Source organism: Sphingomonas sp. FW306-1B-B10E (assembly GCF_058782005.1).
The window spans coordinates 1-51,097 of sequence record NZ_JBYSXG010000036.1 but is presented as its reverse complement, the minus strand read 5'-3'; the positions used below and the strand labels follow the sequence as shown (position 1 = coordinate 51,097).

The window sequence follows — 51,097 nt, the reverse complement described above, 5'->3', positions numbered from 1 at the left end:
GGGGGGGGGGCAGGTGTCTCATCGAGACCGGCGCCTGCGTGGACAGGCCCCACCCAACCCCTCCCCTGAGGGGGAGGGGCTAGTGATAACTTACGCCTCGTCGGCCAGCTTCTTGGCCTTGGCGATTGCGTCGTCGATGCCGCCGACCATGTAGAAGGCTGCCTCGGGCAGGTGATCGTATTCGCCGTTCACCACTGCCTTGAACGACTTGATCGTGTCCTCGATCTGCACGAACGCGCCGGGGATGCCGGTGAACACTTCGGCGACGTGGAACGGCTGGCTGAGGAAGCGCTGGATCTTGCGCGCGCGGCTGACGGTCAGCTTATCCTCTTCCGAAAGCTCGTCCATGCCGAGGATCGCGATGATGTCCTGCAGCGACTTGTACTTCTGCAGGATCGCCTGGACGGCACGGGCGGTCTCGTAATGGTCCTGGCCGACGACGCGCGGCTCGAGCACGCGGCTGGTCGAGTCGAGCGGATCCACCGCCGGGTAGATACCCAGCTCCGAGATCGCACGGTTGAGCACCGTGGTCGCGTCCAAGTGGGCGAACGAGGTTGCCGGCGCCGGGTCGGTAAGGTCGTCGGCGGGGACGTACACGGCCTGGACCGAAGTGATCGAGCCCTTGTTGGTCGAGGTGATGCGCTCCTGCAGCGCGCCCATGTCGGTCGACAGGGTCGGCTGATAGCCCACGGCCGACGGGATGCGGCCGAGCAGTGCCGACACTTCGGCGCCCGCCTGGGTGAAGCGGAAGATGTTGTCGACGAAGAACAGCACGTCCTGGCCTTCGACGTCGCGGAAATATTCGGCGATGGTCAGGCCCGACAGCGCGACGCGGGCGCGCGCGCCCGGCGGTTCGTTCATCTGGCCATAGACCAGCGCGACCTTCGAACCCTCGCTGATGGCGTTGCCCTCGGCATCCTTGGCGATCACGTTCGCGTCGAGGAACTCGTGATAGAGGTCGTTGCCCTCACGGGTACGCTCGCCGACGCCGGCGAACACCGACGTGCCGCCATGGCCCTTGGCGATGTTGTTGATCAGCTCCTGGATGAGCACGGTCTTGCCCACGCCGGCGCCGCCGAACAGGCCGATCTTGCCGCCCTTCGCATAGGGGGCGAGCAGGTCGATGACCTTGATGCCGGTGACGAGGATCGCGCTTTCGGTCGACTGGTCGACGAACTCGGGGGCCTTGGCGTGGATCGGCGAACGCAGGTCGGTCGCGACCGGGCCGCGCTCATCGATCGGGTCGCCGACGACGTTGAGGATGCGGCCGAGCGTCGCGGGGCCGACCGGAACCTGGATCTGGTTGCCGGTGTCGGTGACGGTCTGGCCGCGGGTCAGGCCCTCGGTCGCGTCCATCGCGATCGTGCGGACGGTGTTCTCGCCGAGATGCTGGGCAACCTCGAGGACGAGGCGGTTGCCGTTATTGTCGGTCTCGAGCGCCGAGAGAATGGCGGGCAGCACGCCGCCATCGAACGACACGTCGACGACGGCGCCGATGACCTGCGAGATGCGGCCGACATTGTTGGTGGTCGCCTGCGGGGCGAGAGTGTCTGCGGCGGTTGCCATTATTTCTATCCTTGGCGGTCTAGCTGTTGGCGGGGGCACTAGCCCCGGGGCGGGAAAAAGTCACGATAATGCGCTGGATGCCGGCACCGAGCTCGGGGGCGGGCTCGCGCGCCACGCGGAAGGTCGCGCCGTTGGCGGTGCCGACCGCGTCCTTGCCGGCGTTGAGCGCGGCGGCGACCTCGCGCGCACCGGCCATGCCGAGCACGCGGAAGCTGTTGACGATCATTTCACCGAGCGACTTGGCCGCGCGCGCACCCTGGTCGGGCTGCGGAAGATCGAGCCGGTAGCGAAGCTCGTCGAGCTGGGTCGCGCTGCCGGTCACCGTGATGTACGCGGTGTTCGGCTTGTCGGTCGGCTTGAAGTCGAGCGCAGTCGGGATCGCCTCGGCCTGGTAGCGGCCGGCCTTGGCCGAATAGGCGCCGAGCCGCGCGCCGGTGCGGTTGAGCACGTCGATCGCATTGGCGGGGTCGCGCCAGAATTCGCTCCAGCCCTTCTCGAACACGACCGGCACTGCCGATGCCGATGCCGTCGAGGTCGGCGAGGCGCTGGGCGCGGCCTTGGGCGCATCGGCCGCGGGCTTGCACGCGCCGAGCACCGCGACCGCGGTCAGCAAAAGGGGCAGCGCCCGCCGCATCAGAGTGCTTCGGCGCCCGAGATGATTTCGACCAGCTCGGTGGTGATCGCCGCCTGGCGGGCACGGTTGTACTGGATCGACAGCCGCTTGATAAGATCGCCCGCGTTGCGCGTGGCGTTGTCCATCGCGGTCATCTTGCTGCCCTGCTCGGACGCGGCATTCTCGCGCATCGCGCGGAACAGCTGAATCGCGACGTTGCGCGGCAGCAGGTCGGCGAGGATGGCTTCCTCGTCGGGCTCGTAGATGACGGCGGCGGGCGCCGCCTGGCTGGTCGGCGTGCCTTCGGGAACCGCGCTCGGCGCGACCGGGATGATCTGCTGCTCGGTCGGTTCCTGGGTGAGGACCGACTTGAAGTGCGAGTAGAACAGGTGCGCGACGTCGAACTCGCCCGCTTCGTAGCGCGCGACCAGATCCTCGGCATAGCCGCGGGCATCGTCGAAGCGCAGCTTGCCGAGATCGCCCGGCTCGATCGAGTGGAGGAAGTCCTTGGGGAATAGCCGGTTGAGCACCGCGCGGCCCTTGCGACCGATCGTGTAGAACTTGACCGTCTTGCCCTCGGCCTGCAGCTCCTGCGCGCGCCGGCGGGCAAGACGGGCGATGTTGGTGTTGAACGCGCCGGCGAGGCCCTTGTCCGAGGTCGCGACGACGAACAGATGAACCTGGTCCTTGCCCGTGCCGGCAAGCAGCTTGGGCGAGCTCTCGCTCACCGTCACCTTCGAGGCGAGGCTCGCGACGACGCTCTCGAGCCGCTGGGCATAGGGACGCCCGGCCTCCGCCGCTTCCTGCGCGCGGCGCAGCTTCGCGGCGGCGACCATCTTCATCGCCTTGGTGATCTTCTGGGTCGACTTGACCGAGTTGATCCGGACTTTGAGTGCCTTGAGAGAGGCCATTGCGTTCCTACAATTCCGTTCGGGCTGAGCTTGTCGAAGCCCCGTTCTTTCTTCTCTTCCGGGGAAGAAGAAGTGCAGCCCTTCGACAAGCTCAGGGCGGACGGGGTGGGGTCAGTCCGTAGTTTCTTACGCGAACGTCTTGCCGAACTCGGTCAGCGCGGCCTTGAGCTGGTCGCGGACATCGTCCTTGAGGTCCTTGCTGTCGCGGATCGCGGTCAGCACGCCGGCATGCTTGCTGCGCATCTCGGCGAGCATCGCCGCCTCGTAGCGCACCACGTCCTGCGCGGCGATGCCGTCGAGGAAGCCCTGCGTACCGGCGAAAATCGACACGGTTTGCTCTTCGAACGGCAGCGGCGAGAACTGCGCCTGCTTGAGCAATTCGGTCAGACGCGAACCGCGGTTGAGCAGCTTCTGGGTCGAGGCGTCGAGGTCCGAGCCGAACTGCGCGAACGCCGCCATCTCGCGATACTGGGCGAGCTCGAGCTTGATCGAGCCGGCCACCTTCTTCATCGCCTTGGTCTGCGCGGCCGAGCCGACGCGGCTCACCGACAGGCCGACGTTGATCGCCGGGCGGATGCCCGCGAAGAACAGGTCGGTCTCAAGGAAGATCTGGCCATCGGTGATCGAGATCACGTTGGTCGGAATGTAGGCCGACACGTCGCCTGCCTGGGTCTCGATGATCGGCAGTGCGGTCAGCGAGCCGCCGCCATTGGCGTCCGACATCTTCGCCGCGCGCTCAAGGAGACGCGAGTGGAGATAGAACACGTCACCCGGATAGGCTTCGCGGCCCGGCGGACGGCGCAGCAGCAGCGACATCTGGCGATAGGCGACCGCCTGCTTCGAAAGATCGTCGAACACGATCAGCGCGTGCATGCCGTTATCGCGGAAATACTCGCCCATCGCGGTGCCGGTATAGGGCGCAAGGAACTGCATCGGCGCCGGATCCGACGCGGTCGCGGCGACGACGATGGAATATTCCATCGCGCCATTCTCTTCGAGCGTCTTGACGAGCTGCGCGACGGTCGAGCGCTTCTGACCGACTGCGACATAGACGCAGTAGAGCTTCTTCGACTCGTCGTTGCCGGCGTTGACGCCCTTCTGATTGATGAAGGCGTCGATCGCGACGGCCGACTTGCCGGTCTGGCGATCGCCGATGATCAGCTCGCGCTGGCCGCGGCCGACGGGGACGAGCGCGTCGATCGCCTTGAGGCCGGTCTGCATCGGCTCGCTGACCGACTGGCGCGGAATGATGCCCGGGGCCTTGACCTCGACGCGGCTGCGCTGGTCGGCGACGATCGGGCCCTTGCCGTCGATCGGATTGCCGAGACCGTCGACGACGCGGCCGAGCAGGCCCTTCCCAACGGGGACGTCGACGATCGTGCCGGTGCGCTTGACGGTGTCGCCCTCGCGGATCTCGGCGTCCGAGCCGAAGATCACGACGCCGACATTGTCGGCCTCGAGGTTGAGCGCCATGCCCTGCACACCGTTGGCGAACTCGACCATCTCGCCGGCCTGGACATTGTCCAGCCCGTGGATGCGCGCGATGCCGTCGCCGACCGACAGCACCTGGCCGGTCTCGGAAACCTCGGCGTCGGTGCCGAAGCTGGCGATCTGGTCCTTGATGACCTTGGAGATTTCTGCGGCGCGGATATCCATTGTCTTAGCCTTCAGCCTTTCATCGCGTGCGCGAGGGAGTTCAGACGGGTCTTGATCGACGAATCGATCATCTGGCTGCCGATCTTCACGACCAGCCCGCCAAGGAGCGAGGGATCGACCGAGAGGTCGACATTGACGTCGCGGCCGAGCCGGGTGCGCAGCTGCTGCTTGAGCGCGCTCACCTGGTCGTCGTCGAGCGGATGCGCCGAGGTCACTTCCGCGGTGGTCTCGCCGCGATGCGCGGCGGCGAGCTGGCGGAACGCGCGGATGATCGCAGGCAGCTGGCCGAGCCGGCGGTTCTGCGCGAGCACGCCGAGGAAATTGGTGGTGGTCGCGTCGAGCCCGAGCGTGCCGGCGGTCGCCGCCACGGCCTTGGCGGCAGGGCCGCGGGCGATCAGCGGGCTGGTGGTCAGCGCCTTGAAATCAGCCGATTCGTCGAGTGCCTGGCGTACCGTGGCGAGGCTGGCCTCGACTTGGGTCAGGGTCTTCGAATCGCGCGCAAGCTCGAACAGGGCGGTTGCATAGCGTCCGCTGAGACTGGCCTGGATACCGCCGGAATTCTCCACGCGTGTCGGTTCCTCTTGGAGGGTTCGGAATTCGCCCCATGCAAATAAAGGGGCACGCCGGACGGGCGCCCCGATGGGTCGCGGCGCGGTTAGCATCGGTGTCACGGGGATGCAACCCGACTCCTCTGGACAAGCGCCCGCGAAGGTGATGCTCTTCGTGCGGGGAAAGGAAGACAGGGGGGAATCATGAATCGCAGGACGTTGCTCATGGCGTCGGTGCTGGCCTGCGCCGGCGCCGCGCAGGCCGAAGTGCTGGAGATCACCGGTGAGTTTCCGGCGAACAATCGCGAGGCGAGCTTTCTCGAATCGGTCTCGGTCGATCGCTTCGGCGGAAATGATGGCGCCGCGCTGCAGATCGCGATCGAGCGCGCGCTCGGCGGCAGCCAGTTCGAGCTGCTCGCCGGGCGCACCGGCCGCGACACCGCCCAGGGCTCGATCTCGGGCAGCGTCTCTTCGGGCGTCGACGAAAGCAGCTTCACCAAGAAGGAGAAGCAATGCGTCTCCAAGGACGACAAGGGCAAGTGCACCAAGGAGGAGCAGGTCGAGATTCGCTGCAAGCGCCGGATCATCGACGTCAAGGCCGACATCCGCATCGTCCGCAACACCGACGGCCGCATCCTCTATTCCGAGGCCAAGCCGTTCCGTGAAGAAGTGAGCTGGTGCCCTGGCGGCAGTGCCGGCCGGACGGTGGAAGACGTGATCGAAGGCGCGATCCGCGACATCGCCGGATCGGTGCGGGCAGACATCGTGCCGCATGTCGATACCTACAAGGTTCGCGTACGCGAGGGGACCAAGGGACTCTCGAAGGAATCGGCGAGCAAGTTCAAGGAACTGGTCAAATTGACCAAGCGCGATCCGCAGGGCGCGTGCCGGGGCTGGGACGCGATGCAGGCCGAGGCGCCGGGCTATGCCTCGCTGCTGTTCAACCGCGGCCTATGCGCCGAGCAGGGCGGAGACTATGAGAAGGCGCTCGGCCTGTATCAGGACGCTGCCAATGCGGGGGCATCTGAGGGCCGCGAGGGCTTCGAACGCGCGACACGGCTCGTCGCGGGGCGTGCGGATGCGCAGGAACGGGCGAGGCGAAAGCAAACTCGCACTGCGAACTGACCCAGTGCAATCCTCCCCCAGAGGGGGAGGGGGCCCGCGAAGCGGGGAGGGTAGTCGCCGCAAGCTGCGTCGCTTGGGGCGCACTACCCCTCCGTCAGCCTTCGGCTGCCACCCCCCCCTCCGGGGGAGGATTTTTCACGCCGGAAACCGGCTCGCAAACGAAAAGGGCGGTGGCACCCGATCGTGCCGCCGCCCTTGATCGCACAGCTTTAGGCTGCCTTACCGCCCGCGGCCACCCGAACCCGCCGGCCGTGCCGGACGGGCGTGGAACTTGCCCTTGGGGCGGGCATAGTTGCGCGGCTTTTCGCCGCGCGCCTCGCCCTGCGGCGCGTCGAAGCGGCGCGGACGGGCCTCGCCGTTCGCATCGGCCCGCGGCGCGCCGTCGCGGCGCTGCTGGTCGCCGCGGGGACGGTCGTCGCGGCGTTGGCCCTGACCTTGCCCGTGACGCTGGCCGCCGCCGGAGCGCCCGCCATGCTGCATCGCGCGGCCATTGCGGCCGTTCTGCTCGTCGCGGCTCATCGGCGTCGGCTGGCGAGTCGACTTGATCTTGGCGGCTTCGTTGACGAAGTCGGCCGGCAGCGGCTGGACGGTGAGCTTCTGGCGCGTCAGCCGCTCGATGTCCTTGAGATACGGCCGCTCGTCATCGGCGCAATAGCTGATCGCGAGCCCGGTGGCGCCGGCACGCGCGGTGCGGCCGATGCGGTGGACATATTGATCGGGTACGTTGGGCAGCTCGAAATTGAAGACGTGGCTGACCCCCGAGACGTCGATGCCGCGCGCCGCGATGTCGGTCGCGACGAGGATCTTGACCTTGCCGCTGCGGAATTCGCCGAGCGCGCGCTCGCGCTGCGGCTGGCTCTTGTTGCCGTGGATCGCGTTGGCGGCGATGCCATTGCCCGCGAGCAGGCGGACGACGCGGTCGGCACCGTGCTTGGTGCGGGTGAACACCAGGGCGCGGTCAATGCTCTCGTCGCGCAGCGCCAGCGTCAGCAGCGCCTGCTTCTCGGCCTGCGCGACGTGAGTCACATGCTGCTCGACGCGCTCGGCGGTGGTCGCCTCTGGCGTGACCTTCACTTCGACCGGCTCCTTGATGAACTGGCCGGCGAGGTCGCGGATCGTCTTGGGCATCGTCGCCGAGAAGAACAGGGTCTGACGCTTGGCCGGCAGATCGCGGACGATCCGCTTCAAGGCGTGGATGAAGCCCAGGTCCATCATCTGGTCGGCTTCGTCGAGCACGAGGATCTCGATGCCGAGCAGGATGGCGAAATGCTGGTCCATCAGGTCGACGAGGCGGCCGGGGGTGGCGACGACGATGTCGACGCCGCGGGCGAGGTCGGTCTTGTTCTTGTGAATCGACGTGCCGCCGAAGATCGTCGCGACCGAAAGCGGCGTACCCTTGGCATAATGCCGCGCCTGGTCGGCGATCTGGCTGGCGAGCTCGCGGGTCGGCGCGAGGACGAGCATGCGGCAGCCGCGCGGCTGGGCGCGCTTGCCCGATGCGACCAGCCGGTCGATCGAGGGGAGCATGAAAGCGGCGGTCTTGCCGGTGCCGGTCTGGGCGATGCCGAGCAGGTCGCGGCCTTCGAGCAGCGACGGGATCGACTTGGCCTGGATCGGCGTCGCTTCGCTATAGCCCTTGGCGGCAAGCGCGGCGAGAACGGTCTTCGAGAGACCGAGTTCGGAAAATTGCATGGGTAACCTTATGGATACGGCCGGCGCGCGCACGCGGAATCGGCGCGCGAAGGCGGGGTCAAAAAATGACGACCCGCGTGACTAGGGAAGCCGGAAAGCACGACCGAGACAGAGCCTGGGCACATCCGAAGAGAAAGCCCGATCACGCTGCATGATGCCTCGATGCGGCGTCATGTGGCAGCAAGGCTGACCAAAGTCAAGGTGCGGCACCCTTTTCGCGCTTCGCGGCGTTGCGCAGCCATGGCCGTCACCGATATCGCGACCCGTACCTACAATCACGGATGGCGCCTCGATCCGATCGTCCGCAGCCTGCTCGACACCGATTTCTACAAATTGCTGATGCTGCAGATGATCCGCCACCTCTATCCGGAGGTGCGCGCGACCTTCCAATTGATCAACCGTACCCGCTCGGTGCGGCTCGCCGACGATATCGATGAGGGGGAGCTACGCGCCCAGCTCGATCATGCCCGCGGCCTGCGCTTCGCCAAGAAGGAGCTGATCTGGCTTGCCGGCAACAGCTTCTACGGCCAGCGGCGGATGTTCGCGCCCGATTTCCTCGCCTGGCTCGCCGATTTCCGCTTGCCCGAATACGAGCTGCGCGCGGTCGACGGGCAGTATGAGCTGCGCTTCGAGGGGCCGTGGACGCACACGACGATGTGGGAGATCCCTGCGCTCGCGATCGTCAATGAGCTGCGCGCGCGCTCGGCGATGCGTGGGCGCGGCCGCTTCGCGCTCGACGTGCTCTATGCCCGCGCCAAGGCCAAGCTGTGGGAAAAGGTCGAGCGGCTCCAGGAACTGCCCGAGCTGGTGCTGTCGGACTTCGGCACGCGGCGGCGGCACGGCTTCCTGTGGCAGCGCTGGTGCGTCGAGGCGCTCAAGGAAGGGCTGGGCGACCGCTTCATCGGCACCTCGAACGTGCTGCTCGCGATGGACAACGACCTCGAGGCGATCGGCACCAATGCCCACGAGCTGCCGATGGTCGCCGCCGCGCTCGCCCCGGACGACGTCGCGCTGCGCCAGGCGCCGTACCGGGTGCTCGAGCAATGGCAGGCGCATTATGGCGGCAATCTGCTGATCGCCTTGCCCGACGCGTTCGGCACCGCTGCCTTCCTGCGCGACGCGCCCGATTGGGTGGCGGACTGGACCGGCTTCCGCCCCGACAGCGCCCCGCCGATCGAGGCGGGCGAGGCGATCATCGCCTGGTGGCGCGCGCACGGGCGCGATCCCAAGACCAAGCTGCTGATCTTCTCCGACGGCATGGACGTGGATTCGATCGAGCGGGTCTATCGTCATTTCCAGGGCCGCGTCCGCCTGAGTTTCGGCTGGGGCACCAACCTCACCAACGATTTTCGCGACTGCGACCCCGAGGGCGCGCCGGGGCTCGAGCCGATCTCGCTGGTCGCCAAGGTGATCGAGGCGGATGGCCGCCCTGCGGTCAAACTGTCAGACAACCCCGCCAAGGCGACCGGCGATCCCGCCGAGGTGGCGCGCTACCTGCGCCTATTCGGGGAGGAAGGGCGAATGCGCCGGGACGTTGCGGTTTAAAGTCGGTTACCGCGACGCTCACAAACTGCCACAAGGATTTCTTAACCAATCGCGCCCTAGCCCAAGTACCGGTTTTTAATGAGGGATTGGGCTGTGCTCGTCGCGCGTCTGGAAGTGCTTGGCGAAGTCGATCCGCGCGGGGCGATCCGCTTTCACGTCGCGAGCGAGAGCACCTTGCGCGGGGCCGACGGCCGGCCGATCGAGGTGCTCGTGGACAATTTCTCGCGCACCGGCTTCCTGTTCGTCTCGGAAGAAGAGTTTGCTCCCGGCACGCTGATCGCGATCGGACTGTCGGGTGCGGGATCGCGCGAGGCGCAGGTCGTGTGGCGCGAGGAGCGCCGCCATGGCTGCGAATTCCTCGTGCCGCTGCCCCAGTCGAAGATGGCGCGTGCCTTTGAAGGTCAGGCGCCGGTGCTCGCCAATCTCGAGGCCGAGCTGCGCAAGCGACTGCCTTTGGCGCAGCCGGCCCCCGTCGCACCGCTGCGCCCGAAGCCCGAGACCGCGCCGGCGCGCGCGGCGCGCAAGCAGAAGCTGGTCGACGCGATCCGCCAATTTCTGGACAATTAGTCCGCACGCGTCGTCAGCAGGAATTCTATGGTGGCCTTCTCGCTTATCGGTGCGGCCACAGGCTGCGCCTTGCCGCTTGCCCCCTTTGTTCCCGAGGATGCCGTGGCCGCGGTGACCGCGACGGTGACCCGCGTTCGCGGCATGCAGACGGCACCGGTCTATTCGATTCGTCGCACCGCTATCGTGTGGCAGGAGACGATGACGCCGCTGCCCGATCAAGCGGAGGTCGCCATGACCGATTTCGTCTTCGGAACTTGTGGATCGCAGAGCCCCTGGCTTCGCGCGGGCGACAAGATCGTGCTATATTACGTGCCGGATCGCGGTAGGCTGATACCGAGCGCCTGGAAGAAGCTGTAGCGCGCCTATTTGAGCGCAATCCGCGGGATGTGGCTGTGCGCGGTCAGGCCTATACCCACTGCATGAGCAACCAGCAGACCATCAGCGACGACACCGCCTGGGCGGCGTTCGACGCGCGCGACCGCGCTTATGACGGGCGCTTCATCGTGGCGGTGACGACCACGCAAATCTATTGCAAGCCGACCTGCCCGGCGCGGCGCCCCAAGCGCGAGCATGTGCGCTTCTATCCGGATGCGGATGCTGCGCGCGCCGCGGGATTCCGGGCATGCCTGCGCTGCAAGCCCGACGAGGTCGGGCGCGACCGCATTGCCGTGGCCGAGGCCGTCGCGCTGATCGAGGCTGCAGACGAGCCGTTGGCGCTGGAAGTGCTGGCGACGAAGGTCGGCTATGCCCCGCACCATTTCCAGCGGTTGTTCAAGCGTGCGACCGGGGTGACCCCCGCGACCTATGCCCGGGGTTTGCGCGCGCGCCGCGCCGCCGCCGCGCTGACCTCCGAGGACCGCGTGACGGACGCCATCTACGAGGCCGGCTATGCCGCGCCGAGCCGCTTCTACGAAACCGCCAATGCGCGGCTCGGCATGACGCCGAGCGCATGGAAGCGCGGCGGCGCCGGCGTGACGATCCGCTGGACGGTCGCCGAGACCAGCCTGGGGCCGCTGCTGATCGCGGCGACCGACAAGGGATTGTGCCGCGTCGCCTTCGACGAGGACCAGTTCGCGCTTGCACGGCGCTTTCCCGCGGCCGAGATCGCTTCCGGCGGCGGCGCGCTGGCGGCGCTTGCCGCGCGGGTTGTCCGGGAGGTCGAGGTGCCCGGGCGCGATCTCGATCTGCCGATCGACGTTCAGGGCACCGCGTTCCAAGAAGCCGTGTGGGAAGCGCTGCGCGCGATCCCGCCGGGCGAGACGCGCAGCTATGCGCAACTCGCCGCCGCGGCCGGCAATCCAAAGGCAGTGCGCGCGGTCGGGACGGCCTGCGGTGCCAATCATGTCGCAGTGCTGATCCCGTGCCACCGCGCCCAGCGCGCCGACGGCAGCATGGGCGGCTATGCCTATGGGCTGGATCGCAAGCGCGTGCTGCGCAAGCGTGAGGGCGTAAGCGAATGAGCTATGTGATCTCCGGGCTCGACCCGGCGCCGTTCCGGCGTCTCTACGGCCTGCCCGACGAAATCCTTGCCGCCGAGCAGGTGGTGCGCGTGACCGCGGACAGCCGCCCCGGCTTTCCCTGCCGCGTGACGCTAACCGATGCCGAGCCGGGCGAGACGCTGTTGCTCCTCAACTACGAGCATCTGCCCGATGCCAGTCCCTATCGATCGCGCCACGCGATCTACGTGCGCGAAGGGGCCGAGACGCCAGCACTCTTCACTGACGAGGTACCGGAGCTGCTAACGACTCGGTTGCTGTCGGTCAGAGCGTTCGACCGTTACGCGATGATGACGAACGCGGACGTCGTCGACGGAAATGCGCTGGGTCCGATGATCGAGACGATGTTTGCCGATCCGGCTGTGGCATATTTGCATGTCCACAACGCGAAGCGCGGCTGCTTCGCTGCCCGGGTGGACCGCGTTGAGCGATCGGACTGACGGAGCTCTATTCGGCTGCCGGCGGTCCCGAAGCTGCGGCCCCGCAGCTGTAGACGAGCTTCTCATTGTACACCGGCGGCAACGCCGCGCGGAGCGCCTGCTGCTGGGTGGCGAGGTTCGCACGCGCCGCCTGGTCGGCCGAGCACGTCTTGAGCGGCACGCCGGTGCGCAGCTGCCGTGCCTTCGCCATCTGCGCCGACGACAGCAGATAGCGCGTGTTGATATAGGTGCGCGTTGCGGGATCATAGTCGAGCACCGAGACCGACTGCTCCTGCTCGGGGACGAGGATTCGCTGCCAGTGCGTGCCCGATTCGGCATATTGGGTGCGGCCGTTGATGCAGCCGTCGGCGCCCACGTCGAGGTCGACCTTGTCGATCGCGGTCACGGTGACGCGGCTGCGCTCGGGCACCAGCTTGCAGACCATCCGGCCGAGCGCAGCCTGGCTCGGCACCGCGGCGGTGCCGGCGCTGGTCTTGGGCACGGGCACGATCTTCGACGCGTCGAAATCGGGGCGGCTTAGAAACAGCGCCACCGCGCCGAGCATCAGCATGCCGCCGCCGACCGCGACCCAAATCGCCTCCCGGCGTCGATCGCGTGAGAGCAGCAACCCGGCGCCGCCCAGCGCCAGTGCGCCGAGCACGAGCAGTACCGCCGCGCCGGCCATGTAATTCTCGCGCGCGGCGATGTTGCGTGCGCGGGCCTGCGCGATCGCGTCCTCGCGTTCGCTGGCGCTTTTCGCGGCATCGGTGCGGGCCTGGGCTTCCGCGTCGAGCCGCGCCTTCTCGTCGGCGCTGCGCTCCTGCGCCATCTGCTCTTCGACGCTGGTGCACGGGATGTTGACCGTCGCGAAGGGCTGCCGCGCCGCCTGCAGGAATGCGGCCAGCTCGTTTCCGGCGATCGCGAAGGCAAAGGTCGAATCGCCTTCGTCGCCGCGCGTGATTGCCGAATTGACGCCGAGCACGCGCCCGCAGCGATCGAGCAGCGGGCCGCCCGAATTGCCGCGCGCGATGTTGGCGGTGTGGAGCAGCACGTTGATGCCCTGCAGCATCCGGTTGCCGGCAAAGCCGCCCTGCGAGCGCACCGGCGATTGCGGCGTGATGAAGTCCGCGGCCGAGCGCGCGGTGGCAAGATCGACATTGCCCGGATAGCCGAGCGCGATCAGCGATTCGCCGTCGCCCGGCGCGCCGGTGTACATCGTCAGCGGCGCGAGGCGGAGGCCGGTGAACTCGATCAGCGCGAGGTCCCGCTGCTGGTCGATCGCGATGAGCTTGCCCTGATAGGATTTATCGCCTTCGGACGGCACGATCCCGACCACGACATTGCCCGGATAGCGATCGGCGAGCTCTACGACATGCGCGTTGGTGACGACTCGGTTGGGCGCCACTGCGAAGCCGCTGCCATGGCCGAAGCCGACCACTTCGTCATCGACCACTGCGATCGTGACGATCCGCACGACGCCGCGCGCCGAGGCCGAAATGTCGTCGGCGCGGGCGGGCGCTGCCCAGGCCAGCGCCAGCAAGATCACCATCAGCACGCGCCGAGCCATTCGCCACCCAAATCTCGTTTGCTCGGAGCTTTCGGGCAAAAGCGGCTGGGGTTCAAGCGCTCCCGCTAGCCTCGGGCGTCAGCTGTTGCCCGGTGCCGGCGGCTCGCCGTCCTCATCGTCGTCAGAGGCCTCCTCGATCGCCTTGAGCGTCTGCTTGTCGTCGCCTTGGTCGATCATTGCGATCAGCGCGGCGGCCTGTGCTGCCAGGCCCCGCTGGTGCGGACTGTATGCGAGCGGGGCGAGCATCGCGCGGGCATCCTGCTTCTTTCCCATTCGCAGGAACATCTTCGCGGCGTTGAAGCGCAGCCCGGTATCCTGGGGCGCGAGCTCGAACGCGCGGGCGAGGCCTTGGCGCGCATTCTCGGTCGGCGGCGCCCCGAAATCGACGAAGCTGCGATAATAGAGGATCAGCAGCCGGGGATCCTCGGGCTCCACGTGATTGCCCTTGGAGATGATCTTGCGGATTTCGCTCAAAGTCTCCTTGCCCCGGTCGCGGCTGCTGCGCGCCTGCGCCATTCGCGCCATCGCCTTGTACACCCAGCCGTCGATCGCCTTGGGATCCGCCGCGATCGCGCGATCGGCAGCACCCAGCGCTACCGGAAGGTCACGCGCGTCATAGGCGGCCTCGGCAAGCACGACCTGCGCCCCCGCGTCGTTGGGGAAGGCAGCAGCCGCTTTCTGCGCCTCGGCGTAGACGCCGGGCGCGGTCTTGGCATTGACCCCGGAGCGCGACCGGATCCGCACATCCATCGTCGCGGCCTCCCCGGCACTGAGCTTGCGAATCTGAACGTCGATCTTCGCCGCGTCGGCAGGCGCGATCCGATAGCCGATGATCTTGCCGTTCTTGTAGCGCTCTAGCTCCTTGTCGAGCGCCCGGATGTCGCCGAACGCCGCGGCCGCCTCGGGCGAAGGCTTTCCGGCATTCAGCGCGGTGAGATAGTCGGAGAGCTGGCCCGGCCGCTTGCGCGCGATCATGAAATAATGCGTGAGCAGCCAGCCCCGGCCGTAAAGCGCGTCGCGCTGCTCGTCGTTGAGCTTGAGCGTGTCGGCGCGCAGCATCTTGTCGAGCGGCAGGTTGTTGCCCGACATCAGCGTCCGCGCACGATAGAGCGGCGGGCTGCCGAGCAGCACGGAGCCGTTCTTCTCGAACTCGGCGGTCGCGAAGAGCTCGGCGAATCCCTCGACGAACCAGGCGGGGTGCACGCCGTGCGGCGCGATGCTCCACATCAGATGATGGGAATATTCGTGCAGCAGGATCGCCTGTGCGTCGAGGTCGGTTTCCGCGCCGCTGCCTGACCGGCGCGGCACCACGGCAAGTGCGCGTCCGGCACGCGGCCGGTAAAAGCCTGCGACATTGGGATCGCCCATGATCCTGGCGACGACGTTACGGCCGCCGACGACATAGACCGTGACGCGGTTCGGCGCCGAAACGGGCTCGTCGCGCCATCCGCCCAGCTTGCGCACCGCTTGGTCGAACCGTTCGAGATTGGCAGTATATTCCTGGAGCCGCTCTGGGCGCTGATCCGAATAGACCAGGAAATGTCGCGTGCTCGCTTCATACCAGTCCGCGTGCGCTACGCCGGGCAGGATCAGAAGCAGCAGCGGCAACAATCTGTAAAGCATCGCAAATCCCCAGTCGTCGGGCGATGCTAAAGCGGAACGCGCCACCGCGCATAGAAGAGAATCGACATCAGACGAAGCTGTAGGGGTCGACGTCTACCGCGACGCGCACCTTGGCGCTCCATTCGAGCCCGCCCAGCCACTCGCGGATCATGTCCTGGACGTCGAAGGCGCGGCGCGCATGGACGAGCAGGCGGAAGCGGTGCCGCCCGCGCAGCATCGCGAGCGGCGCGGGGGCGGGGCCGTAGACGTGCATCGCGTCGGCCTTGGGCGCGGTGCGGCCGATCATCCGCGCGGTCTCCTCGGCGGCAGCCTTGTCCTCGCTCGACACGATGATCGCGGCATAGCGGCCATAAGGCGGCGCGCCCGCCTCGCGCCGCGCCTCGGTCTCGGCGTCGTAGAAGGCGGCGCTGTCGCCCGAGATCAGCGCCTGCATCACCTGCGCTTCTGGGGCGTGCGTCTGGATGAATACCTTGCCCGGCTTCTCGCCGCGCCCGGCGCGCCCGGAGACCTGCATGATCTGCTGGAAGGTGCGTTCGGACGCGCGCAGGTCGCCGCCGTCGAGCCCGAGATCGGCGTCGACCACGCCCACCACGGTGAGGTTGGGGAAATGATAGCCCTTGGTCACCAGCTGGGTCCCGACGACGATATCGATGTCCTTGTGCTCCATCCGCTGGACGAATTCGGCCGCCTTGGCGGGCGACCACATCGTATCCGAGGTGACGACGGCGATCTTGGCGTTCGGCCAGAGCAACGCTGCTTCATCGGCGATCCGCTCGACTCCGGGTCCGCACGCAACGAGGCTGTCGGCCTCCTCGCATTCGGGACAGATGTCAGGCGTGGGCACGGTATGCCCGCAATGGTGGCAGGCGAGCCGGCGGATCAGCCGGTGCTCGACCATCCAGGCGGTGCAGTTCGGGCACTGGAAGCGATGCCCGCAATGCCGGCACAGCGTGAGCGGGGCGTAGCCGCGCCGGTTGAGAAACAAGAGCGACTGCTCGCCGCGCTCCAATGCCGCGTCGATCGCGAGGATCAGCCGCGGGCTCAACCAGCGGCCGCGATCGGGTGGTTCCTTGATCAGGTCGATCGCCTCGATGTCGGGAAGCTCGGCGAGCCCGTAGCGGCCGGGGAGCTTCAATTCCGAATATCGGCCTAGCTCGACCTGGTGGCGCGTCTCGATCGCCGGGGTCGCCGAGGCGAGCACCACCGGGCAATCCTCGAACTTGCCGCGCATCACCGCGACGTCGCGCGCGTGGTAATGGACGCCCTCTTCCTGCTTGAAGCTGGTCTCGTGCGCCTCATCGACGACGATCAGCCCGAGCTTGGGATAAGGCAGGAACAACGCCGAGCGCGCGCCGACGGTGACTAGGGCCTGACCGCTGGCAATCGCGCGCCAGGCGCGGCGGCGCTGCGAGGTGCGCAGCCCCGAATGCCACGCCACCGGCTCGCAGCCGAAACGCTGCGCGAAGCGGGTGAGGAACGGCTCGGTCAGCGCGATCTCGGGTAGCAACACGATCGTCTGCTTGCCCGCGGCGATCGCGGCGGCGATCGCCTCGAAATAGACTTCGGTCTTGCCCGATCCGGTGACTCCGTCGAGCAGGAAGGGCTGGAACCGCGCCGCCTCGACCGACTGGCGCAGGGTGCCGGCGACCTCGGTCTGCTCGGCGCTGAGCTGCGGCGGGCCGAAGCCGGGGTCGGGCACGGGATAGGGGCTGTCGGTATCGACGGTCACGGCCTCGATCGCGCCGACCTTGCACAGCCCGCGGATCACGCCTTCGGAGACGTCGGCAATCGTCGCGAGCTCGCGCACCAGCCCCTGGCGCTCGCCGATCCGTTCCAGCGCCTGCGCGCGCTGTGGAGTCAGCCGCTCGGGGATCAGCCCGGTCGCGCGATATTCGGTGATCGTCGGCGCCGCCTCGAACGCGGCAGAGGTGCGCACCGCCATCGCCACCACCGCCGAGAGGGGGCTCAGATAATAGTCCGCGGTCCATTCGACGAGGCGGCGCACCGGCTCGGGGATCGGCGGGGCATCGGCGACCGCGATCAGGTTGCGCAACCGGTTGTCGCCGATCTCCTCTTTCTCGGAGGGCAGCCGCTCGGGCTCCCAGACCACGCCGGCATATTGGCGCGGTCCGATCGGCACGACGACGATCGACCCGGGCACAACGCTCATGCCGTGCGGCACGCGATAGTCGAGGGGGCCGAGCGCGGGGTGGAGGACGAGGATGCGGGCGCGCATGCCGCCTCATATGGGGATTTGGGCGCGAACGGGAATCCCTGTATTCGCTTGGCCCGATCGAAAGCGTGGCGCCGCCACGGCGCAAGGAGATTCGCATGTTGCTTGCCGCATTGTTGTTGCTTCAGGCCGCGCCCGCCGCGCAGACGACCGCGTGCAAGGCGCCCGACGCCAGCCTGCCCACCGCGCTGGCCGGCTGGAGCACGCCGGGCGACGAACTTACCCCGGGCAAGGCGGTCGCGCTCGATACCGTCGACGCTGCGTCGCTGAAGGGCTTGCCTGCCGGAAGCAAGCCGGGGCGTGCCGCGATGATCGCATTCCGGATCGCCACTGCGGGGAGCTATGGCATCGCGCTCGACCAGCCGGGCTGGATCGATCTGCTGCCCGGCACCGAGGGCGGGTCGGCGCTCGAGTCGGTTGCGCACGGGCACGGCCCCGAATGCTCGACGATCCGCAAGATCGTGCGGTTCGATCTCAAGCCCGGCGCGTACCGCCTCTATGTATCAGCGCTTGCCGGGGCAAAGGCCAAGGTGATGCTGGTCGCGCCCTGAACCGTACGGGGCCTGGTCTCAGTCCCCGCTGCTGCCGAAACTCGCGACGTTGAACGACAGCGTGAAGGTCGCGGCGTGGTCCATCTGGTCGCGGCGGCCGTCGCGGCCGAAGCGGTATTGGTTCAGATACCCAACCTCGCCGCGCAATTTGCCGCCGAGCCCGAACGACACACCCGCGGCGTTGCGCATCCGCTCATAGCCGCTTTGCTGGCCCCAGCCGGTGGTGTTGAGATTGAGGAAATGCTCCTGCGTCGCGAACAGCTTGAGGCCATGGTGATTGAGCGGCGTGTCGAAGCCGAGCCGCGGGCGCAGCCGGACGCCCACGCCCGCACCGCTGCTGTTGAAGCGCTGTTCGAGCCGCAGCCGACCGGAAAAGCCGCTGCCCAGCGGCACCAGCACCATCTGCCGCAACCGCTCCTCATTGGGCAGCGCGTCGCCCAGGTTCCAATCCTCGACATGCCGGTAGCCGATCGACAGCTCGATTCCACCGGCAGTGGTATGGGTGAACAACGCCCCGGCCTCGGCATGCGAGAAGCCCTCGGCGCGGTCGCTGAACCGGCCAATTCCCTCCAGCGTGACTTTCTCGCGGCTGCCGATCGTCACCGTGCCGTTGGTCTGCAGCCATAATTGGCGATCGACCTGCTGCGCGGCGGCGGGCGTGGCGACGAGCAGCAAGGGCAGCGCAAAGCGAATCATCGTCCGACCCTATCGCCCACCGCGACCATTGCAAAAAGCTGCAGGAACAAATAAAGAACGAAACGACTCGTCGATTGGGGAGGACATCCGATGCTGCTGAGCATGCTCGCTTTGACGATGGCGGCGGCGCCGTGCACGCGCGCCGAACTTCCGCGGTCGCTCGCCGGCTGGACGCGTGGCGGCAATACACTCGACACCGGCCATGCGGTGACGCTCGCGGCGCGGGGCGGACGAATCGAGACCGTGGTGCGCATTCGCAAGGCTGGCGTGTTCGGCATCGCGATCGATCGCGACGGCTGGATCGACGTTGCCCCGGCGGGCGGCCGGAACTTGCGCATGGCCTCGGAGAATCGCGGTCCGCGTTGCTCGGGCATCGCCAAGATCGTCCGCTATCGGCTCAGTCCCGGCAGCTACCGCGTCACCGTGGAAAAGCTCCAGGGACCGCGCGCTAAGCTGATGCTGGTGCACGGTGTGTTTGCCCCTTGGCGTCGAAGGGTCTAGGCGGGCGGCCTGCAGCTGAGGGCCGATTCCATGAAATTCTTCGCCGACACCGCCGACACCGCCGACATCCGCGAACTGGCCGACGCCGGCCTGCTCGATGGCGTCACCACCAATCCGTCGCTGATCAACAAAGCTGGACGCGATTTCCTCGAAGTCGTCGCCGAGATCTGCCAGATCGTCCCCGGCAAGCCGGTCTCCGCTGAAGTCGTCGCGCTCGATTATGAGGGCATGATGCGCGAGGCCGAGGTCGTGCGGAAGATCGCCGACAATGTCGCGGTCAAGGTGCCGCTGACGCTCGACGGGCTCAAAACCTGCAAGGCGCTCACCGACGACGGCACGATGGTCAACGTGACCCTGTGCTTCTCGGCCAACCAGGCGCTGCTCGCCGCCAAGGCCGGCGCGACTTTCGTCTCGCCGTTCGTTGGCCGCCACGACGACAATGGCTTCGACGGGATGCAGCTGATCAGCGACATCCGGCTGATCTACGACAATTACGATTTTCAGACCGAGATCCTGGTGGCGAGCGTCCGCCATCCGATTCACGTGCTCGAGGCGGCCCGCATCGGCGCCGACGTGATGACCGCGCCGCCGGCGGTGATCCGCCAGCTCGTCAAGCACGTGCTGACCGACAAGGGTATCGAAGGCTTCCTCGCCGATTGGGCGAAGACGGGGCAGAAGATCGGTTGATTTTAATCCTTCCCCGGAGGGGGAGGTGGCAGCGAATCTGACGGAGGGGTAGCGCGCCTCGGGCGACGACGTTCGTGGAGAGCTGCCCCTCCACCGCTTCGCGGTCCCCCTCCCCCTCCGGGGGAGGATTTGATAGCGTCGCGCCGTGACCGAACCCGCGCTCCCGCTTCTCTACGGCCAGCATCTTGCCCGCGACCGGCGGCGTTCGGCGCATACTGTCCGGGCTTATGAAGCGACCGCGGTCCGGCTCATCGCCTTCCTACAGTCGCATTGGGGCGGCCCGGTGACGCGCGAGGGACTCGCCCGAGTGACTGCCGCTGACCTGCGCGCCTTCCTCGCCCATCGCCGCACCGATGGCCTTTCGAACGCCTCTGCCGCGCGCGAGCTCTCGGCGGTGCGTGGGTTTCTGAAATTCGCCGCGGGCGACGCCGCCGAGCTGCCGCGCCTCCGCGGCCCGCGCGTCAAGAAGGGCATCCCGCGCCCGATTGCGCCGCACGAGGCGGTCGCGCTCGCGGAGACCGTGTCCGAGGACGCCAGCGAGCCCTGGATCGGTGCGCGCGACTGGGCAGTGCTGCTGCTGCTCTACGGCGCTGGGCTGCGCATCGGCGAAGCGGTCGCGCTGACCGGCGCGGTGCTGCCGCTCGGGACAACGATGCGCGTCACCGGCAAGCGCGCCAAGACGCGCACCGTCCCGCTGCTTCCCCAGGTCCGCGCGGCGATCGAGAATTACGCCCAGCTCTGCCCCTATGGCGTGTCGCGCGACGCGCCCTTGTTCCGCGGCGCCAAGGGGGGACCGCTGCCGCCGGGCATGATCCGCAAGGCGGTGCGTGCGGCGCGTGCCGGTCTCGGCCTATCCGAGCGGACGACTCCGCATGCCTTGCGCCACAGCTTCGCGACCCACCTGCTCGGCCGCGGCGCCGATCTGCGCGCGCTGCAGGAACTGCTAGGCCATGCCAGTTTGAGCTCGACCCAGATCTACACCGCGGTCGACGCGGCGCATTTGCTCGACGTCTATCGCAGCGCCCATCCGCGCGCCTGAAGCAGGTTCAGTTCTCCAGCTTTCGCAGGGCGACGAACCATTCCTACCGCTTCGCGCGCGGCTTCCACGTCGCGACGCGCCACAGATACGCCGCGAACGCCACCGCGGCGAAGGCGATCACCCCCGGCGCGATCCAGTGATCGACGGTCTCGAAGGTGGTGCCAAGCCAAAAGCCGACGCCGACCAGGATCACGTTCCACACCAGGCTTCCCGCGGTGGTGTAGAGCACGAAACGCCGCAGCGGCATGTGCATCAGTCCGGCAGGGATCGAGATCACCGTCCGTCCGATCGGCAGGAAGCGGAACACCAACACCGTGATGCCGCCCCAGCGGTCGAAGAAGCGCCGCAGCCGCTCGACATCCTCCCATTCCATCGTCAGCCAGCGGCCCCAGCGCTCGACCATCGGCTTGAGGCGCTCATAGCCGAAGCGTCGGCCGATCTCCCACCAGAACAGGTTGCCGACCGTGCAGCCGAGCGTGCCGACCGCAACGAGCAGCGCGAAGTCCATCTTGCCCTGGCCCGCAGCGATCCCGCCGACGCCCATGATCACTTCGGACGGCACCGGCGGGATCACGTTCTCCAGCACCATCAGCAGGAAGATGCCGACATAGCCCCAGTCGAGCCAATTGGTCACCAAGTCACGCGGTGCGTTCGGCGACGCGGCGTTCGATCGCCTGCCAGATCAAAGCGCCCGTATCCGTGCCGTCGAACCGGTCGATCGCGACGATCCCGGTCGGCGACGTGACGTTGATCTCGGTGAGCCACTCGCCGCCGATCACGTCGATCCCGACGAACAGCAGCCCGCGCTTCTTGAGCTCGGGGCCGAGCTTCGCGCAGATTTCCTGCTCGCGCTCGGTCAGCTCGGTCTTCGCCGCCGACCCGCCGACCGCGAGGTTCGAACGGATCTCGCCTTCGCCCGGGATGCGGTTGATCGCGCCGGCGACTTCGCCGTCGACTAGGACGATGCGCTTGTCGCCCGCCGCGACCGAGGGGAGGAACGCCTGCACCATGTGCGGCTCGCGCCACGCGGTGTTGAACACTTCGATCAGCGCCGAGAGGTTGGCGCCGTCGCTGCCGACCTTGAAGATCGCCTTGCCGCCATTGCCGTGGAGCGGCTTGATGACGATTTCGCCGTGCTTGGCGAGAAACGCCCGCGCCTCGTCGAGGCTGCGCGTCACCAGGGTCGGCGGCATGAACTCGGCATAATCGAGCACGAACACCTTTTCGGGCGCGTTGCGGACATTGGCGGGATCGTTGACCACCAAGGTGCGGTCGGCGATCCGCTCGAGCAGGTGCGTCGCGGTGATATAGCCCAAGTCGAACGGCGGATCCTGGCGCATCAGCACGACATCGGCCTCGTCGCCGAGATCGAGCCGCACCGGATCGTCGAAGCGGAAATGATCGCCCTCGACGCGCTGGACGGTGACCGGATGCGCCATGGTCCAGACATGGCCGTCGGCGTAATTGAGGTCTTCCGCCGCATAATGGAACAGCCGGTGCCCGCGCGCCTGCGCCGAGAGCATCAGCGCGAAGGTCGAATCGCCGGCGATGTTGATCGCGTCGAGCGGGTCCATCTGCACGGCAACAACGAGCGACATTCGGCCTCCTTCGGAAACGCCATAGGTGACTTATCAAGCTAAGTCACCCCATCCAGGCGTTCTCGATATGGCGAGGCAGTGTCCGAGGAGCAATGAGGATAACGTCGACGCGGATATCGTCGCCCGGCCCGGCATAACGCGGCAGCAGATACTCCGCCGCCGCGGCGACCCGCGCGAGCCGCCGCTCGTCGATCGCGAAATCGAGCTCGGCGCCGGTGGCGCGGGTCTTCACTTCGACGAACGCGACCAGATTGGCCTTGCGCACGACCAAATCGACTTCGCCCGCAGGGGTGCGGACGCGGCGGTCGAGGATCCGCCAGCCGCGCAGCCACAGCCACCACGCCGCGCGCCGCTCGCCGTCGCGGCCGCGCAGTTCGGCGGCCTGGCGGGTCAGCCGGCGCGGCACTTGATCAGCTTGCCTGGGTAAGGCCCTGCGATCCGCAGAACGCCGGGCGCGACGCGCGTGAAGCGCATCGTAAGCGACTTGCCGCGCATCTTGGGGTCGCCGCTCTCGCCGGGTTCGGTCGTCGTCACGATCAGGCGATTGCCTGCGATTCTCCAGGTCCCCACATCGTCGATGAAGTCGTAGCGACCGTTGCGGTGATATGTTTCGGTATGATCCGAGCCGCAGTCATCTCCCCGCTCGCCAGGATTTTGCCAGCCCCAAGTGCCGACCATCCAGGCCGGGTGCGCCGGATCGGGCGAAACGAGCAGGATCGCGAGCAGCAGGGACATGCCTATCTCCTTGCTCCTAGCCTATCGTGCCCCGCGGATTCGCCCAAGCAATCGCTGCGGCCGGGCATCAAATTCGCCGAGTCGCAGCCGATTCCCCTGAATTTCCACGGCTTTTCGGGCGTTGGTCGCGCCGGAAACTCGCTTCATCTGCAAGGCCCCCGGCAAAGGCTTGGCGCCTGTGGATAACTTTGGTTAGTCTGCATCATTCCGACTCAGAAGAAGCCGGGTCGCATTCCGTCACCGGGGGGTGCCGAGGATTATGGAATCGAACGAAAGCTATTATCGGCGTCGCGCCATCCAGGAGATCGTTGCCGCGCGCAACGCGATCACCGCGGATGCCAAGGCGCGGCGGCAGTTGCTCGCCGAGACCTATGTCCGGCGCCTGTCCGAACTGACCGGCACCGATGCGAGCTTCATGCTCGACGCCAATCCCGCCCGCCTGCGGGAAGTCGCCTAGCTCTTGAGCGCCAGCGCGCGGGCGTACAGCGCCTTGCGATCGAGCCCCAGCCGTTTGGCGACTTCGCCCGCGGCCTTGGCGGGGGGCAGCCGCGTGAGCGCCTCGGCCAGCGCGGTATCGGCATCCTCCGCGCTCGCCGGCGCAGGCTCGCCGGGCGGCGCCACCACCACGACGATTTCGCCCTTGGGCGGCGCATCGGCATAGCGCGCCGCGAGTTCGCCGAGCGTGCCGGTCACGCATTCCTCGAAGCGCTTGGTGATCTCGCGCGCGACTGCCGCCTCGCGGTCCCCCAGCCCCTCGGCGAGTGCGGCGAGGCAGGCGGCGAGCCGCGGCCCCGATTCGTACAGCACCAGGGTCGCGCGAACCGCGGCGATCTCCGCGATGGCTTCGGCGCGCGCCTGCTGCTTCGCCGGCAGGAAGCCGAGGAACAGGAAGCGGTCGGTTGGCAAGCCTGCCAGGGTCAGCGCGGCGATCGCGGCGCACGGGCCGGGGATCGTCGTCACGACATGGCCTGCCGCGCGTGCGTCTCGGACCAGCTTGAACCCCGGGTCCGAGATCAATGGCGTACCTGCGTCGGAAACCAAGGCGACCGCCTCGCTCGCCATCCGCGCGATCAGCCCGGGGCGCACCGCATCGGCATTATGGTCGTGATAGGGCAGCATCTTGCCCTTGGAGCCGAGGTGGCGGAACAATCCGGCTGTCACACGCGAGTCTTCAACTGCAACCACATCGGCCCTGGTCAGGATCTGTGCGGCGCGGGGGGTGAGATCGCCGAGATTGCCGATCGGCGTCGCGACGATGTAGAGGCCGGGCGAGAGTATCAGATCATCCATCGGGGAGAGTCATGGCAGACGCCAGAGCAACAGCGCAACCTGGGCTGAAGAACCTGCTGCGCACCGCCGTTGTCGGCGCCACCCTGTTTCTCGCGGCCTGCGTGAGTGGGCCGCGGATCGTGCCCGAGGCCGAGCGCCCCGCGCCGGTGACCAAGCCGACTCCGGTCGCGCCGCGTCCGATCCAGCCCGGGCTGCCGCAGGACGTCCAGCGCCACCGTATCGCATTGCTGGTGCCGCTCAGCGGCCCCAATGCCGGGGTCGGGCGCTCGCTCCAGAACGCGACCCAGCTCGCCGTGCTCGACACCAAGAGCGACGCGATGCGGATCACCACCTACGACACCGCCGCGCCCGGCGGCGCTGCCGCCGCCGCCACGCAGGCGATCAGCGACGGCAACCGGCTGATCCTCGGGCCGCTGCTTGCCGAGGAAGCCCGCGAAGTCGCGCCGATCGCGCGGCGCGCGCGCGTGCCGGTGCTCAGCTTCTCGAACGATGCCGGCGTCGCGGGCAACGGCACCTTCATCCTCGGCTATGTCCCCGCCCAGTCGATCGAGCGCGTGGTCAATTACGCCAAGCGCTCGGGGATCACCGAGTTCGCCGGGCTCATCCCCAGCGGTCTGTACGGCGAGCGCGCGTCGACGGCGTTCCTGCGCTCGGTCGAGGAGGCGGGCGGCAAGGTCAACACGCTCGAGACCTATGACGGCCGCCCCGGATCGATGGCGACCGCAGTGGCGAAGATCGGCCGCTCGCCGTTCCAGGCGATCCTGGTTGCCGGCAGCGCCGACGGCGCGGTATCGGCCGCTCCGCTGATCCGCCGCCAGCCGAGTGGCAAGGCCGCGCGCCTGCTCGGCACCGAATTGTGGAACACCGATTCGGCGATCGGCAGCAAGGCCGCGCTCTCCGGCGCCTGGTTCGCCAGCGTGCCCGACAATTATTACCGCCAATATGCCACCAAGTATCGCGCCCGCTTCGGCACCGCGCCGTACCGGCTGTCGACGCTCGGCTATGATGCGGTGCTGCTCACCGTGCGGATCGCGCGCGGATGGCGGCCGGGCGACGAATTCCCTGCGGCGCGGCTGACCGAGCGCGAAGGCTTTGCGGGGCTCGATGGCGCGTTTCGCTTCGGCCGCGACGGCGTCGCCGAGCGTGCGCTCGAAGTGCAGGAGATCCGTGGCGGAACCACCGCGACGGTCTCGCCCGCGCCGGCAAATTTCGGCGGGAATTGAGGTCTTGGGCTCCTGCGAGAGCAGGAGCCCCGGGCGTCAGGCGATCACGACCTCGCGCAGGATCGCTTCGAGCACCGGCATCCCTGCGTCGGTGACGCGCAGCCGCCCGTCACCCAGCATCACCAGCCCCTGCGCGCGCAGCAACGCCAGCGCGCGCTGGTCGAGCGGCGCGGTGCTCTTGGCCAGCGCAGCCACCCGCGCAACGTCGACACCTTCGGGCAGCCGCAGCCCCATCACCAGCGCCTCCACCGCGCGCTCGTGCGGGTCAAGCGCATCCTCGAGCTGGAGACCGTTGCCGTTGCGCGCCACCGCGCCGATCCAGTTCTCGGGCTTCTTGTGCCGCAAGGTTGCCAGCCCGCGGCGCCGGCCATGCGCGCCGGGGCCGATCCCGACATAATCGCCATAGCGCCAATAGGTCAGGTTGTGCCGGCTCTCGGCGCCGGGGCGGGCATGGTTCGAGATCTCGTAGGCCGGCAGCCCCGCCGCAGCGGTGATCGCGCGCGTCGCCTCGAACAGGTCGGCGCCCTTGTCGGGATCGAACGCGGCAAGCTCGCCTTTCTCGAACAGGGTGGCGAAGCGCGTCCCCGGCTCGATCGTCAGCTGGTAGAGCGAGAGATGCTCGGTGCCGAAGCCGATCGCCCGACGGAGCTCGGCCTCCCACGCCGCGAGATCCTGCCCGGGCCGTGCGTAGATCAGGTCGAAGCTCACGCGGCCGAACACCGATTGCGCGGTGTCGAGCGCGGCCAGCCCCTCTGCGACGCCATGCGCACGGCCGAGGAAACGCAGGTCTGCATCGTCGAGCGCCTGCAGCCCCAGCGATACGCGATTGACCCCCGCCGCCGCGAGATTGGCGAAGCGCGCCGCCTCGACCGAGGAGGGATTGGCCTCGAGCGTGATCTCCACGTCGGGCTCGAACCCCCAATGCCGCTCGGCCGCGTCGATCACCGCCGCGACGGTTTCGGGCGGCATCAGCGAAGGCGTGCCGCCGCCGAAGAAGATCGACCCAAGCCGGCGGCTGGGCAATTGGGCGGCCTCGTGCGCGAGATCGGCGAGCATCGCCGTGCGCCACGCCTCCTGGTCGACGCTCTCGCGGACATGGCTGTTGAAGTCGCAATAGGGGCATTTCGACACGCAGAACGGCCAATGCACGTACAGTGCGAGCGGGGGTGTCTCGGTGGTCATCGTATCGCGATACGCCAGGGAATCGAACCACGCGCATAGCCCGGCAGGGCGGAGCGCCAACAAAGACTCACGGGTTCGGGCGACCGTCCACGGTGCGCCGTGCCCTCACCGCGGGAGGGGCTGGAGCGGGTAACGGGAATCGAACCCGTGTATTCAGCTTGGAAGGCTGCTGCACTACCATTGTGCTATACCCGCGCGCCGCCGGGGCGAGTGCCACATCGGGTGGCACTCGGTCAACCGTCGCTTACCTGGCCAAGCGCATCGCCACCGGCTTGGTGCGGTCGATCGTGATCGTCCCGTCCTTTTCCTCTAGCTCTGCTATGTGCAGCACGCTGCGGCGGCCCCAATCGGGATCCTGCGCCGCCTCGGGCTCGCCCGACTGGTGGACGAAATAGATCAGATACGCCCGGTCGCCCGCCACGATCACGTCGGGGTGCTGGACCTTGGCGCGATCGGTGGGACGGGTGCCCGGTTCGCCGCCGAGATGGCCGGGTTGCGCCGTCCAATGTTCGCCGTCGTCCGACCGCTGGACCAGCAGGCCCTTCCACGCATCGCTGATCAGCCACCAGCGTCCGCGCCAGCGGAATGCCTTGGGCCCTTCGCCGGGGGTCGTGACGACCGTGCCGCGCACGGTCCACGTCTTCAGATCGGCACTGTCGGCATATTTGATCGCCTTGCCCGCGCGCTCGTCGTTGAACCACATGCGGTAGCCGCCCTGCGGCAGCGCCAGCACGCTCGCGTCGATGATCCGGTCCGAGCCGAGTTCGACGCGCTCGCCGCACTCCCAGCGCTTCAGGTCGGGGCTGGTGAGGTGGACGAGGAAGCGCGGCGCGTTCCAATTGGCGAACACGCCCGGCACCACGGTGACCCACATGTGCCATTTGCCGCGGAAGCGCTGGACCTCGGGCGCCCACAAGGTCGCGCCGGTGCAGCTTGCCGGGATCGCCGCGGTGCCCTGATAGCGCCACGTTGCGCCGTCCTTCGATCGGGCCACGCCGATCGCGGTGCCGTGGACCCAGCTGACATCCTTGGGACCGGCGAGCTTCAGGTCGGCGCGGCGATTGGTGTAGAACATCACCCATTCGCCGGTCTTGGCATCGCGGACGGTCGAGGCGTCGGCGGCACCGTCGTGCACCGGATCGCGGAACAGCGGCACCGGCGCGACCGGAGCCGTCTGCCCGAGCAGCGCCAGCGCGGCGGGCAGCATCAGCGCTTGGCCCCGGCTACGGGGTTGTTGCCCCAGAGCTGCTCGTATCTCCAGCCCGAGAGATCCTCGACGATCGCCTTGGCTTCAGGGGAGGTGGGAGCGGTGCCGCCGTTTCGCAGATGGTCGATCTCGGCCATCAGCACGTCGTGGGTCTGCGCGTTGAGGCGGAAGCGCCAGGAGGAGATCAGGCCGAAGAGCATGACCAGGATCGGCCCGAGGATCAGCAGCCAAGTCACGGTAGCGATCGCCTGCGGAGTCTGGACGGCCGCCTGGGCTGGCGCGCCCTTGGGCGAGACATAGCCGCCAAGGTCGATGATCCATCCGGTGAGGATGATCGCGCCGGACTGGGCGAGCTTGCGCACCAGGGTCATCACGCCCGCGAAAATGCCCTCGCGGCGCTGGCCGGTGACCGCCTCGTCGACGTCGGCCAGATAATTGTACACCGACCAAGGCACGAAATTGAGCGTGCCGCGGCCGAGCCCGGCCAGCAGGATCGGCACGAACAGCCAAAAGATCAGCATCGGGCTGAATGCCGCGGACGCAGGGTTCAGCGCCGAGAGCACATTCCCGTCCAGCGCGTTCAACTCAGCCGCGAATCCGGCGGGCTTGAGGTAATAGAATGCCAGGAACAGCAGCAGCCCGGCGCCGAAGAAGCTGATCGCGATTCGATAGGCGAATACGGGGCCCGTGCGGATGACGATGTTGATCGCGATCATCACCGAGATCAGTTGCGCGACGTACATCGTCGTCAAGAGCTGGGAGATGATCAGCGTCGCGCCCATCATCACGGTGACGACGAAGATCGGAAAGGCGGTGTTGAAGATGTCCTGCGAGATGTAGCCGCCGAGATACACCGAGAGGTGTTGGCGAAACGCGCGGATGCGCAGCGTCGAGAACAGGTCGCGGAACATCACCACCGGGATCAGCGCCGCGGTCTTGAGGTCGAACGCAGCCGGCTGCACCTGCTTCTCGGCTTCCGTGTACGGACGCTCCCAGGTGAAGATCACCACCAGCAGCACGACCAGGCTGAACAACCCGCCGAAAATCGCCGCCATGATCAGGAAGGTGTTCGGCGAATCCTTGCCGCCCAGGCTGCTGATGATCAGCGTCGGCAGATAGGACGCGAGTATCGCTGAGCTCTGCGCGACGAGCATCCGCGCGCCGGCGAACTTGGCCTTCTTGCGATAGTCGTTGGTCATCTCCGCGGCGAGCGTCTCCCACGGGATGAGGAACATCGTGTAGACGAACTCGAACAGGATGAAGGTCAGCAGGTAATAAGTGAAGCTGTGCCCGGCGACGAAGATCAGCGCGAAGCTGGGCAGCAGCGGGATCGTGGCGATGAGAAAGATTTTCCGACGCCCGATCCGCCGGCCGATCCAGGTATGGCGCAGATTGTCGGAGACATAGCCGATCAGCGGGCAGGTGATCGCCTCGAGCAGGCGCGGCAGGCCGAGGATCAGCCCTGCCTCGGCGGCGGACAAATGGCAGAAGGTGGTGAAGAAATAAAGCAGCCAGCCGGTGACGACCGCCTGGGCGCCCGCGCCGAGCAGATCGCCTGAGCCCCAGCCCCAATAATTGTACCAGCGTGGCTCGCGATGGGCGGACGGGGTGGGAAGGGTGCCGTTTCCGGCCATGCAGGTTCCTCTCGGGCGACAGGCCAAGCCTGTTCTTTACTCCATATTTTGAACGGCTATCATGATATGTGGAACGACATCAAGTCGGCGGGAGAGAGAGGATGCGCATCGCGCGGGCGATTTGCCAAGGATTCGGGGTTGCGGCGCTGGTCGCGGCGAGCGTGGCGCAGGCCGATCCGGCGGCATCGTGGGTCGATTCGCTGACGGGGCACAAGGTGATCCGGATCAGCCGCGAGCCCGGCACGGCGAGCCTCTATTTCCACCAGAACAGCTATACGCCGCAGGGCGACAAGATGGTGATCTCGGTGCCGGGGGGGATCTCGGTGGTCGACCTGAAGAGCTGGGACGTGACGCCGCTGGTCAAGGGCAAGGACCTCGTCCTGCTGTTCACCGGCCGCAAGACCCGCACCGCTTACTATCAGAGCCGTGCGGGTGAGGGTGGACCCTGGACGATCTTCGCCGCCGACATCGACACGGGCAAGACCCGCAAGATCGCCGAGATCAAGGAGGGCTTCATCGGCTCGATCAACGCCGACGAGACCTTGCTGCTCGGCCAATGGGCGGCGACCGACAAGCCGCTCCAGCCCGGCGCGAAGCCCAATGACAATGCCAAGTTTGGCCAGGCGCAGTACGCTGCCAACTGGCCTGACGGCCGGCCGATGACCTATGCCGAGGCCAAGGAGGTGCGTCTCAACGAGCGGCTCGAGGCCAAGGTGCCGATGCAGATTTTCACGATCGACGTGAAGACCGGCGCGCGCAAGGTGGTGACCGCGTCGACCGACTGGCTCAATCACATCCAGTTCTCGCCGACCGACCCGCAGCAGATCATGTATTGCCATGAAGGACCGTGGCACAAGGTCGACCGGATCTGGACGATCCGCGCCGACGGCACCGGCAAGAAGCTGGTCCACACCCGCAGCATGAACATGGAGATCGCCGGGCACGAGTTCTTCTCGCCCGACGGCAAGACGATCTGGTACGACCTCCAGACCCCGCGCGGGGAGGTGTTCTGGCTTGCCGGCTACGACCTCGCGAGTGGCAAGCGCCGCTGGTCCAAGGTCGAGCGCAACCACTGGTCGGTGCACTACAACCAGTCGCGCGACCTGGCGCGCTTTTCGGGCGACGGCGGCGACAGCGAGATGGTCGCGCACGCGCCCGACGGGAAATATCTTTATCTGTTCACGCCGAAGCCCATCCCCGACGTCGCCGGGATCCACGCGCCCGGCGCCGAGGATCTGATCGCGCCCGGCACGTTCGACACCGAAAAGCTCGTCGACATGCGCAAACACGATTACCGGCTCGAGCCCAACATGACCTTTACGCCCGACGGGAAATGGATCGTGTTCCGCGGGAATTTCGAAGGCGCGAACCATGTGTACGCGGTGGAAGTGGCGAAGGCGAGGTAGAGACCTTACGTTGCCGTGGCACTGTCACCAACGTCCCTCTCTCCTTGTGGGAGAGGGAGGGAGCCGATGAAATCGGCGGAAGGGTGAGGGGGAGCCGTAGCAGGCGACGTCCCCCCTCATCCTTCCCACTCGATTTCATCGAGCGGGCCCCTTCCTTCTCCCACAAGGGGAGAAGGAGTTGCGCATCAATTTCAGTCCTCCACCTTAAGGCCGACGACATTCTCGCTCGTCACCGCCTTGCCCGTCACCTTCGCCACCTTCACCCGTCGCAAGGTCACGTCCTTCACCGGCAGCTCGGCCTGGCCCTTCACTTCGCAGATGAACTTGACGGTCCCGACCTGCACATTGCTGACGTGCAGCCCGGCAATCGGGGTCAGCTTGCGGTCATAGGTCGGCGTCAGCGTGCGCCACTGATAGAGCACGTCGGTATCGACGCTCAGCACCCCGCCGGCGACTTCGGTCGCGCTGACGTTCGAGAGGTGAATGTTGCGCACGAACCCGCCGCGGCGCTCGTTGGTCTTGACGAACAGGATGTTCTGGATGGTGCTCTTCGCCCCCGATTCCGCCGCGTCGAAATGGCAATTGTCGACGAAGACGTTCTCGATTCCTCCCGACAGCTCGCTGCCGATCGCCATCAGCTGGTGCCCGTTCTTCACCCGGCAGTTGCGCATGACGATGTTGCGCGCCGGCGTGTGCAGCCGCCAGCCGTCATGGTCGCGCCCGGATTTGACCGAGATCGCGTCGTCGCCCTGGTCGAACACGCAATCCTCGATCAGCACGTTCTGGCTCATCTCGGGGTCGACCCCGTCGTTGTTGTGCCCGTGCGCTTCGATGCCGACGCCGCGGATCACCACGTCGCGGCAGAGATAGGGGTGGATCGTCCAGAACGGGCTGCCCTGGATCCTGACGCCCTCGACCAGCACGTGGCGGCAGCGATTGAACTGGACGAAATGCGGGCGGAGATGCGCCTCGCCGAGCGTCATGTCGCGCTTGTCGACCGGCACGCCTTTCCGCGCATTCTGGTAGAGATCGACCAGCGCATCCATGTGCGGCTTGGGCCGCGCGTACCAGACCGACCAGGTGTCGAGCCGCGCGAGCAGCGTGCCCTGTCCGGTGATCGCGACATTCTCGCAATCATAGGCATAGACGAGCGGCGAATAATTGAGGCACTCGATTCCTTCCCAGCTCGTCGGCACGGGCGGCAGATAGTCGCCGGGATCGGGCGAGAAGGCCAGGGTCGCCCCCTTTTCCAGGTGCAGCGCGACATTGCTGCGCAGGTGGATCGGCCCGGTCGCCCAGATCCCCGGCGGAATGACGACGCGACCGCCGCCGACGGCATAAGCCGCCGCGATCGCATCGCCGATCGCGCGCTGATTGGCCTGCTGGTCGTCGGGCTTCGCGCCATATTCGGTGATCGGAAAGCCGCGCGCCGCGCCGAAATCGGGGATCGCGATTGCCGGCATCTCGAACGGTGCGGTCACCCGTACCAGCAGGTGCCGCACGATCGCCGCGCGTGCGGGCCAGGCAGCGAGCAAGGGCAGCGCGACCCCACCCGCGAGGAGGTCGCGCCGCCCGGGCATCAGATATAGGTCCGCAGGAACTCGCCGAGCGCGCAGATCGCCAGGCTCTGGCCATAGGGCATCGAAGTCAGCCGGATGTCCTTGTAGAATTGCAGCGTGTCGCCCATCGCGGTGCCGAAGCTGACCTGCTGGAGCTCGCCAGCCGCGTCGATATTGGCGAGCACGCCCTCCACTGCCTTGATCCCGACCGCCTCATAATGGCGCGGCAGATAGCCCTTCCGCACGCCCTTGAGAATGCCATAGGCGAAGCCCGCGGTCGCCGATGCCTCGAGATAGGAGGTCGGATCCATGATCAGCGTGTGCCACAGCCCGGTCTCGGCATCCTGCGTCGCGGCGAGCGTCTTCACCTGCGCGGCGAGCGTGTCGATCAGGAAGGTGCGGAACGCGTCGCCTTGCGGCAGATCGAGGATCTCGATGATCTCCGGGATCGCGATCGTAACCCAGCAATTGCCGCGCGCCCAAAGCGCCTCGGCGAAATTGTGCCGGCCGTTGAAGTCCCAGCCGTGGAACCACAGCCCGGTCTTCTTGTCGAACAGATATTTGATGTGGACGAGGAATTGGCGCTTGGCCTCCTCGACATAATGCGGCCGGTTCAGCAGCAGCCCGATCTTGGCGAGCGGCAGCACCGACATCATCAGCGTGTCGTCCCACATCTCGCCGGGATTCTCGTCGTTGAAGACGATGTGCTGGAAGCCGCCTTCCTCGACCTTGGGTAGCCCGTCGGGTGCCATCAGCCATTCGGCCCAAGTGTCGAGATAGGGAACGTAGCGCGGATCGGGCTCGTGCTCGTAAAGATAAGCGAGGGTGATGAACGGCGCCATCGTGTTGATGTTCTTGGTCGGCGTGCCCTCCTCGAAGCGCGCGTCGAACCACGCCTTGATGATTGCCAGCGCCTTGTCGTCGCCGGTCTGCTCGTAATAGCGCCACATGCCGAACAGCCCGACGCCGTGGGTCCATTCCCAGCCGGCCCAGCCTTTGGTGTCGATGATCCGGCCATCGTCGAGATGGAGCAGGAACTCGCCGGTCTCGTCCTGGATGTTGACGAGATTGTCCATCAGCAGGTCGATCTTTTGCGTGATCTCGCTGCGGGGAATGTCGTGGGTGAGGGCGGCCATTAGTCTACCTGCTTGAGTTCGGAAGGAGTCGACGGCGCCGCGACCATCCGGACGGGGATCCCGCCGCGAACGTTGCGGAGCGTCACGAGTTTCACCGCTTCGAGCGCATTACCGGGCGCACCGTCGGATGTCACCGCGAGCGCGATCGTGTTGCGCCCGCGATGGTTGAGAATGCCCTCGGGGATCGGGAAGACCCGCTGCGGGCCGACATGCGCGATGAACTGGCCCATGTGCCAGCCATTGACGAAGATCAGCACGCGATAGGCAACGGGGGAACGCGGCTTGGTGGTGTCGCCGAAGGCCAGCCCGATCGTCGTGTCCTGCCCTTTGGGCACCGCGAGGTCGAAGGCCGTGCGGTACCAGCTGGTGCCTGCCGCCGCCTGCGCCGCGGGCACGCTCGTGCGCTTCCAGCTGCGATCGTCGAAGCCGGGGAGGGTCCAGCCGCGCCGCTCGCCATCGAGCCCGCCATTGTTGGCGACCCCGCGCGCCGGATCGGCAAGGTCCTCGCCGCGACCGTGGATCTTCCATGCGATCGGCACTGCGAAGCTTGGCCCGGCGACCGGCTCGATCGAGGCGGTGACGAGGCCGCGCGCTTCCTTGTGGAAATCGTCGGCGTCGAGGTCCCAATTATGGCCGTTGTTGCGGACCATCACCGAGAGCACGTGCTCGCCGGGCACGCGCGCCGCGTCGGGAAGCGCGAAGCTCGGCGCCCCGGTGGTGAGCGGACGCGGCAGTCCGGCGGGGATCTCGTCCTGGCCGACGAGCTTTCCGTCGAGGAACACCTGCACCAGCCCCGCGCCGCCGGCGCCGTAATGCAGCTTCAGCCGCTGCGCGTCGGGGGAGCCGGCGAAGCGACCGCGGTACCAGACATCGCCTTCGTGGAACCCATAGGCGTCCATCAGCATGTTGGGCTGGCCGTCGGCGCGCGCGGTGATGCTGGCATAAGCGCGGTTGTCGATCTTGGCCCAGTCGCGATCGTCGAAGGCGGGATCGGTTTCAGGCGAGCCGAAGGCGACACGCCAGTCGGTCAGCGCAGGCAAGGCGAAGTCGGCGGGGCCGGGCAGCGTGGCGCCCGACGCGGTCTTGACGCCGTTCCAGGTCACGCTGCGTACGTTGGCCGGTGCCCAGATTTCGAGCGGCGTCGCTTCGCGCGTGTCGCCGGTGAGCGCGAGCACGCCCTTCGCCGTCCTGGCGCTGCGCACCAAAGCCGGACCGCGGACCAGCACGTCGCCGGCATGCCAGAACTTGGCGCCCTCGGCCTCGTCGCCGATCAGCAGCAATAGGTCGGGGCGTCCGCCGCCGCTGATCCGCACGCGGGTCAGCCCGCGATGCGCATAACTGAGCTTGAGGTCGCCCTTGCTGTCGAAGGTCGAGGTCGCGCCGCCTGCGAGCACGGTGACCTTGGGCGCGCTGGCATAGCGCAGCACGGTCTCGCCGGCCTCGCCGTCGCGGCCGTAGAGCAAGGCTATGTCGCGCCCATCTTGCTTCAGGACCGTCTGCAGCTCGGAGGTCGAATAGACCAGCCGCTGCCCGCCCAGATCGACGCCGGCGACCAGCCATTTGGCGTCGAAACCGTTGAGCTGCAGCGGCAGCGTGTAGCGTCCGTCGGGCAGGTCGGCAGTGACGGTGAAGCGGTCGTTGGTCTGGCCGTTCGAGGGGCGATGTGTGACCAGCAGGAAGCGCGCGTCGGTCTCGGGCGACTTGTTGTGATAGACCTGGACCTTGTCGGTCGAGATCGTCACCGGCCCCGCGGGCACCATGCCGGCGAGATCGGGCACCGCCGCGATCAGCCCGCCGAGCTGCTTCAGCTCCTCGGCCTTGGGCCGGACCTCGCGCGTCTCGGAGAGCGCCGCGCCATAATCATAGCTGGTGAACACCACCGGCGCCGGCAGCCAGCCCCAGCTCGTCCCGCCGAACCCCATGTAGAAGCTCTGGATCCCGATGCCGTTGGCGAGGTTGGTGCCGTAGAATACGCGCTGGAAGCGCTTGCCGCGCTGGATCGCATTGCATTCATAGCCGCCGTTCGAGCCCCAATAGTCGAACCAGCCGCCGCCGAATTCGGCGAGGAAGCCGGGCGTGTTGGGCGAGGCGGAAGCGCCGCCCTTGGCGCCGCCCGGACCGTAATAGCCCCAATCGGGCGCCGGGCTGCCGCGGGTGGGTTGGCCGTTCACCGTGCAGGTGCCGCCCGGATAGCCGTCGAACGCATAGAGATCGTTCGGGCCGGCGACGGTCTTTTCGACCTTGCTGTCCTCCGGCACCCAATAGCCGTTGCGGCCCTGGTCGTTGTGGAACAGCGGCACATTGATGCCGTCGGCGCGTGCCTTGGCGTAGAGATGGTCCATATAGCGGCGCTGCGCCGCGGTGGTGACCGACAGCTCGTTCTCGATCTGGTGGAGGACGACGTTGCCGCGATGGCCCTTGCCGTCGCCGTTGATCTGGTGGCGCGCGATGATCGCGTTGATCCGGGTGAGCCACTCGTCGGCCGCAGCCATATATTCGGGATCGTCGGTCCGCGCGCGGCCGCGCTGGTTTACCAGCCAGCCCGGGAAGCCGCCGCGGGTGAGCTCGGCGTTCACATAGGGCCCGGCGCGGGTGATGACGTAGAGGCCTTCCTCCTCGGCCATGGTCAGCAGCCGGTCGACATCGCGGATGCCCGAGAAATCGTATACGCCCTTTTTGGGGCTGTGGAATCCCCAGTCGAAATAGAATGCGACGGTGTTGAACCCGCTCGCCTTCATCTTCTGCAGCACGTCGCGCCACAGATCGGGCGAGGGCAGGCGGAAGGCGTGCATCTCGCTCGACCAGAGGATCACGCGCTTGCCGTCGATCATCAGCGAGCGCGCGTCGTAGGAGACGCGGCCGAACGTTTTTACTTGCGCTGCGAAATTGGCGGTCTGCCGGGCTTCCTGCGCAAGTGCAGGCGTGGCGAGCAGCGAGGCGGCGAAAAGTGCTGCGCGGAACGCACCCACCCCATTCGCCCTGAGCTTGTCGAAGGGCTGTTCTTTCTTCGCCCGAAGGAAGGACGGTGCGTCGACAAGCTCAGCACGAACGGATTTCTGGATAGCGCTCATGGCAGGTAGAACACCGGTGTCAGCGCCCATTCCCTGGGCTTGTTGCCGGGCTCGACCTCCATCAGCGGCGCCATATAGTCCCACCATTTCTGCATCACCGGATGCGCGGGCAGCGCGTCGCGGCTATTGTCGTCGGTGAGCTTGAGCACCGCGAACAGCGACTGCGTCTCCGCGTCGAGGAAGATCGAATAGTCGCGAATGCCGCTATGGTGGAGCAGTTCAGCGAGCTCGGGCCAGATCGCATCATGGCGCGCGCGATATTCGTCGACCATGCCGGGCTTCAGCTGCATCCGGAATGCGTGGGTGCTCGTCATGCCCTCTCCTTGAACCCATTATGTGGGATCATCGTGCAACATTTGGATAGTCTAGTCGCGCCGTCGCGTCAAACCGCGCCGGGCCAATATTGCGCGTCCTCCGCCCGGCCATGCGCGTCATCGAGGAGCACGGGTAGGCGACGATCGCCACTTTCGCGCGACAGCCGTAGCTTGTTGACCCCCAGCCCGATTACGTGGCGCGCCCAGAAACCCCAGGCGGGGGTCGGCCCGAACATGCTCGGCTCGGGATAGGCATCGGCCAATTCGGGCGGGGTCGCGACCGCCTCATCATAGCCGCCGCGGAACCGCAGATCCACGTCGCGCAATTGGACGCACTCGATAGGGTGGTCGGGAAGCCCGGCGAGGATCGCGGCGAAGCGTGGATCGATCCCGCTCGCCTTGAGCCCGCGTATCTCGACATTGCGCAGTGCGCCGATCGCGGTCCCCTCGGGTCCGCGCAGCCGCGCGCCGAGCCGCAGGAACAGGGGCGCCGTCGTCACGTCGTCCATTGCGATATTCTCGGCGAGCACGTCCTCGATCGTCCCGCCGTCGACCGTCTCCAGCGCGAGCCCGCGGCTGCGCTCGAAGCGGCAATTGGCGATGCGGATGCGGCGGAAGTCGCCATTGCTCTCGGTGCCGAGCTTGATCCGCCCGGTGACGCGGTCGCGGTCGGGCGACAGTTCCTGCGTGCGCCGGCGGGTGCCGTCGAGCATCGTGCCCAGGTCGAACCCGCTGACTTGGCAGTCGCGGATTGCGATGTCCTCGCACGACGAGCGCCGCCCGAGCCCGAGACTCGTCTTGAGCACGATCGCATCGTCATTGGGCGTGTTGACCCGGCAGCGCTCGACCCGCGCGTTGCGGACGCAGTCGAGATCGATCCCGTCGCGATTGGTGTCGATCGCGAGATTGGTGATGTCGAGCCCGTCGACTTCGCTGGCCAGCACCGCAAAGTGCCCGCCTTTGAGGATGCTGAACCCGTCGAGCTTGACCCGCCGGCAATGCGCGATCGCGATCGCCTTGTTGCCCATGCCCTGCATCGCCGCATAGGAGCGCTCGAGCTTGCCGATATCCGCGGCAGGCATTGCCGCCATCGATAGCGGTCGTTCGCCGGCCTGCTTGCTCCACGGCGTGCCGGGGCCGTTGCGGGTGAGGCCGAGTCCGAGGATCCGCCCCTTGCCGAGGATCGCGATGTCCTCGGCATGCTCGGCCCAGATCAGGCTGTTGTGCCAATGGCTGTGGCCGAAATCCTGGTAGAGCTGCGGCCCGCGGTCCTCGGGCAGGTCGTAGGCGCCGAGCGGGCCCTTCTCGGCGGCGATCAAGGTGGCGCCGTCCTCGATCACGAGGCTGACGCGGCTCTTCAGTCGTAGCGAGAAGCTGAGATAACGGCCCGGCGGCAGCACCACCATTCCGCCGCCCACTTTTTCGGCAGCCAGGATCGCGGCGTTGATCGCGGGGGAATCGAGTGCGACGCCGTCGCCCTTCGCGCCGTGATCGCGGACATCGAAGGTATGGCCGGTGCGCATCAGGCAATCCTCCCCCTCTGGGGGAGGATTGGGTGTGATGTCGCATCAATTCCCCGCCGGCCGCACGGCGCTCTCGGCGAGGCTCGCCGCGATCGCGCCTTCGCTCAGGTCCGGCTTCGCGGCATCGAAGCTGCGCGCCGCCGGTTTCAGGTGCGCCGCCAGATCGGGCATCTGTGCCGCGATCTCCGCCGCGACGGCGCGCGCGAGGAACCATGCGCCGGGATTGTTGTGGTGGGTCCGGTCCTTGCCGCCGTCGTTGAACAGCTTCGCCGCCGCGTCCTCGCCGAGCGCTTCGTACAGCGCCACCGTCCGCGTCTGCAGGTCGAGCAGCGGCACCTTCTCCTCGCGCGCGACCTTGCGCGCCGCCGCGCCATAGTCGGCGAGCGTCCGCTTCACCTTGCCATCGGCTTCGTAATTGCGCCGCTCGGGCGATGTCACCAGCACCGGATGCGCGCCGCGCCGCCGCGCCTCGGCGATATAGGTGCGCAGCCACGCCGGATAGGTCACTGCCGGATCGGCATAGGTCTGCGGCCAATTGGCCTTCTGGTCATTATGCCCGAACTGGATCAGCAGCCAGTCGCCCGGCTTCACCTGCGACAGCAATTTGTCGAGCCGCAGCTCGGCGACGAACGATTTGAGCGTCTCGCCCGATTCGGCATGGTTGGCGACCGCCACGCCGGGACCGAACAAGGCCGGCAGCATCTGCCCCCAGCTGGCCGCGGGCTCCGAACGCTGATCGGTGACGGTCGAATCCCCGGCGAGGAACACGGTCGGCACGGTCACCGGCTCGATGTCGATCGAGGCGACGCGCGGATCGCCGAGGAATTCGAGCGTTAGCTTGTCGTCCCAGGTGTAGCTGCCCGCCTCGCGGCTCTTGAGCCGGACTTCACTGCCGCCCGGCGCGTTGGCCGGCGGCGGCGCGAGTTGGGCATTGCGGACGTTCACGATGAAGCTGGCGGTGACGTATTGGCCGGGCTTGGTCGTGATGTCGCGCAGCATCAGCCGACGCGATTCGGCCTTCACGGTAACCCGCCCACCGATCCGCACGGTGACCTTGTAATTGCCTTCGGGCACCGCGGCGGAGAACAGGAATTCCTTGCCGCGCCGTTCCGGCTCATAGCCATAGCGGCCCGCCTCGTATGGCTTGTTCGGTGCCACCGCGACGCGTCCGGTGGCGCGCCGGGGCGGCTCGAGGTCGAAGCGCAGCGGAGCCTGGATCATCGCCATCTGCAGCGCGACTAGCAGCATCGCGTCACTTTGCTCCTAGGAAATAGGAGGTGTGTGGCGGCTGATTGTACGCGGTGTTCTGCCAGGCCACCCCGAGCCGGTATACGGGATCGTGCATCAGCGTCACGATCCGCTCCTCGGTCGGGATCGGCGTGGTGTAGATGCGCAGCTCGCTGCTGTCCGCGCTCGGCACCACCAGTTCCTCGCGCCAGTCGCCCAATATGTCGGCCGAGAGCGATGGGTTGGCCTTTGTGCCGTTGTTCGAGACCATACCGGGCGGGTCGAGCAGTGGCGTCTCGGTGGCGGTGGTCCAGTCCCATTTGGTGATGCGCTTGCCGTCGAGCAGTTCGCGCAGCCGGTCGCCGTCCCACCATATCCCGAAATTGGCGGCGCGCGGGTGGCCGCCGGGGATGACGTTGCCCTTCACGTCATAGAGCTCGCGCGAGTTGCTCGCCCAGGCCTCGGCGCCGGGGTGGCGCGGGTCGATATCGATCGCGATGCCGCGGCCCGTATCCTTGTCGGCGGGGGTCGACCACAGGACGGCGCCTGTCCTTGCGTCGAGCATCGCCGCGCCGCGATTGCCGCTCATCCGCATATTCTCGTGGACCCCGAACTTTTCGAGCCCGGGATGCGTCGGATCGAGGTCGGAGAGGTGCATCGCGTCGCCATGCCCTAGCCCGGACGACCACAGCCCCTTGCCATTGTCGTCGATGACCATCGACCCGTAGAACACTTCGTCGCGCCCGTCGCTATCGACATCGGCGACCGAGAGCTGGTGGTTGCCGTTGCCGCCGAACTTCTCGTTGCCGGGCGCCGCGCTGTCGAACAGCCAGCGCCGGGTCAGCTTGCCGCCCCGGTAATCCCAGGCGGCGACGGTCGAGCGCGCATAGTAACCGCGTCCGAACACCAGGCTCGGCCGGTGCCCGTCGAGATAGGCGACGCCCGCGAGATAGCGCTCGGAGCGGTTGCCATAGCCGTCGCCCCAGCTCGCGTTCATCCGGTCGTAGCTCGGATTGTCGCCGCTGGGGTCGCGCGACGGCGCGTAGGGTGCGGTGGCGAGCACGCGGCCGGTCATTCCGTCGAATACCGTCAGATATTCGGGGCCCTTGAGGATGCGGCCCTTCAATTCGGACACCTTCTTGCCGTCGGGGAGCACCTTGGCGCCGGTGCGGTCGTCGACGTCGACTTCGCCCTCGCGGCTGGTCCAGCTGCCGTGCGGGTCGCCGATCATCCGATTAGTGCCGTCGACGGTGCCGTCCGCGGTCTTCATCGCGATCTCGGCGCGGCCATCGCCGTCGAGATCATAGACCATGAACTGGGTGTAATGCGCGCCCGATCGGATGTTGGGCCCGAGATTGATCCGCCACAGCTTCTTGCCGTCGAGCGTATAGGCGTCGAGCATCGTCGCGCCGGTATAGCCCGAAAAGGCATTGTCCTTGGCGATCGACGGATACCATTTGACGATCAGCTCGTAGCGGCCGTCGCCGTCGAGATCGCCGACCGAGGCATCGTTGGCGGAATAGCTATAGCTCTCGCCGTCGGCAGTGCGCCCGTCGGCGGGCTTGTCGAGCGGGATCGACAGATAGCCATTGGCCCAAGCCGCCACGCCGGCGCCGCGCGCCGACAGCGCATAATGCGAGGTCGCGCTGCCGGTGCGATCGAGGAAGCTCGTCGCCTGGTTGCCGCGCACCTGCGCGATCGGCTTGCCGTCGCGGTAGAGCGTGAAGCGCGCGTCCCGCGCGTCGGTCGCGAGCAGCCGCCACGAGACATGGTTTCCGCCACCGGTTGCGGGCACCGCGACGAGCGCGCGATCGAGCCGTTCGACTTGCCGTCCCGCCACGATCGGCGCCGCGTGCGCAGGAATCGTTGATGCGATGATCAGAGCCGCCAGCATGAACCTCTCCGGACTTGTTTTCCGCAAGCTGCCTCCGCCAGCGTGCCAAGTCAATCATATCCCAATAAATGGCATGGATATTTATATTTCGGGATCATGGCGCAAAGAGGCGGGCCGCCACGAACGGCGGCCCGCAGGGAGGCAAGGTTTCAGAACTGGAAGTTCACGCCGAAATTGAACGTCCGCCCGATCCGGGTCTGGAACAGCGTGTCCTTGCGGACGCTGTCGATGTAGAGGTTGTTGCGCTCGTCGGTGAGGTTCTGCACCTCGAGGATCGCCTTGATGTTGTCGGTGATCCCATAGGATGCCGAGGCGTCGACGAACATGTTCGGCGAATTGCCCTGCAAGTCGCTGCCGGCGGAGGCGGGGATGCCGCGGATGTAGCGGTCGCGGTAGCTCGCCGTCGCGCGAATGCTGAACTTGCTGTCCTCGTAGAACAGCGTGCCGCTCGCCGTGTTCGGCGACAGGCCGATCAGGTCCGCGTTCGTGGTGACGGTGGGTACGCCCTGCGGCGTGGCGGCAAGGATGTAGGTGATCTTCGAGGTGACGTGCGTGTAATTGGCGAGCACGCCGAAATGCGACAGGAAGCCGGGCAAAAAGTCCAGCTGGATCTGCGCATTGGCTTCGACGCCTTCCAGCGGCCCGCCGGGCGTGTTCACCGGCTTGCTGATCGTGAAGATCTCCGTCGGCAAGGTGTTGGTGTTGGCGAGCAATGCGTCCGGAAGCCCGAGCTCGTTGAACGGAAGCTGGCTCGGCTTGCGCTGGACGAAGCTCTTGATGTCTTTCTTGAAATAGGCGACCGACAGCAGCGATCCGGGCTTGAAATACCATTCCACCGCCGCGTCGAACGTGTTGGCGCGGATGGGATCGAGGAACGGGTTGTTGATGTTGCCGGTGCGCGTCGTCGCGGTGATACCGCTGGTGGGCGCGAGCTGGCCGAGCTCCGGTCGCGACATCACCTTGGCGGCGGACAGGCGGATGATGAGGTTTTCGACCGGCTCGATCGCGACATTGCCCGAGGGCAGCCAATCGTCATAGCCCCGTAGCACCTGGCCATATTGCCCGCGCAAATTGGTCGGCGTCGATCCCACGGGCGCGCCCACCGAGACGTAGCCCGAAGCCAGCATGTCGGTGCGAACATAGCGGACGCCGATGTCGCCGCGCAGCTTCACCGGCAGCGCATCCTCGGTGTTGAAGGTGGTCATCACATAAGCGCTCTTGACCTCCTCGCGGATCCGCGAGGCGGCGGCGCCGCATTCGGTGCGGCAGAAGCGGACCGAGTCATAGTCGAACACCTGGTCCCATTTGTCCGGATCGATCGCCGCCCAGCTCGCCGGGGCGCCGGCGCCGAACAATTTGTCGAGCCCGCTGATCTGGCGGGTGATGCTGGCGAGGCTGGTGCCGGCGGGAAGCGCGCGAACGATCGTGTCGGCGGTGTAGGGGCTCGAACCCCAGGCAACATAGTCGCTCCGGCGATACTGCGCACCGATCTTGAGCTTCAGGCCGCGATCCACGTCCCAATCCGTGTTGACCTCGGCAGTCAGGTTGTCGGTCTGGTTCTTCGAGGGTTTGCCCTGGAAGCTGAACCCGCCGAGCACCGTGGTGCCGTTCCCGGTCGACGGCGCATAATTGAAGTTCGCTGGGTTGGAGACGTCGAACCCGAAGCCGAGGAGGGGCGTCGCCCCGCCGTTGCGGAAGTCGATCGAGAAATTGTCAGTGTCGATCGCGTCCATGAAGGTCTGGAAACGCTTCGGCCCCCACCACACCGACTGGTTGATCCCGAAGAACAGCGAGAGTTCGAAGCTGTCGGTCAACCGGTGGCGGAGGTTGAAGTCGCCCTGCTTGAAGTCCGCGATGTAATGGTCGACCAGTCCTTCCGAGCGCACGTCGACGCCGTCAAACAGGCCGTAGACCAGCGATCCCTTGTCGTCGAATTGGAGGTCGCGGACCGACACCGCCGGCTGGCCCAGATTGGTGATGCTGCGGCCGAAGGACAGCCCGGCGATATAATTGTCGCGCCGCTCGACTTCGTAGCGCGAGTAGAGGGCGTCGACGCTGATGTCGGTATCGTCGTCGGGCGAGAATTGCACCGTCACCGTGCCGCCGACGCGCTCGGTATCCTGCTCCGAATTCACGTAGCGCGGGATGCGCGGCAGAAAGGCGCCGCTGCCCGGCACGCCGGGCAGGTCGGTGCGGCGCAGGTTGAACACGGCGGCATAGGCGGCCTGAGTGCTGGTCCGCGGATTGCCGGCGCTGCAATTGGCCGCGCTCGCGCCGACGTTGAACCCGCCCTGGGTGTAGCCCACCGGCGGGCTCACATAAGTGACGCCGTTCGACACGAAGCCGCCCGCCGGCGTGCAGAAGGGAAGTACGGGCGACGGGCCGTTGCCGTCGGGGTCTAGGCCGTTGGTGTTCGCTGAGAGGACGTCCACCGCCGAATAGCCGACTTCGCGGATGTGGCGCTTCTGATAGGCGACAGAAGCGAGGATTCCCCAGCTGTCGCCGAGCTTCTTCGAGACGAGCAGGGAGGCGCGCGGATCGACCTTCTTGCTGATCTGGTTGTAGACGCCGCGCGCGGTCGCCGAGAGGACGAAATCCTTGCTGTAGTCGAGCGGCTTGGGCGCCTTGAGATCCACGGTCGCGCCGAGCGAGCCTTCTTCTACGTCAGCCGAGGTCGTCTTGCGCACCGACAGCGCCGAGAAGATCTCGGTCGGGAAGACGTTGAAGTCGAAGCTGCGGCCCGAATTGCCCGCCCCGTAAATGTCCGACGAGCCGGTCTGCGAGGTGCCTTCCATGCCGTTGATGCGCACGCGGGTGAAACCCGAGCCCAGGCCGCGCACCGCGATGTTGCGACCCTCGCCGCCGTCGCCGCGCGACAACGCCACGCCGGGCACGCGCTGCATCGATTCGGCGAGGTTGCTGTCCGGGAATTTGCCGATGTCCTCGGCGACGATCGAATCGACCGCGGCGGTCTCCTCGCGCTTGATGTTGAGCGCGGTGTTGAGCGAGGCGCGGAAGCCCTGGACGACGATCTCGCCTTCGTCGGTCGTGGTGGGCGTCTGGCCCGCCGGATCGGCGGCGGGCGCGTCCTGCGCCGCTGCGGCTGGTGCCCATGCCAGCGCCAAGGCAAGCGCGACGCCGGAAACGCCGCCACCGCGAATACGCGAATACGATGCAACCCTCATGCTAAATCCCCTCCTATGAACCTGGCCGACCGCCCTGCTTTTGCCGGGTCGATCTCATTTCTTGTTCTTATTTCCCAATATATATGACTTAACGCAAAGCCCCCGCCAATCCCCCTTTTCGGGTTTGTCCGGCCGATGTGGGGTTTTGGTCACACTTCAGACACATGTCGGCGTGCGGAGGATGCCAAGCGCTGTCCACCGGTGTCAAATCGGACGCGGGTGGGGTGTGATCGCTTCAATTCGGAAGATTGTAATCCTCCCCCGGAGGGGGAGGGGAACCGTGAAGCGGTGGAGGGGTATTCTCCGCGGCCGACATAGCTCGTGGAGAATACCCCTCCGTCAGCCTGCGGCTGCCACCTCCCCCTCCGGGGGAGGATCAGTCGTCAATGACAGGCGGCGCTGCCGAGCGGCTTGGCGCGGGTAAGGTCGGGGCGTTCGGCGAGCACCTTGTCGGCGATCGGCAGCTTGAGCCCCTTGAGTTCCTGCGCGACGAGATTGGCCATCGCACGGCCGCCGAGCTCACTGAAATGCGTGTCGTCGTCGATGCCCTTGGGATAGGCCGCAACCTTGTCGGCAGGCGTGTAGTGCAGATAATATTTCTTCGAGCCTGCCTCGCCGGCGCTGCTCACCAGATCGAGCGAGCGGGCTTCGAGATCGATCAGCGGCGTGCCGGTGGTGACGACGAGCTCGCGCTCTACGCGCGAATATTCGGCGAAGTCGGCCTTGGCGCGCGCACCGTCGAACGAGCGGCGGGCAGGGGGCGTGACCAGCACCGGCACCAGCCCGCGCCCGCGCGACTCCCAGATCATCCGCAGCAAATTGTCGCGATAGAGCGTCGTCGCGGGCGCGTAGCGCTCGGGCCGCGAGACGCTGGCATCGTTATGCCCGAACTGGATCAGCACCACGTCGCCCAGTTTCGCCTCGGCGAGCAAGGCGTCCCATTTGCCCTCGGAGAGGAAGGTGCGCGTGCTGCGTCCGCCAACCGCGCGGTTGAGAACTTCGACGTCCGGCGCGAGCCCGCATTTGAGCATCATGCCCCAGCCGGTCTGCGGATAGCGGTCCGCACCGTAATTGGCGGCGGTTGAATCGCTGGCGATCAGGATGCGCTCCTGCGCCGCCGCCGGCAGCGCGAGCAGCAATGCGGCGGCGGCGAGGAGCGGGCGCATCACTGCAGGTTCACGAAGGCGCCGCCGTCGACCAGCAGCGCCGCGCCGGTGACATAGGCCGCCATGTCCGAGGCGAGGAAGACGATCGGGCCGGCAAGGTCCTCGGCTTGGCCGAGCCGTCCCAGCGGGATGCGGCCTTCCATATATTTGCGCTTCGCCTCGTCGGCGAGATCGTCCTTGTTGATCTCGGTGAGGATCGTGCCGGGGAGCACCGAATTGCAGCGGATCCCATGCTTGCCGAGCGCGATCGCGGTCGACTGCATCAGCGAGTGAAGCCCCGCCTTGGTCGGGGTGTAATGCGTCTGATGCTCGCCGCCGACCAGCGCCGAGATCGACGACACTGCGATCAGCGCGCCGCCATGGCCTTGCGCGACCATCTGGTTGGCCGCCGCCTGACACATGAAATAGCCGCCGAGCAGATTGACCTGCATGGTGCGCTGGACGGTCTCGACCGGCATGTCGAGGAAGGAGTGGAACGGGCAGATCCCGGCGTTCGACACCATCACGTCGACCTTGCCGAACGCCTCGACCGCTTTCCGCACGAACTCGGTCGCTGTCTCGGGCGCGGCGACGTCGCCCTTCACCGCGAGCCCGCGCTGGCCCGCGGCCTCGATCTCGGCGACGCACGCCGCGGCATCGTCATCGCGGCTGTGATAGTTGATGACGATGTCGGCGCCAGCCTTTGCCGCGCCCACCGCCGCGGCGCGTCCGATCCCGGTCGATGCACCCGTGACGAGCACGGTCTTGCCTTCCAACAACTTCACTCGAACTCTCCTGGTCTATCTGCGTGAGCGCCGCGGCGGACGCACGTCGGGGCTCCAGCCCAGATCGGTGCTGATCTGCCGCGCCGTATCGCGGACTTCGGCGCTCAGCGTCTCCATCCGCTCGTCGTCCATATATTGCGCCGCGCTCGACACGCTGATCGCCGCGACGATCTTGCCGGACACGTCGCGCACCGGCGCGGCGACGCATCGGATCTGGTCCTCATTCTCCTCGAGGTCGTAGGCATGGCCGGCATCGGCATAGCCGCGCATCCGATCGAACCAGGTGTCGCGGTCGGCACGCGGCGCGCCATGCGACTGATCGGCTTCGAACAGCCGCGTCCACTCCGCCTCGCTGGCGTCGACGAGCAGCGCCTTGCCGAGCCCGGTCGAGGTAAGGTGCTGGCGATCGCCGATCCGGCTCGAGATCTCGACGCGGCGGCGTCCCGGGATCTTGTCGAGATAGAGCGCGAGGTCGCCGTCCATCCGGCCGAGATGCACCGTGTCTTCGGATGCCGCGGCAAGCTCTTCCATCCGCGGGCGGGCGATCTGGACGATGTCGGCCTGGCTCTGCGCCAGGAACCCCAATTGGATCAGCTTCGGACCCAATTGATAGCCGTCGCGCGGCAGATAGGTGAGGAAGCCGCGATCGATGAGCGCATTGGCGAGGCGGTGCGTGGTCGAGCGGGTGAGGCCCATCCGCGCAGAAAGTTCGGCGAGCTTGACCGGGCCGTCGATCACCTTGTCGAGCATGTCGAGCCCGCGGATCAGCGTCTGGCTGCCCTGCACCTTCGGACCGGCCTTCTTGGCCGCCGGTTCCGATTCAGCGTTTGACGTGTCGCGTCTCATCTCGTAACATCCTATCCCATAAAGTGAGAAAGTAAAGCATCAGGAGGGGTGCGCAGCGGCGGAGCATTTCGGCACCGCCACACCCGTTCAACCAGGCATTGCGGCGCGGCGTATCATATGATGGTACGTCATGCTTGCAACTTTTCACATTATCAGTCGGCGAGTCCAGATTTGGCATGGACCGCGCGAAGAGGGTTCAGAGACGTGGCTGCAGCCGGGCTTTCGAAGATCAAGCACGTTCGTGCATTCACCGTTCGGGGCGGTGGCGCCGATTATCACGATCAGGGCGAAGGCCACTGGATCGACAACCACATCGCCACGCCGATGGCGCGCTATCCCGAATATCGCCAATCGCGGCAGAGCTTTGGCATCAACGTGCTCGGCACGCTGATCGTTGAGATCGAGGCCGAGGACGGCACAATCGGCTTCGCGGTGACCACCGGCGGCGAGCCCGCCGCGTTCATCGTCGAGAAGCATCTCGCGCGCTTCCTGGAGGGGCGTGACCCCCGCGAAGTCGAGAAGATCTGGGACCAGATGTACTTCTCGACTCAATATTATGGCCGCAAGGGCTTGGTCGTGAACGCGATCTCGGGCGTCGACTTGGCGCTCTGGGACCTGCTCGGCAAATTGCGCGGCGAGCCGGTCTATCAGATGCTCGGCGGCGCGGTGCGCGACGAGCTGCGATTCTACGCCACCGGCGCGCGGCCCGACGTCGCCAAGGAACTTGGCTTCATCGGCGGCAAGCTGCCGCTGCACCACGGACCCGCAGAGGGTCTCGAAGGCCTGCACAAGAACATCGCCGAGCTGGCCGACATGCGGTCGAAGGTCGGCGACGACTTCTGGCTGATGCTCGATTGCTGGATGAGCCTCGACCTCGACTATGCCACGCGTCTCGCGCACCGCGCGTACGACGAGTGCGGTCTGAAGTGGATCGAGGAGGCGCTCAGCCCCGACGATTACTGGGCCTATGCTGCACTCAAGCAGAACGCCCCTAAGGGCCTGCTCGTCACCACCGGCGAGCATGAGGCGACCCGCTGGGGCTTCCGCATGCTGATGGACATGGAGTGCTGCGACATCATCCAGCCCGACGTGGGCTGGTGCGGCGGCGTCACCGAGCTGATCAAGATCGCCAATTACGCCGACAGCAAGGGCGTGCTGATGATCCCGCACGGCTCGAGCGTGTACAGCTACCACTTCGTCATCACCCGGCATAACTCGCCCTTCGCCGAGTTCCTGATGATGCACCCGGGGCCGACCGAGGTCGTCCCGATGTTCCACCCGCAATTGATCGGCGAGCCGGTGCCCCAGAACGGGCGCCTGCACGTGAGCGCGCTCGACAAGCCCGGCTTCGGGGTCGAGCTCAATCGCGACCTGCCGATGCACCGCCCCTATACGCATTGAGACTGAGAGACCCGAACCATGAAACTCTGCCGTTTTGGACCCGCCGGTAGCGAGAAGCCCGGCCTGATCGATGCCGACGGCGCGATCCGTGACCTGTCCGGCGTCGTCGCCGATATCGGTCCCGCCGAGCTCTCGGCCGAGAGCCTCGCCAAGCTCGCCGCGATCGACCCAGCCTCGCTGCCGCTGGTCGAGGGCTCGCCGCGCTACGGTTCTTGCGTCACCGGCACCCGCCAGTTCGTCGCGATCGGCCTCAACTATGTCGACCACGCCCATGAATCGAACCTGCCGATTCCCGAGGAGCCGGTGGTGTTCAACAAGTGGGTGAGCTGCATCCAGGGCCCGAATGATCCGGTCACGATCCCCAAGGATTCGAAGAAGACGGATTGGGAAGTCGAGCTCGGCATCGTCATCGGCACCGCCGCGAACAACGTGTCCGAGGCCGACGCGCTCAATCACGTCGCCGGCTATTGCGTCGTCAACGACGTATCCGAGCGCCACTGGCAGGCCGAGCGCGGCATGACCTGGGACAAGGGCAAGGGCTTCCCGACCTTCGGCCCGATCGGCCCGTGGATGGTCACCGCGGACGAGGTCGGCGATCCGCAGAACCTGTCGATGTGGCTGTCGGTCAACGGTAAGAAGGTTCAGGACGGCAACACCAAGACGATGATCTTCAACGTCCAGCAGATCGTCGCCTACCTGTCGCAGATCATGACTTTGCTGCCGGGTGACGTGATCACCACCGGCACGCCTCCCGGCGTCGGTCTCGGCCAGAAGCCCGAGCCCTGGTATCTCAAGGCCGGCGACGTCGTCGAACTCGGCATCGAGAAGCTCGGCCAGCAGCGCCAGGAATTCGTCGCGTGGACCGCGCAATGAGCGTATTCGCAGGACGTTTCGAGGGCCGCACCGCGATCATCACCGGCGGCGCCTCGGGCCTCGGCCGCGCCGTCGCCAAGCGCTTCGTTGCGGAGGGCGGCAAGGTCGCGCTCTGGGATGTCAACGCTGACGCAATCGCCGAGGCCGCCGCCGAAGTCGGCGCGGCGCACACCGAGCAACTCGACGTGTCGGACGCGGCGGCGGTCGCCGCGGCAGCGGATGCCACCGCCGCGGCGCTCGGGCGCGTCGATGTGCTGGTCTGCTCGGCGGGGATCACCGGCGCCACCGGCCCGGTTCACGAATATCCGCTCGACAGCTGGCAGCGCGTGATCGACATCAATCTGAACGGGCTGTTCTATTGCTGCCGCTCGGTCGTGCCGCACATGCTGGCGAACGGCTATGGCCGCATCGTCAACGTCTCGTCAGTGGCGGGCAAGGAAGGTAATCCCAATGCCTCGGCCTATTCTGCGTCGAAGGCAGGCGTGATCGGCCTGACCAAGTCGCTCGGCAAGGAACTGGCGGGCAAGGGGATCATCGCCAACGCGCTGACCCCTGCGACCTTCGAGAGCCCGATCCTCGAGCAGCTTCCGGCGAGCCAGGTCGATTACATGCGCTCGAAGATCCCGATGGGCCGGCTCGGCGAAGCCGAGGAGAGCGCCGCGATGATCCTGTTCATGGCGAGCGAGGAGTGCAGCTTCACCACCGCCTCGACCTTCGATACGTCGGGAGGCCGGACGACGTACTAAGAACAAAGCCCCTCCCCTTCAGGGGAGGGGTTGGGGGTTGGGGATGTCTCATAGAGCCTGCGCTTGCGGACAGGCCCCACCC

45 protein-coding genes and 1 tRNA gene are annotated in these 51,097 nt (G+C 66.8%); 16 read left to right on the top strand and 30 right to left on the bottom strand.

Going from position 1 to position 51,097, the window contains the following annotated elements:
• Positions 1-90: 90 nt before the first annotated feature.
• The 5 genes from atpD to AC3WJI_RS14420 form a co-directional block, all read right to left on the bottom strand.
• Positions 91-1,566 carry a F0F1 ATP synthase subunit beta gene (gene atpD / locus AC3WJI_RS14440; protein ID WP_492757974.1) on the bottom strand — a complete coding sequence of 492 codons (1,476 nt, stop codon included), beginning with the start codon at positions 1,564-1,566 and terminating at the stop codon, positions 91-93.
• A 19-nt stretch (positions 1,567-1,585) separates the two neighbouring features.
• On the bottom strand, positions 1,586-2,200 hold the full coding sequence (locus AC3WJI_RS14435; RefSeq protein ID WP_492757973.1) for a DUF6030 family protein: 615 nt from the start codon (positions 2,198-2,200) through the stop codon (positions 1,586-1,588).
• A complete protein-coding gene (locus tag AC3WJI_RS14430; RefSeq protein WP_492757972.1) occupies positions 2,200-3,090 on the bottom strand; it encodes a F0F1 ATP synthase subunit gamma in 891 nt (296 codons plus the stop codon). Before AC3WJI_RS14430 ends, AC3WJI_RS14435 begins: the two co-directional genes overlap by 1 nt.
• A 126-nt stretch (positions 3,091-3,216) precedes the next feature.
• On the bottom strand, positions 3,217-4,746 hold the full coding sequence (gene atpA, locus AC3WJI_RS14425) for a F0F1 ATP synthase subunit alpha (RefSeq protein ID WP_492757971.1): 1,530 nt from the start codon (positions 4,744-4,746) through the stop codon (positions 3,217-3,219).
• An 11-nt stretch (positions 4,747-4,757) separates the two neighbouring features.
• Entirely contained in the window at positions 4,758-5,312 is a 555-nt protein-coding gene (locus AC3WJI_RS14420; RefSeq protein WP_492757970.1) for a F0F1 ATP synthase subunit delta, read from the bottom strand.
• A 186-nt stretch (positions 5,313-5,498) separates the two neighbouring features.
• Between AC3WJI_RS14420 and AC3WJI_RS14415 the strand changes: the two genes are divergently transcribed.
• A complete protein-coding gene (locus AC3WJI_RS14415) occupies positions 5,499-6,419 on the top strand; it encodes a hypothetical protein (RefSeq protein WP_492757969.1) in 921 nt (306 codons plus the stop codon).
• 219 nt (positions 6,420-6,638) lie between these two features.
• Here the strand turns inward: AC3WJI_RS14415 and AC3WJI_RS14410 are convergent, their stop codons facing one another.
• Positions 6,639-8,111 carry a DEAD/DEAH box helicase gene (locus AC3WJI_RS14410; protein WP_492757968.1) on the bottom strand — a complete coding sequence of 491 codons (1,473 nt, stop codon included), beginning with the start codon at positions 8,109-8,111 and terminating at the stop codon, positions 6,639-6,641.
• A gap of 240 nt (positions 8,112-8,351) precedes the next feature.
• Between AC3WJI_RS14410 and pncB the strand changes: the two genes are divergently transcribed.
• From pncB to AC3WJI_RS14385, 5 genes are all read left to right on the top strand, one after another.
• Entirely contained in the window at positions 8,352-9,656 is a 1,305-nt protein-coding gene (gene pncB, locus AC3WJI_RS14405) for a nicotinate phosphoribosyltransferase (protein WP_492757967.1), read from the top strand.
• Between the two features lie 78 nt (positions 9,657-9,734).
• The gene (locus AC3WJI_RS14400; protein WP_492757966.1) at positions 9,735-10,223 is read left to right on the top strand and encodes a PilZ domain-containing protein; all 489 of its coding nucleotides are present in this window, start codon (positions 9,735-9,737) and stop codon (positions 10,221-10,223) included.
• A 27-nt stretch (positions 10,224-10,250) separates the two neighbouring features.
• Positions 10,251-10,580 carry a hypothetical protein gene (locus AC3WJI_RS14395; RefSeq protein WP_492757965.1) on the top strand — a complete coding sequence of 110 codons (330 nt, stop codon included), beginning with the start codon at positions 10,251-10,253 and terminating at the stop codon, positions 10,578-10,580.
• Between the two features lie 62 nt (positions 10,581-10,642).
• Entirely contained in the window at positions 10,643-11,683 is a 1,041-nt protein-coding gene (ada, locus tag AC3WJI_RS14390; RefSeq protein ID WP_492757964.1) for a bifunctional DNA-binding transcriptional regulator/O6-methylguanine-DNA methyltransferase Ada, read from the top strand.
• On the top strand, positions 11,680-12,159 hold the full coding sequence (locus AC3WJI_RS14385; protein ID WP_492757963.1) for a DUF1203 domain-containing protein: 480 nt from the start codon (positions 11,680-11,682) through the stop codon (positions 12,157-12,159). Before ada ends, AC3WJI_RS14385 begins: the two co-directional genes overlap by 4 nt.
• A 7-nt stretch (positions 12,160-12,166) precedes the next feature.
• Here AC3WJI_RS14385 and AC3WJI_RS14380 read toward each other — a convergent pair whose 3' ends face one another.
• From AC3WJI_RS14380 to AC3WJI_RS14370, 3 genes are all read right to left on the bottom strand, one after another.
• Positions 12,167-13,705: a S1C family serine protease gene (locus tag AC3WJI_RS14380; protein WP_492757962.1), complete on the bottom strand. Its 1,539-nt coding sequence runs from the start codon at positions 13,703-13,705 to the stop codon at positions 12,167-12,169.
• 78 nt (positions 13,706-13,783) lie between these two features.
• Positions 13,784-15,313, bottom strand: coding sequence for a tetratricopeptide repeat protein (locus AC3WJI_RS14375; RefSeq protein WP_492757961.1), 1,530 nt, complete (start codon positions 15,311-15,313; stop codon positions 13,784-13,786).
• A gap of 82 nt (positions 15,314-15,395) precedes the next feature.
• Entirely contained in the window at positions 15,396-17,564 is a 2,169-nt protein-coding gene (locus AC3WJI_RS14370) for a primosomal protein N' (protein ID WP_492757960.1), read from the bottom strand.
• Between the two features lie 95 nt (positions 17,565-17,659).
• On the opposite strand from AC3WJI_RS14370, the gene AC3WJI_RS14365 reads away from it, so the two are divergent.
• Positions 17,660-18,112, top strand: coding sequence for a hypothetical protein (locus AC3WJI_RS14365; protein WP_492757959.1), 453 nt, complete (start codon positions 17,660-17,662; stop codon positions 18,110-18,112).
• A gap of 18 nt (positions 18,113-18,130) precedes the next feature.
• Here AC3WJI_RS14365 and AC3WJI_RS14360 read toward each other — a convergent pair whose 3' ends face one another.
• The gene (locus AC3WJI_RS14360; RefSeq protein WP_492757958.1) at positions 18,131-18,808 is read right to left on the bottom strand and encodes a DUF2490 domain-containing protein; all 678 of its coding nucleotides are present in this window, start codon (positions 18,806-18,808) and stop codon (positions 18,131-18,133) included.
• A 90-nt stretch (positions 18,809-18,898) separates the two neighbouring features.
• Here AC3WJI_RS14360 and AC3WJI_RS14355 point away from each other — a divergent pair, with 90 nt between their 5' ends.
• The 3 genes from AC3WJI_RS14355 (at position 18,899) to AC3WJI_RS14345 (ending at position 21,035) form a co-directional block, all read left to right on the top strand.
• Positions 18,899-19,309, top strand: a complete 411-nt coding sequence (locus AC3WJI_RS14355; RefSeq protein ID WP_492757957.1) for a hypothetical protein — start codon at positions 18,899-18,901, stop codon at positions 19,307-19,309.
• Between the two features lie 30 nt (positions 19,310-19,339).
• Entirely contained in the window at positions 19,340-19,996 is a 657-nt protein-coding gene (gene fsa / locus AC3WJI_RS14350) for a fructose-6-phosphate aldolase (RefSeq protein WP_492757956.1), read from the top strand.
• A gap of 145 nt (positions 19,997-20,141) precedes the next feature.
• Positions 20,142-21,035, top strand: coding sequence for a tyrosine recombinase XerC (locus AC3WJI_RS14345; protein ID WP_492757955.1), 894 nt, complete (start codon positions 20,142-20,144; stop codon positions 21,033-21,035).
• A 43-nt stretch (positions 21,036-21,078) separates the two neighbouring features.
• On the opposite strand, the gene AC3WJI_RS14340 is transcribed toward AC3WJI_RS14345, so the two are convergent.
• Genes AC3WJI_RS14340 through AC3WJI_RS14325 form a run of 4 tightly spaced genes read right to left on the bottom strand, consistent with a single transcriptional unit; the run spans position 21,079 to position 23,368 of the window.
• Complete coding sequence (locus AC3WJI_RS14340; RefSeq protein ID WP_492757976.1) at positions 21,079-21,624, bottom strand: DedA family protein; 546 nt, start codon at positions 21,622-21,624, stop codon at positions 21,079-21,081.
• A 49-nt stretch (positions 21,625-21,673) separates the two neighbouring features.
• Positions 21,674-22,633: a glutathione synthase gene (gene gshB / locus AC3WJI_RS14335; protein WP_492757954.1), complete on the bottom strand. Its 960-nt coding sequence runs from the start codon at positions 22,631-22,633 to the stop codon at positions 21,674-21,676.
• 43 nt (positions 22,634-22,676) lie between these two features.
• On the bottom strand, positions 22,677-23,027 hold the full coding sequence (locus AC3WJI_RS14330; protein ID WP_492757975.1) for a YraN family protein: 351 nt from the start codon (positions 23,025-23,027) through the stop codon (positions 22,677-22,679).
• A complete protein-coding gene (locus AC3WJI_RS14325) occupies positions 23,024-23,368 on the bottom strand; it encodes a hypothetical protein (protein WP_492757953.1) in 345 nt (114 codons plus the stop codon). The genes AC3WJI_RS14330 and AC3WJI_RS14325 overlap by 4 nt, the downstream gene beginning before the upstream one ends.
• Before the next feature lie 259 nt (positions 23,369-23,627).
• Between AC3WJI_RS14325 and AC3WJI_RS14320 the strand changes: the two genes are divergently transcribed.
• A complete protein-coding gene (locus AC3WJI_RS14320) occupies positions 23,628-23,825 on the top strand; it encodes a hypothetical protein (RefSeq protein WP_492757952.1) in 198 nt (65 codons plus the stop codon).
• On the opposite strand, the gene rsmI is transcribed toward AC3WJI_RS14320, so the two are convergent.
• Complete coding sequence (rsmI, locus tag AC3WJI_RS14315) at positions 23,822-24,658, bottom strand: 16S rRNA (cytidine(1402)-2'-O)-methyltransferase (RefSeq protein ID WP_492757951.1); 837 nt, start codon at positions 24,656-24,658, stop codon at positions 23,822-23,824. The two genes, AC3WJI_RS14320 and rsmI, sit on opposite strands and share 4 nt — an antisense overlap.
• Before the next feature lie 11 nt (positions 24,659-24,669).
• On the opposite strand from rsmI, the gene AC3WJI_RS14310 reads away from it, so the two are divergent.
• Positions 24,670-25,881 (top strand): penicillin-binding protein activator, encoded by a 1,212-nt coding sequence (locus tag AC3WJI_RS14310; RefSeq protein ID WP_492757950.1) that lies wholly within the window; start codon positions 24,670-24,672, stop codon positions 25,879-25,881.
• Between the two features lie 36 nt (positions 25,882-25,917).
• Here the strand turns inward: AC3WJI_RS14310 and hemW are convergent, their stop codons facing one another.
• The 4 genes from hemW to AC3WJI_RS14290 all read right to left on the bottom strand — a co-directional run bounded on the left by hemW (position 25,918) and on the right by AC3WJI_RS14290 (position 29,904).
• Positions 25,918-27,063 (bottom strand): radical SAM family heme chaperone HemW, encoded by a 1,146-nt coding sequence (hemW, locus tag AC3WJI_RS14305; protein WP_492757949.1) that lies wholly within the window; start codon positions 27,061-27,063, stop codon positions 25,918-25,920.
• A 121-nt stretch (positions 27,064-27,184) separates the two neighbouring features.
• Positions 27,185-27,258 (bottom strand) — tRNA-Gly (locus tag AC3WJI_RS14300).
• A gap of 49 nt (positions 27,259-27,307) precedes the next feature.
• Positions 27,308-28,270, bottom strand: a complete 963-nt coding sequence (locus AC3WJI_RS14295; RefSeq protein ID WP_492757948.1) for a glycoside hydrolase family 43 — start codon at positions 28,268-28,270, stop codon at positions 27,308-27,310.
• The gene (locus AC3WJI_RS14290) at positions 28,270-29,904 is read right to left on the bottom strand and encodes an MFS transporter (RefSeq protein ID WP_492757947.1); all 1,635 of its coding nucleotides are present in this window, start codon (positions 29,902-29,904) and stop codon (positions 28,270-28,272) included. Before AC3WJI_RS14290 ends, AC3WJI_RS14295 begins: the two co-directional genes overlap by 1 nt.
• A 101-nt stretch (positions 29,905-30,005) precedes the next feature.
• Here AC3WJI_RS14290 and AC3WJI_RS14285 point away from each other — a divergent pair, with 101 nt between their 5' ends.
• Positions 30,006-31,310 (top strand): oligogalacturonate lyase family protein, encoded by a 1,305-nt coding sequence (locus AC3WJI_RS14285; protein ID WP_492757946.1) that lies wholly within the window; start codon positions 30,006-30,008, stop codon positions 31,308-31,310.
• A 191-nt stretch (positions 31,311-31,501) separates the two neighbouring features.
• Here AC3WJI_RS14285 and AC3WJI_RS14280 read toward each other — a convergent pair whose 3' ends face one another.
• The 11 genes from AC3WJI_RS14280 to AC3WJI_RS14230 form a co-directional block, all read right to left on the bottom strand.
• Positions 31,502-32,890 (bottom strand): glycoside hydrolase family 28 protein, encoded by a 1,389-nt coding sequence (locus AC3WJI_RS14280; RefSeq protein ID WP_492757945.1) that lies wholly within the window; start codon positions 32,888-32,890, stop codon positions 31,502-31,504.
• Entirely contained in the window at positions 32,890-34,005 is a 1,116-nt protein-coding gene (bglB, locus tag AC3WJI_RS14275) for a beta-galactosidase BglB (RefSeq protein ID WP_492757944.1), read from the bottom strand. Before bglB ends, AC3WJI_RS14280 begins: the two co-directional genes overlap by 1 nt.
• Positions 34,005-36,974: a glycoside hydrolase family 35 protein gene (locus AC3WJI_RS14270; protein WP_492757943.1), complete on the bottom strand. Its 2,970-nt coding sequence runs from the start codon at positions 36,972-36,974 to the stop codon at positions 34,005-34,007. Before AC3WJI_RS14270 ends, bglB begins: the two co-directional genes overlap by 1 nt.
• A 98-nt stretch (positions 36,975-37,072) precedes the next feature.
• On the bottom strand, positions 37,073-37,390 hold the full coding sequence (locus AC3WJI_RS14265; RefSeq protein WP_492757942.1) for an L-rhamnose mutarotase: 318 nt from the start codon (positions 37,388-37,390) through the stop codon (positions 37,073-37,075).
• A 68-nt stretch (positions 37,391-37,458) separates the two neighbouring features.
• Positions 37,459-38,913, bottom strand: a complete 1,455-nt coding sequence (locus AC3WJI_RS14260) for a rhamnogalacturonidase (RefSeq protein ID WP_492757941.1) — start codon at positions 38,911-38,913, stop codon at positions 37,459-37,461.
• Between the two features lie 45 nt (positions 38,914-38,958).
• On the bottom strand, positions 38,959-40,161 hold the full coding sequence (locus tag AC3WJI_RS14255) for a rhamnogalacturonan acetylesterase (protein ID WP_492757940.1): 1,203 nt from the start codon (positions 40,159-40,161) through the stop codon (positions 38,959-38,961).
• A gap of 4 nt (positions 40,162-40,165) precedes the next feature.
• Complete coding sequence (locus AC3WJI_RS14250) at positions 40,166-42,034, bottom strand: rhamnogalacturonan lyase (RefSeq protein ID WP_492757939.1); 1,869 nt, start codon at positions 42,032-42,034, stop codon at positions 40,166-40,168.
• 149 nt (positions 42,035-42,183) lie between these two features.
• Positions 42,184-45,219, bottom strand: coding sequence for a TonB-dependent receptor (locus AC3WJI_RS14245; RefSeq protein ID WP_492757938.1), 3,036 nt, complete (start codon positions 45,217-45,219; stop codon positions 42,184-42,186).
• A gap of 383 nt (positions 45,220-45,602) precedes the next feature.
• Positions 45,603-46,385 (bottom strand): rhamnogalacturonan acetylesterase, encoded by a 783-nt coding sequence (locus AC3WJI_RS14240; protein WP_492757937.1) that lies wholly within the window; start codon positions 46,383-46,385, stop codon positions 45,603-45,605.
• Positions 46,385-47,149, bottom strand: a complete 765-nt coding sequence (gene lra1 / locus AC3WJI_RS14235; protein ID WP_492757936.1) for an L-rhamnose 1-dehydrogenase Lra1 — start codon at positions 47,147-47,149, stop codon at positions 46,385-46,387. Before lra1 ends, AC3WJI_RS14240 begins: the two co-directional genes overlap by 1 nt.
• A gap of 15 nt (positions 47,150-47,164) precedes the next feature.
• Positions 47,165-47,995: an IclR family transcriptional regulator gene (locus AC3WJI_RS14230; RefSeq protein WP_492757935.1), complete on the bottom strand. Its 831-nt coding sequence runs from the start codon at positions 47,993-47,995 to the stop codon at positions 47,165-47,167.
• A 204-nt stretch (positions 47,996-48,199) separates the two neighbouring features.
• On the opposite strand from AC3WJI_RS14230, the gene rhmD reads away from it, so the two are divergent.
• The 3 genes from rhmD to AC3WJI_RS14215 are packed head-to-tail and all read left to right on the top strand — an operon-like array spanning position 48,200 to position 51,015.
• Positions 48,200-49,396 carry an L-rhamnonate dehydratase gene (rhmD, locus tag AC3WJI_RS14225; protein ID WP_492757934.1) on the top strand — a complete coding sequence of 399 codons (1,197 nt, stop codon included), beginning with the start codon at positions 48,200-48,202 and terminating at the stop codon, positions 49,394-49,396.
• An 18-nt stretch (positions 49,397-49,414) separates the two neighbouring features.
• Positions 49,415-50,269, top strand: a complete 855-nt coding sequence (locus tag AC3WJI_RS14220; RefSeq protein WP_492757933.1) for a fumarylacetoacetate hydrolase family protein — start codon at positions 49,415-49,417, stop codon at positions 50,267-50,269.
• Positions 50,266-51,015: an SDR family NAD(P)-dependent oxidoreductase gene (locus AC3WJI_RS14215; protein ID WP_492757932.1), complete on the top strand. Its 750-nt coding sequence runs from the start codon at positions 50,266-50,268 to the stop codon at positions 51,013-51,015. The genes AC3WJI_RS14220 and AC3WJI_RS14215 overlap by 4 nt, the downstream gene beginning before the upstream one ends.
• Positions 51,016-51,097: the final 82 nt, after the last annotated feature.

Excerpts from the sequence above, each read along its gene's own strand:
- atpD (WP_492757974.1), bottom strand. The coding sequence starts at position 1,566 with ATGGCAACCGCCGCAGACACTCTCGCCCCGCAGGCGACCACCAACAAT.
- AC3WJI_RS14435 (WP_492757973.1), bottom strand. The coding sequence starts at position 2,200 with ATGCGGCGGGCGCTGCCCCTTTTGCTGACCGCGGTCGCGGTGCTCGGC.
- AC3WJI_RS14430 (WP_492757972.1), bottom strand. The coding sequence starts at position 3,090 with ATGGCCTCTCTCAAGGCACTCAAAGTCCGGATCAACTCGGTCAAGTCG.
- atpA (WP_492757971.1), bottom strand. The coding sequence starts at position 4,746 with ATGGATATCCGCGCCGCAGAAATCTCCAAGGTCATCAAGGACCAGATC.
- AC3WJI_RS14415 (WP_492757969.1), top strand. The coding sequence starts at position 5,499 with ATGAATCGCAGGACGTTGCTCATGGCGTCGGTGCTGGCCTGCGCCGGC.
- AC3WJI_RS14410 (WP_492757968.1), bottom strand. The coding sequence starts at position 8,111 with ATGCAATTTTCCGAACTCGGTCTCTCGAAGACCGTTCTCGCCGCGCTT.
- pncB (WP_492757967.1), top strand. The coding sequence starts at position 8,352 with ATGGCCGTCACCGATATCGCGACCCGTACCTACAATCACGGATGGCGC.
- AC3WJI_RS14400 (WP_492757966.1), top strand. The coding sequence starts at position 9,735 with ATGAGGGATTGGGCTGTGCTCGTCGCGCGTCTGGAAGTGCTTGGCGAA.
- AC3WJI_RS14395 (WP_492757965.1), top strand. The coding sequence starts at position 10,251 with ATGGTGGCCTTCTCGCTTATCGGTGCGGCCACAGGCTGCGCCTTGCCG.
- ada (WP_492757964.1), top strand. The coding sequence starts at position 10,643 with ATGAGCAACCAGCAGACCATCAGCGACGACACCGCCTGGGCGGCGTTC.
- AC3WJI_RS14385 (WP_492757963.1), top strand. The coding sequence starts at position 11,680 with ATGAGCTATGTGATCTCCGGGCTCGACCCGGCGCCGTTCCGGCGTCTC.
- AC3WJI_RS14380 (WP_492757962.1), bottom strand. The coding sequence starts at position 13,705 with ATGGCTCGGCGCGTGCTGATGGTGATCTTGCTGGCGCTGGCCTGGGCA.
- AC3WJI_RS14370 (WP_492757960.1), bottom strand. The coding sequence starts at position 17,564 with ATGCGCGCCCGCATCCTCGTCCTCCACCCCGCGCTCGGCCCCCTCGAC.
- AC3WJI_RS14365 (WP_492757959.1), top strand. The coding sequence starts at position 17,660 with ATGTTGCTTGCCGCATTGTTGTTGCTTCAGGCCGCGCCCGCCGCGCAG.
- AC3WJI_RS14360 (WP_492757958.1), bottom strand. The coding sequence starts at position 18,808 with ATGATTCGCTTTGCGCTGCCCTTGCTGCTCGTCGCCACGCCCGCCGCC.
- AC3WJI_RS14355 (WP_492757957.1), top strand. The coding sequence starts at position 18,899 with ATGCTGCTGAGCATGCTCGCTTTGACGATGGCGGCGGCGCCGTGCACG.
- fsa (WP_492757956.1), top strand. The coding sequence starts at position 19,340 with ATGAAATTCTTCGCCGACACCGCCGACACCGCCGACATCCGCGAACTG.
- AC3WJI_RS14340 (WP_492757976.1), bottom strand. The coding sequence starts at position 21,624 with ATGGTGCTGGAGAACGTGATCCCGCCGGTGCCGTCCGAAGTGATCATG.
- gshB (WP_492757954.1), bottom strand. The coding sequence starts at position 22,633 with ATGTCGCTCGTTGTTGCCGTGCAGATGGACCCGCTCGACGCGATCAAC.
- AC3WJI_RS14325 (WP_492757953.1), bottom strand. The coding sequence starts at position 23,368 with ATGTCCCTGCTGCTCGCGATCCTGCTCGTTTCGCCCGATCCGGCGCAC.
- AC3WJI_RS14320 (WP_492757952.1), top strand. The coding sequence starts at position 23,628 with ATGGAATCGAACGAAAGCTATTATCGGCGTCGCGCCATCCAGGAGATC.
- rsmI (WP_492757951.1), bottom strand. The coding sequence starts at position 24,658 with ATGGATGATCTGATACTCTCGCCCGGCCTCTACATCGTCGCGACGCCG.
- AC3WJI_RS14310 (WP_492757950.1), top strand. The coding sequence starts at position 24,670 with ATGGCAGACGCCAGAGCAACAGCGCAACCTGGGCTGAAGAACCTGCTG.
- hemW (WP_492757949.1), bottom strand. The coding sequence starts at position 27,063 with ATGACCACCGAGACACCCCCGCTCGCACTGTACGTGCATTGGCCGTTC.
- AC3WJI_RS14295 (WP_492757948.1), bottom strand. The coding sequence starts at position 28,270 with ATGCTGCCCGCCGCGCTGGCGCTGCTCGGGCAGACGGCTCCGGTCGCG.
- AC3WJI_RS14290 (WP_492757947.1), bottom strand. The coding sequence starts at position 29,904 with ATGGCCGGAAACGGCACCCTTCCCACCCCGTCCGCCCATCGCGAGCCA.
- AC3WJI_RS14285 (WP_492757946.1), top strand. The coding sequence starts at position 30,006 with ATGCGCATCGCGCGGGCGATTTGCCAAGGATTCGGGGTTGCGGCGCTG.
- AC3WJI_RS14280 (WP_492757945.1), bottom strand. The coding sequence starts at position 32,890 with ATGCCCGGGCGGCGCGACCTCCTCGCGGGTGGGGTCGCGCTGCCCTTG.
- bglB (WP_492757944.1), bottom strand. The coding sequence starts at position 34,005 with ATGGCCGCCCTCACCCACGACATTCCCCGCAGCGAGATCACGCAAAAG.
- AC3WJI_RS14265 (WP_492757942.1), bottom strand. The coding sequence starts at position 37,390 with ATGACGAGCACCCACGCATTCCGGATGCAGCTGAAGCCCGGCATGGTC.
- AC3WJI_RS14260 (WP_492757941.1), bottom strand. The coding sequence starts at position 38,913 with ATGCGCACCGGCCATACCTTCGATGTCCGCGATCACGGCGCGAAGGGC.
- AC3WJI_RS14255 (WP_492757940.1), bottom strand. The coding sequence starts at position 40,161 with ATGCTGCTAGTCGCGCTGCAGATGGCGATGATCCAGGCTCCGCTGCGC.
- AC3WJI_RS14250 (WP_492757939.1), bottom strand. The coding sequence starts at position 42,034 with ATGCTGGCGGCTCTGATCATCGCATCAACGATTCCTGCGCACGCGGCG.
- AC3WJI_RS14245 (WP_492757938.1), bottom strand. The coding sequence starts at position 45,219 with ATGAGGGTTGCATCGTATTCGCGTATTCGCGGTGGCGGCGTTTCCGGC.
- AC3WJI_RS14240 (WP_492757937.1), bottom strand. The coding sequence starts at position 46,385 with ATGCGCCCGCTCCTCGCCGCCGCCGCATTGCTGCTCGCGCTGCCGGCG.
- AC3WJI_RS14230 (WP_492757935.1), bottom strand. The coding sequence starts at position 47,995 with ATGAGACGCGACACGTCAAACGCTGAATCGGAACCGGCGGCCAAGAAG.
- AC3WJI_RS14220 (WP_492757933.1), top strand. The coding sequence starts at position 49,415 with ATGAAACTCTGCCGTTTTGGACCCGCCGGTAGCGAGAAGCCCGGCCTG.
- AC3WJI_RS14215 (WP_492757932.1), top strand. The coding sequence starts at position 50,266 with ATGAGCGTATTCGCAGGACGTTTCGAGGGCCGCACCGCGATCATCACC.